The 45,701-nt window shown below is 72.7% G+C and carries 37 protein-coding genes and 1 other RNA gene (2 of these 38 cut by a window edge); 27 read left to right on the top strand and 11 right to left on the bottom strand.

What is annotated here, in order from left to right:
• Both BKE41_RS13225 and BKE41_RS13220 read left to right on the top strand, forming a co-directional pair.
• Positions 1-4,125, top strand: partial view of a translocation/assembly module TamB domain-containing protein gene (locus tag BKE41_RS13225; RefSeq protein ID WP_070999546.1) — the 3' portion only. It extends 231 nt beyond the left edge of the window; the window shows 4,125 of its 4,356 coding nt (coding positions 232-4,356); its start codon lies off the left edge, out of view; its stop codon occupies positions 4,123-4,125.
• Between the two features lie 130 nt (positions 4,126-4,255).
• Positions 4,256-4,573: an HPr family phosphocarrier protein gene (locus BKE41_RS13220; protein ID WP_012319355.1), complete on the top strand. Its 318-nt coding sequence runs from the start codon at positions 4,256-4,258 to the stop codon at positions 4,571-4,573.
• Between the two features lie 3 nt (positions 4,574-4,576).
• Here the strand turns inward: BKE41_RS13220 and nth are convergent, their stop codons facing one another.
• From nth to BKE41_RS13200, 4 genes are all read right to left on the bottom strand, one after another.
• Positions 4,577-5,296 carry an endonuclease III gene (gene nth / locus BKE41_RS13215; protein WP_070999545.1) on the bottom strand — a complete coding sequence of 240 codons (720 nt, stop codon included), beginning with the start codon at positions 5,294-5,296 and terminating at the stop codon, positions 4,577-4,579.
• A gap of 95 nt (positions 5,297-5,391) precedes the next feature.
• Positions 5,392-6,255, bottom strand: coding sequence for a hypothetical protein (locus BKE41_RS13210; protein WP_024830002.1), 864 nt, complete (start codon positions 6,253-6,255; stop codon positions 5,392-5,394).
• A gap of 104 nt (positions 6,256-6,359) precedes the next feature.
• Positions 6,360-7,454 (bottom strand): GTP-binding protein, encoded by a 1,095-nt coding sequence (locus BKE41_RS13205; protein ID WP_029361357.1) that lies wholly within the window; start codon positions 7,452-7,454, stop codon positions 6,360-6,362.
• Positions 7,455-7,520: 66 nt separating this feature from the next.
• Entirely contained in the window at positions 7,521-9,050 is a 1,530-nt protein-coding gene (locus BKE41_RS13200; RefSeq protein WP_063111960.1) for a D-alanyl-D-alanine carboxypeptidase family protein, read from the bottom strand.
• 268 nt (positions 9,051-9,318) lie between these two features.
• Here BKE41_RS13200 and queE point away from each other — a divergent pair, with 268 nt between their 5' ends.
• On the top strand, positions 9,319-9,951 hold the full coding sequence (gene queE, locus BKE41_RS13195) for a 7-carboxy-7-deazaguanine synthase (protein WP_012319350.1): 633 nt from the start codon (positions 9,319-9,321) through the stop codon (positions 9,949-9,951).
• Between the two features lie 282 nt (positions 9,952-10,233).
• Here queE and BKE41_RS13190 read toward each other — a convergent pair whose 3' ends face one another.
• Positions 10,234-11,145 (bottom strand): hypothetical protein, encoded by a 912-nt coding sequence (locus BKE41_RS13190; RefSeq protein ID WP_012319349.1) that lies wholly within the window; start codon positions 11,143-11,145, stop codon positions 10,234-10,236.
• A gap of 175 nt (positions 11,146-11,320) precedes the next feature.
• Here BKE41_RS13190 and rfbC point away from each other — a divergent pair, with 175 nt between their 5' ends.
• The 4 genes from rfbC (at position 11,321) to rfbA (ending at position 14,816) form a co-directional block, all read left to right on the top strand.
• Positions 11,321-11,872, top strand: a complete 552-nt coding sequence (gene rfbC / locus BKE41_RS13185; RefSeq protein WP_070999544.1) for a dTDP-4-dehydrorhamnose 3,5-epimerase — start codon at positions 11,321-11,323, stop codon at positions 11,870-11,872.
• Positions 11,873-11,965: 93 nt separating this feature from the next.
• Positions 11,966-13,015, top strand: coding sequence for a dTDP-glucose 4,6-dehydratase (rfbB, locus tag BKE41_RS13180; protein WP_012319347.1), 1,050 nt, complete (start codon positions 11,966-11,968; stop codon positions 13,013-13,015).
• A complete protein-coding gene (rfbD, locus tag BKE41_RS13175; RefSeq protein WP_070999543.1) occupies positions 13,015-13,920 on the top strand; it encodes a dTDP-4-dehydrorhamnose reductase in 906 nt (301 codons plus the stop codon). The genes rfbB and rfbD overlap by 1 nt, the downstream gene beginning before the upstream one ends.
• A complete protein-coding gene (gene rfbA / locus BKE41_RS13170) occupies positions 13,917-14,816 on the top strand; it encodes a glucose-1-phosphate thymidylyltransferase RfbA (protein ID WP_056534087.1) in 900 nt (299 codons plus the stop codon). The genes rfbD and rfbA overlap by 4 nt, the downstream gene beginning before the upstream one ends.
• Before the next feature lie 30 nt (positions 14,817-14,846).
• On the opposite strand, the gene BKE41_RS13165 is transcribed toward rfbA, so the two are convergent.
• Positions 14,847-15,110 carry a hypothetical protein gene (locus BKE41_RS13165; protein ID WP_070999542.1) on the bottom strand — a complete coding sequence of 88 codons (264 nt, stop codon included), beginning with the start codon at positions 15,108-15,110 and terminating at the stop codon, positions 14,847-14,849.
• A 169-nt stretch (positions 15,111-15,279) separates the two neighbouring features.
• On the opposite strand from BKE41_RS13165, the gene BKE41_RS13160 reads away from it, so the two are divergent.
• Genes BKE41_RS13160 through BKE41_RS13145 form a run of 4 tightly spaced genes read left to right on the top strand, consistent with a single transcriptional unit; the run spans position 15,280 to position 19,737 of the window.
• Positions 15,280-16,377: an OpgC domain-containing protein gene (locus BKE41_RS13160; RefSeq protein ID WP_070999541.1), complete on the top strand. Its 1,098-nt coding sequence runs from the start codon at positions 15,280-15,282 to the stop codon at positions 16,375-16,377.
• Complete coding sequence (locus BKE41_RS13155; RefSeq protein WP_024830010.1) at positions 16,338-17,204, top strand: GDSL-type esterase/lipase family protein; 867 nt, start codon at positions 16,338-16,340, stop codon at positions 17,202-17,204. The genes BKE41_RS13160 and BKE41_RS13155 overlap by 40 nt, the downstream gene beginning before the upstream one ends.
• 56 nt (positions 17,205-17,260) lie before the next feature.
• On the top strand, positions 17,261-18,601 hold the full coding sequence (locus BKE41_RS13150) for a lipopolysaccharide biosynthesis protein (protein ID WP_070999540.1): 1,341 nt from the start codon (positions 17,261-17,263) through the stop codon (positions 18,599-18,601).
• Positions 18,598-19,737, top strand: a complete 1,140-nt coding sequence (locus BKE41_RS13145; RefSeq protein ID WP_029360275.1) for a GNAT family N-acetyltransferase — start codon at positions 18,598-18,600, stop codon at positions 19,735-19,737. The genes BKE41_RS13150 and BKE41_RS13145 overlap by 4 nt, the downstream gene beginning before the upstream one ends.
• 156 nt (positions 19,738-19,893) lie before the next feature.
• Here the strand turns inward: BKE41_RS13145 and BKE41_RS13140 are convergent, their stop codons facing one another.
• Entirely contained in the window at positions 19,894-20,178 is a 285-nt protein-coding gene (locus tag BKE41_RS13140; protein WP_029360272.1) for a hypothetical protein, read from the bottom strand.
• Between the two features lie 171 nt (positions 20,179-20,349).
• Here BKE41_RS13140 and BKE41_RS13135 point away from each other — a divergent pair, with 171 nt between their 5' ends.
• Positions 20,350-20,604, top strand: a complete 255-nt coding sequence (locus tag BKE41_RS13135; protein WP_012319338.1) for a hypothetical protein — start codon at positions 20,350-20,352, stop codon at positions 20,602-20,604.
• A 22-nt stretch (positions 20,605-20,626) separates the two neighbouring features.
• Here the strand turns inward: BKE41_RS13135 and BKE41_RS13130 are convergent, their stop codons facing one another.
• The 3 genes from BKE41_RS13130 to BKE41_RS13120 form a co-directional block, all read right to left on the bottom strand.
• Positions 20,627-23,008: a PAS domain-containing sensor histidine kinase gene (locus BKE41_RS13130; protein WP_070999539.1), complete on the bottom strand. Its 2,382-nt coding sequence runs from the start codon at positions 23,006-23,008 to the stop codon at positions 20,627-20,629.
• Positions 23,009-23,195: 187 nt separating this feature from the next.
• Positions 23,196-25,820 (bottom strand): aminopeptidase N, encoded by a 2,625-nt coding sequence (gene pepN, locus BKE41_RS13125; protein WP_070999538.1) that lies wholly within the window; start codon positions 25,818-25,820, stop codon positions 23,196-23,198.
• A 105-nt stretch (positions 25,821-25,925) separates the two neighbouring features.
• Positions 25,926-27,008, bottom strand: coding sequence for an acyltransferase (locus BKE41_RS13120; RefSeq protein ID WP_244633111.1), 1,083 nt, complete (start codon positions 27,006-27,008; stop codon positions 25,926-25,928).
• A 455-nt stretch (positions 27,009-27,463) separates the two neighbouring features.
• Between BKE41_RS13120 and BKE41_RS13115 the strand changes: the two genes are divergently transcribed.
• The 9 genes from BKE41_RS13115 (at position 27,464) to murD (ending at position 37,841) form a co-directional block, all read left to right on the top strand.
• Complete coding sequence (locus BKE41_RS13115) at positions 27,464-27,904, top strand: VOC family protein (protein WP_012319334.1); 441 nt, start codon at positions 27,464-27,466, stop codon at positions 27,902-27,904.
• Between the two features lie 51 nt (positions 27,905-27,955).
• Positions 27,956-28,354: RNase P RNA component class A (gene rnpB / locus BKE41_RS13110), an RNA gene on the top strand.
• A 426-nt stretch (positions 28,355-28,780) separates the two neighbouring features.
• The gene (gene rsmH, locus BKE41_RS13105; RefSeq protein ID WP_244633109.1) at positions 28,781-29,842 is read left to right on the top strand and encodes a 16S rRNA (cytosine(1402)-N(4))-methyltransferase RsmH; all 1,062 of its coding nucleotides are present in this window, start codon (positions 28,781-28,783) and stop codon (positions 29,840-29,842) included.
• A complete protein-coding gene (locus BKE41_RS13100; protein ID WP_012319332.1) occupies positions 29,839-30,252 on the top strand; it encodes a hypothetical protein in 414 nt (137 codons plus the stop codon). Before rsmH ends, BKE41_RS13100 begins: the two co-directional genes overlap by 4 nt.
• Positions 30,253-30,258: 6 nt before the next feature.
• Complete coding sequence (locus tag BKE41_RS13095) at positions 30,259-32,151, top strand: penicillin-binding protein 2 (protein ID WP_070999536.1); 1,893 nt, start codon at positions 30,259-30,261, stop codon at positions 32,149-32,151.
• Between the two features lie 38 nt (positions 32,152-32,189).
• A complete protein-coding gene (locus tag BKE41_RS13090; protein WP_070999535.1) occupies positions 32,190-33,647 on the top strand; it encodes a UDP-N-acetylmuramoyl-L-alanyl-D-glutamate--2,6-diaminopimelate ligase in 1,458 nt (485 codons plus the stop codon).
• Between the two features lie 19 nt (positions 33,648-33,666).
• Positions 33,667-35,115, top strand: a complete 1,449-nt coding sequence (locus BKE41_RS13085) for a UDP-N-acetylmuramoylalanyl-D-glutamyl-2,6-diaminopimelate--D-alanyl-D-alanine ligase (protein ID WP_070999533.1) — start codon at positions 33,667-33,669, stop codon at positions 35,113-35,115.
• A 68-nt stretch (positions 35,116-35,183) separates the two neighbouring features.
• The gene (gene mraY / locus BKE41_RS13080) at positions 35,184-36,269 is read left to right on the top strand and encodes a phospho-N-acetylmuramoyl-pentapeptide-transferase (RefSeq protein ID WP_012319328.1); all 1,086 of its coding nucleotides are present in this window, start codon (positions 35,184-35,186) and stop codon (positions 36,267-36,269) included.
• 207 nt (positions 36,270-36,476) lie between these two features.
• Positions 36,477-37,841: a UDP-N-acetylmuramoyl-L-alanine--D-glutamate ligase gene (murD, locus tag BKE41_RS13075; RefSeq protein WP_070999529.1), complete on the top strand. Its 1,365-nt coding sequence runs from the start codon at positions 36,477-36,479 to the stop codon at positions 37,839-37,841.
• A 13-nt stretch (positions 37,842-37,854) separates the two neighbouring features.
• Here the strand turns inward: murD and BKE41_RS13070 are convergent, their stop codons facing one another.
• Positions 37,855-39,330: a PAS domain-containing methyl-accepting chemotaxis protein gene (locus tag BKE41_RS13070; RefSeq protein ID WP_012319326.1), complete on the bottom strand. Its 1,476-nt coding sequence runs from the start codon at positions 39,328-39,330 to the stop codon at positions 37,855-37,857.
• Positions 39,331-39,595: 265 nt separating this feature from the next.
• On the opposite strand from BKE41_RS13070, the gene BKE41_RS13065 reads away from it, so the two are divergent.
• The 6 genes from BKE41_RS13065 to BKE41_RS13040 form a co-directional block, all read left to right on the top strand.
• Positions 39,596-40,762 (top strand): putative peptidoglycan glycosyltransferase FtsW, encoded by a 1,167-nt coding sequence (locus BKE41_RS13065; RefSeq protein WP_012319325.1) that lies wholly within the window; start codon positions 39,596-39,598, stop codon positions 40,760-40,762.
• Positions 40,759-41,868 carry an undecaprenyldiphospho-muramoylpentapeptide beta-N-acetylglucosaminyltransferase gene (murG, locus tag BKE41_RS13060; RefSeq protein ID WP_070999524.1) on the top strand — a complete coding sequence of 370 codons (1,110 nt, stop codon included), beginning with the start codon at positions 40,759-40,761 and terminating at the stop codon, positions 41,866-41,868. Before BKE41_RS13065 ends, murG begins: the two co-directional genes overlap by 4 nt.
• Before the next feature lie 49 nt (positions 41,869-41,917).
• Positions 41,918-43,324, top strand: coding sequence for a UDP-N-acetylmuramate--L-alanine ligase (gene murC / locus BKE41_RS13055; RefSeq protein WP_024830018.1), 1,407 nt, complete (start codon positions 41,918-41,920; stop codon positions 43,322-43,324).
• Positions 43,325-43,523: 199 nt separating this feature from the next.
• Positions 43,524-44,450 carry a UDP-N-acetylmuramate dehydrogenase gene (murB, locus tag BKE41_RS13050; protein WP_070999520.1) on the top strand — a complete coding sequence of 309 codons (927 nt, stop codon included), beginning with the start codon at positions 43,524-43,526 and terminating at the stop codon, positions 44,448-44,450.
• Between the two features lie 111 nt (positions 44,451-44,561).
• A complete protein-coding gene (locus BKE41_RS13045) occupies positions 44,562-45,485 on the top strand; it encodes a D-alanine--D-alanine ligase (RefSeq protein WP_012319321.1) in 924 nt (307 codons plus the stop codon).
• Positions 45,452-45,701, top strand: partial view of a cell division protein FtsQ/DivIB gene (locus tag BKE41_RS13040; protein ID WP_024830021.1) — the 5' portion only. 704 nt of this gene lie beyond the right edge of the window; the window shows 250 of its 954 coding nt (coding positions 1-250); the start codon lies at positions 45,452-45,454; its stop codon lies beyond the right edge, outside the window. Before BKE41_RS13045 ends, BKE41_RS13040 begins: the two co-directional genes overlap by 34 nt.

The raw sequence follows: 45,701 nt of genomic DNA, 5'->3' as shown, positions 1-45,701 counted from the left end.
GACGCCACCATCCGGGACGTGGCGATCAGCGACCGCGACGGCGTCTGGCTGAAACTCGACCGGGCCCGCATCGTCTGGCGGCGGCTCGCCCTCCTGTCGGGCCGGCTGGAGGTCGACAGCCTCGAGATCGGGCATCTCGACGTCCTGCGCCGGCCGGTCCCCGGCCCGCCGCCGCCCGAGGCCAAGCCCGACGGGCGGCTCCTCCCGGACCTCCCGGTCAAGGTCGAGATCAAGGGATTCAAGCTGGCCGAGCTGACGCTGGGCGAGGCGGTGGCCGGGCAGCCGGCGCGGCTCTCGGCCGAGGGCCGGGCGAAGCTCGGCGCCGCCAGCGAGGGGCTCGACCTCCAGGCCCGGGCGCAGCGCCTCGACGCGCCGGGCCGCTTCCTGCTGTCGCTGCTGTTCGTGCCGAACGGCGAGCGGCTGGAGTTGAAGGCGAACCTCGTCGAGCCGGCCGGCGGCCTGCTCTCGAAGGCCGCCAACCTGCCCGGCACCCCGCCGATCGACTTCGAGCTCGACGGAACGGGCACGCTGGACGCCTGGGGCGCCAAGCTGGACTTCACGGCGGGACCCGACATCGGCGCCAAGGGCGGGGCGAAGATCTCCCGGATCGGGGCCGAGCGGCGGCTCGCCCTCGACCTCGCGGCGCGAATCGAGGGGCTGATGCCCGGTCCGGCGGCGGCGATCTTCGCCGGCACCACCAAGCTCGACGGCGGCCTGTCCTTCGCGGACAGCGGCGCCTTCCGGATTGACCGGCTGGAACTGACCTCCCGCACGGCGCGCCTGGCGGCCGGCGGCAGCCTCACCCGCGACCGGGTCGCCGACCTGACCCTGCAGGCGCGTGCCCTGCCGACGGAGGGCGACGTCACCCGGGCCGGAGAGGCCGAGATTGGCAAGCTCGTCTTCGACGGCAGCCTCAAGGGGCCTCTGGCGGCGCCCACCGTCCGGGGCCACCTCGACGCGGCCGCCCTGCGCAGCCGCGATTCCAGCCTGGACCGGATCGAGGCGAGCCTCGGCATCGACCCGCAGGGCGAGCCGTCGGCGCAGCGCTTCGCCGTCACGGCGGACGGCCGGATCGACGGGCTGACGCTCTCCGACCCGGCCCTGCGCCGGGCCATCGGCAGCCGGGCGACCGTGACGCTCCGGGCCTCGGCCGGTGCCGACGGCGTGGTCGACGTCGCGGCGCTCAAGCTCGATTCCGACACGGCGCGGGCCGCCTATGCCGGCCGGGTCGGCCAGAACACCCTGACCGGCACCCTCGACGCGGCGCTGCCGGACCTGTCCGTCTTCTCGGGCCTCGCGGGCCAGGGCCTCGCGGGCAGCCTCGACGCCAAGGCGCGGCTCAGCGGCGATCCGGCGCGCAAGGCCGTCGCCGCCGACCTCGCCGTGACGACGAGCGGTCTCGTCACCGGCATCCGGGCGGCGGACCGCGCCCTCGGCCGCGCGCCGAGCCTTCAGGGACGCGTGTCCCAGACCTTCGACGGGTACGGCTTCGACCATCTGCGCCTGGAAGGCTCCGGCGTCACCGCCACCCTGCAGGGCGAGGCGACGACGACCCGTGCCGACGTCGCCGGACGGGTCGACCTCAAGAGCCTCGCGGATCTCGACGGGCGCCTCACCGGCAAGGCCGGCGTCGACGCGCGCCTGACCGGATCCCTGGAGCATCCGGACGTGACCGCGACCCTGACGGCGCCCGCCGCCACCGCGGCCGGCAAGCCGATCCGGGATCTGCGCGTCGAGGCCGTCCTGCGGGACGCGCTCCTCGCGCCGGACGGCACGGTCCGGCTCGGCGGCGACGTCGGCGGCAAGGCGCTGACCGGCGGCGCGCACCTCGCGCGCGTCGGCCCGGACTGGGTCCTCGACCGGCTCGGCCTCGATCTCGGTTCGGTCTCCGTCGCCGGCCAGGCGACGGTCGCGGCCGACACGTGGCTGTCGGCGGGCGCGCTCACCGTGCGGGCCGGCGACCTGACGGACATCGCGCCCCTGGTCCCGGAACCGGTCTCGGGCCGCCTCGACGCCGCGCTGACTCTCGCCCGCGACGGCGGGCGCCAGGACGTGACCGTCCGCGCCACCGGGGCCGGTCTCCGCTACGGCGATACGGCCCTCGCGCGGCTCGACGCCGACCTCTCGGGACGGGACCTGCGCGCCCACCCCGTCCTCGACGGGCGCGTCGAGGCCGACCGGCTCGTGGCCGCCGGCCAGCAGGTCGACACGATCCGGCTCCTCGCGAACGGCACGCCCGCCTTCAGCGACGTGAGCCTCACCGCCCGGGCGCGCGGCTTCACCCTCGACGGTGCCGCGCGGGTCGTCCCGGCCGCGGACACGCGGATCGAGATCCAGCGCCTGTCGGCGGCCCGCGGCAACGACCGCTTCGCCCTCACCGGGCCGGCGGCGATCACCCTCCGGGACGGCGGCGCGGTGATCGACGGCCTGTCGATCGCGGCGGGCTCCGGCCGCGTCACGGTCGCGGGCCGCGCCGGGCGGGATCTCGACCTCAGAGTGGCGATCCGGTCCCTGCCCCTGTCGCTCGCCCGGATCGCCGCGCCGGATCTGGCCCTCTCGGGGACCCTGGACGGCGAGGCGGACCTCCGCGGCCCCGCGACGCGACCGGAGGGGCGCTACGCGGTCAGCGTCGCCAAGCTGGTCGCTCCGCAGACGCGGCAGGCCGGGCTGCCGGCGATCGACGCGGCCGCGAAGGGCACGCTGTCCGACGGACAGGCGAGCCTGGACGGCCGGGTGACGGCGGGGCGCGGCGTCGCCCTGACGGTCTCCGGGTCGCTGCCCGTGGAGGCCGGGGGGCCGCTCGACCTGCGCGCGCGCGGGACGCTCGACGCCGCCCTCGCCAATTCCCTCCTGAGCGTCGGCGGCCAGAGCGTGACCGGCAAGGTCGCCATCGACGGCGGCGTCACCGGCACCCTGGCGGCGCCGCGGGCGCAGGGCGCGGCGGTGCTGAGCGGCGGGAGCTTCACCGATCCGCTGAACGGGCTCCGCTTCACCGGGATCGAGGGTCGGGTCACCGGCCGCGGCGACAGCGTCGTGGTCGAGCGCCTGACCGCGACCGCCCGCAACGGCGGCCAGGTCTCCGTCACCGGCCGCGTCTCCCTCGCGCCCGACTTCCCGGGCAATTTCCACGTCGTCGCCGACAAGGCCGAGCTCGTGTCGAGTCCGCTGATGACGGCCGTGTCGAGCCTCGACATCACGCTGGCGGGGCCGCTGGCGCGGACGCCGCGGATCGGCGGCCGGGTGAACGTCGTGTCGATCGACGTCGCGGTTCCGGACCGGCTGCCGGCCACGATCCGGCCGCTGCCGGGTGTCCGGCACGTCAACACGCCGCCGGCCCTGCGGGCGCGCCTGGCGCAGCGGGCGGAGCGGAAGGCCGCGACCCGGCATGGGCGGCGGGGCGGGAAGCCGGCCGTGCCGTTCGACGCCACCCTCGACGTGACGATCGACGCGCCGAGCCGCATCTTCGTGCGCGGGCGCGGCATCGACGCCGAACTCGGCGGGGCGCTGCGCGTCACCGGCACCTCCGCGTCGCCCATCGCCAACGGCGCCTTCTCGCTGCGCCGCGGACAGTTCGAGCTCGTCGGCCAGCGCCTGGATTTCAGCCGCGGCCGGCTGACCTTCGCCGGCAGCCTGACCACGCCGGAACTCGATTTCGTCGCGGAGACCAAGGCCACCGACGTGACCGCCCGCATCGCCGTCTCGGGCTTCGCGGACGCCCCGCAATTCTCCCTGACTTCGGACCCGGTCCTGCCGCAGGACGAGATCCTGTCGCGGATCCTGTTCAAGAAGGCGTCGGCCGGCCTGTCGCCGTTCCAGGCGCTGCAGCTCGCCCAGGCGGTCGCCCAGCTCTCCGGGGGCGCCGCCGGTCCGGACATGTTCGAGCAGGCGCGCAAGAGCCTCGGCCTCGACAGCCTCGACGTCTCCACCGGCGCGAGCGGCGGGCCGGCGATCGGCGCCTCGCGCTACATCTCGGATCGGGTCAGCGTCGGCGTGAAGGCCGGGGCGAAGCCCGCCGACACCGCCGTCGGCGTCGACGTCGACGTCACCCGCCGGATCAAGCTGAAGGGCGAGGCCGGGAGCGACGGCCGCACCAGCCTCGGCGTCGGCGCCGAGTACGAGTGGTAGCCGGCGAGGGCACACGGCCGCCCGCTCGCCCGCGCCCCGGGCACTGCGGGATCGACATGCCCGGTCAATGGTTTAGGTTCAGCGCAGGCGGCCGCCAGGGCCGCCGTTCGGGCGGGAAACACCACGGGCGATGGACGAGCTTTTCGAGACCGATGACGATCCGCCGGTTCCGGAGGGCGGCCTTCTCCGCAAGCTCCCGATCATCAACCGGCGCGGCCTCCACGCCCGCGCCTCCGCGAAGTTCGTGCAGACCGTCGAGCGCTACGACGCCGCCGTGACGGTCACCCGGGCCGGCGAGACGGTCGGCGGGCGCTCGATCATGGGCCTGCTGACGCTCGGGGCCGCCATGGGCACGCACGTCGCCGTCACCGCCGTCGGCCCGGACGCGGAGAGCTGCCTCGACGCCATCGAGGCCCTGCTGGCCAACCGCTTCGGCGAGGACGAGTAGCGTCTAGGCCGTCGCCTTGCTCGGCCACGCGCACAGGTCCGAGACGGGGCATCGGGGGCAGGCGGGATTCCGCGCCGTGCAGATGTCGCGCCCGTGCCGGAACAGCCAGACATGGGCGTTGTCCTTGAACGCGTCGGGCACGATCCGGGCGAGACCGTCGGCCACCGCGTCGACCGTCGGGCCCGGGGCGAGCGGGATCCGGTTCGAGATCCGGAAGATGTGGGTATCGACCGCGATCACCGGTTCGTGGAAGGCGAAGTTCGCCGTGACCTCGGCGCTCTTGCGGCCGATCCCCGGCAGGCGACGCATCTCCGCGGCGCTGCACGGGACGGCGCCGCCGTGTTCCGCGAGCAGGACCGCCGACAGCTTGACGATGTTGCGCGCCTTGGATGGCCCGAGACCGACCGGCCGGACGATCTCCGTGATCCGGGCCTCCCCCAGCGCCGCCATGCCGGCGGGATCGCGGGCCTCGGAGAACAGCGCCTCCGCGATCCGCGAGACGGTCGGGCCGGTGGACTGGGCCGAGAGCAGCACGGTCACGAGCAGGCGGAACGGGTCGGTGCGGTCGAATCCGGCCTTCGGATCCGGGTCCCTCTCGGCGAGGCGCGCGAGGATCGTGGCCACCCGGTCGGCCTCGCCTGCCTCGCGCGGCCGCCGTGCCGTCCGTGCGGCCGCCTTCCGGCGCGGAGCGGGTCGAACGCCGTGGGGCAGGTCGCGGGTCATGGAGGCCAGCTAGGGCCGCCCGCCCCCGTCGACAGGCGTACCGGACGCGGCGGATTGACCGCTCGTCGACCGCTCGTTGACCGCCCGTCGACCGCTCAGGCCCGAACGCGGCGCCAGGGCACAGCGTTGGCGCCGGCGCAGAGGTGGAGCGTTCCGGCGACGACCGCGCCGGCCCGGCGGCGGAACTCGACCCGCAGCGCGCCGCGGCGGGCGAACAGCCGGGTGACCACCCGGACCAGCGACGCCTCGGCCGGGTCGGCGATGATCGGCCGCGCGGCGGTGCGGGCGTCGAGGGCGAGGAAGGTCTCGACCGCGTCGCGGACCGCTCCCGGCTCGGTGACGGCGAGCATCTCGGTCTCCGCCGGCTCCCAGCCGTCGGGACGCACGCCGATCAGGTTCCCGGCCGGGATCGGCCGCGCGCGCGCCGGGCGGCCGGCCGCCAGGACGGGGCGCCGCGGCTGCGGATCCCGGGCGGGCGCGGGATCGCCGACCAGTCGGACCGGGCGGCGCAGCGCCCCGAGCCGCTCCCGCAGCGCCCGGTCGACGGCCTCCGCGGCGGCGCGCTCCACGAGGGCGGCCGCGTCGGGCTCCGCGGGCTGCCAGGGCCGGGCGCGGCTGCCCCAGACCGGATGCGGCATCGCCAGCGGGACGACGCCGCGCAGAGTCTCGTGGCCGTCGCGCGCGTCCCGGCTCCAGGCGAGGGCGACCGCGACGGGACGACCGGACGGGCGGTGCTGGGCGAGCGGGAGGAGGTGGTCCGGGTCGCGCAGCGGGTCGGTGACCGCGTTCCGCACCAGCAGGGCCCGCCACGCGGCGACGGAGGCCCCGTCGACCGCGCCGGGTCGCCGCAGATCGACCCGCCAGGTCCCGGCCTCGGGGCCGGCATCGGGCTCCGGCGCGGCCGCGAGGTCCGGCCGCTCGGACAGCCCGCCCTGTATCACGGTGAAGCGTCGCACCATCCGCCTGTCCTGCCTCTCGACGATCCGTCCCGATCCGGGACGACCCGGCGCCTCCGGGGCGCCCTTCGCGTCGAGGGCTTCAAGGACGGTGCCGACCGCCGGCGTCAGGGGCCGGGGATCGCCAGGGGGTTGTCGGTGAGGGCGGCGGCATCCGGCGCGTCGACCCGGGGGCGGCCGAGGAAGGCGTCCCAGAGCTGGCGCACGAAGGCGGGATCGAGATCGCGCAGGATCAGGACGAGCCGCGACGTGTGGTCGGGATCCGGCCATTCCGGCAGGGTGACCGGGGCGTGGAACACGTGCTGGACCCCGTGGACGACGAGGGGACGCCCGGGATCGTCGGCGAGGGCGACCAGGCCCTTGAGCCGGAGCAGCTTCGGCCCGTGGCCGGAGCGCAGGAGATCCATGAACATCTCGAAGGCGGGGCGCGGGATGGGCGCCGCGCTGGTCAGGCAGATCGCCCGGATCGACGCGTCGTGGCGGTTCACGTCGGCGTGGTGATGGTCCGCCTGCGCCAGCGCCGCGTCGCCGAGCCACGCGCGCACGTCGGCGGTCTTGCCGTCGAGGCCGAACAGGCCGCCGAGGAGCGTCTCCGCGGGGGCATCCGGGGCGACGATCGGGGCGGCCGGGTTGAGCGCCGTCAGGCGCGCGCGGATCCCCGACAGGTCACCCGCGAGGTCGGCCTTGGTCAGCACGATCCGGTCGGCGACCGCGGCCTGCCGCAGGGCCTCCGGATGGGCGTCGAGGGTCGCGGCGCCGTTAGCCGCGTCCACCACCGTCACCACGGCCTGGAGGCGGTACCGCAGCACGAGGTAGGGGTGGTAGATCAGCGCGTGCAGGATCGGCGCCGGATCGGCGAGGCCCGTCGTCTCGATGACGACCCGCCGGAACGGCCGGATCCGGCCGTTGTCGCGCTTGCGCAGCAGATCCTCGAGGGTCGCGATCAGGTCGCCGCGCACCGTGCAGCACAGGCAGCCGGCGCCGAGCAGGATCATGTCCTCGTCGACGGTCTCGATCAGCAGGTGGTCCAGGCCGATCTCGCCGAACTCGTTGACGATCACCACCGTGTCGGCGAGGGCGGGATCGCGCAGCAGCCGGTTCAGCAGGGTGGTCTTCCCGGCTCCGAGGAAGCCGGTGAGCACGGTCAGCGGGATCGGCTCCGGGCGGCGCGGGTCCGGAGTGGGGGCGGAAGACTCTGACATAGGCGGCGAAGTGGGGTGTGCCGGCGTCCGCGGCAACGCGGCGGGCGGCCGGACACCCGCGCGGGCCTACTCGTCGGCCGCCGCCTTCTTGGCGGCCGGCTTCCTGGCCGGAGCCTTCGCGGCCGCCTTGTCGGACTTCGTCTCGGGCTTCGTCTCGGCCTTGGTGGGCGCCGGCTTGTGGGTGGCCGCCTTCGGCGCCGGCTTGGTCAGGCCCTTCCCGGGCTTCGCCTCCGGCATCCCGGGCGTGACGTCCGACGTGTAGGCGCTGGCGTTCCGGGGCACGCCGTGGGCCGGCTTCGCGGCGACCTTCGGGGCGGTCCTGGCGGCGGCCTTCGCGGCCTCGGCCCGCTCCAGGCGCGCCGCGCGCGCCTGCTTGGCCGCCTCCAGGGCCGCCGCGCGCTTGGCCTTGGCGGCCTCGAGCTTGGCGGCGCGGGTGTTGGCGGCGGCGGCCTTCTGCTCGGCCTCCTGCGCCTCGAGGATCTGCTGGCCCTCGGCCGGGTTGCGGCCGACCCACACGGCGATCGGCTGGAGCGGCGCCCGCGGCGGCAGGGACCGCGCCCGCAGGGCCGGGTTGGAGAACGCGGCGAGCGCCAGGGCCGGCGAGTTCGCCGCCGAGCCGCCGATCAGCTGCGCGGCCGAGCCAGGGGCGCTCAGCGCGCCGGGACCGTCCTCGATGGCCGGGGGCTTCTTGCCGCCGCACACGAAGGGACGCATGTCCGGGGGCGCCGGGATCGCGGAGGCCGGGAGCGCGTCGAGGGTGGGGCTCGACCAGCCGGCGCTCTGGCCGAAGGCGTAGTCGAACAGGTCGGCGGTCTTCACGTCGCGCTCGCGCGGGCTCGGCTGCCCCATCACGATGGTGACGATCCGCCGGCCGTTGCGCGTGGCGGTCGCCACGACGTTGAAGCCGCCCGAGCAGATGAAGCCCGTCTTCATCCCGTCCGTGCCGGGATAGCGCCCGAGCAGGCCGTTGTGGTTCGCCATGACGGCGCGGCCGAACTGGATCGCCGAGATCGAGAACAGGTCGTGGGAATCCGGGAAGTCGCGGATCAGCGCCCGGGCGAGGACCGCCATGTCGCGGGCCGAGGTCCACTGGCGCGGGTCGGGCAGGCCGTTGGGATTGTACCAGCGGCTGTCGTGCATGCCGATCCGCTGCGCGGTCTCGTTCATCAGGGCGGCGAAGTTCTCGACGGATCCCCCGAGCGACTCGCCGATCGCGTAGGCGACGTCGTTCGCCGACTTGACCATGATGATCTTCAGGGCGTTGTCGAGGGTGAGCTGCGTCCCCGGCTTGAAGCCCATCTTCGAGGGCGGCTCGGCGGCGGCGGCGGCCGAGATGGTGATCATCGAATCGAGCGAGACCTTGCCCTGCCGGACGAGGTCCAGGGCGACGTAGGTCGTCATCAGCTTCGTGATCGAGGCCGGGTACCAGGGATCGGTCGGCGCCTGCGCGTAGATGACCTTGCCGGAATCCACGTCGGCCACGAGGATCGGCACGGTCACGGCGTTCGCTGCGCCGATCCCGACCAGGCCCGCCCCGAGCAGACCCGTCAGCGCCGCAAGCCCGACGGTGAGGCGTCGGTAGAGAGAAGAGGACATTCGAGCCCGACTCGTCAGAGGATCGCCTGGATCGACGCCGGGGGGCGTCGGATTTCCGGCCGGCCAGCCGGAGAGCGGCGCAACCCGGTCGGCCTGAGGCGGTCGCCGGACTGCATCTCGGCATGAACGAGCCCACCGTGGCAAGAGCAAGGCGAGATCACATCGCGGGTCTGCACGGCGCGGTTGTCGGTGGCCCGCGGGCGCGGCACGGCTTATGTGCAGGCCGAGCGCGCGGGCCGGATCGCGCGCGGCGGTGACTGGGACGGTTGTGGCTTACGCGGTCAAGGAGATCTTCCACACGCTCCAGGGGGAGGGCGCGCAGGCGGGCCGTGCCGCAGTGTTCTGCCGCTTCGCCGGATGCAACCTCTGGTCCGGGCGCGAGGCCGATCGCGCCGCCGCGGCCTGCCGGTTCTGCGACACCGACTTCGTCGGGATGGACGGGGAGGGCGGCGGGCGGTTCGCGGACGCGGCCTCCCTCGCCGACGCGATCGCCGCCACCTGGGCGGGCGGCGCCGAGAACCGCTACGTCGTCTTCACCGGCGGCGAGCCGCTGCTGCAGCTCGACACGCCGCTGATCGAGGCCGTCCACGCGGCCGGGTTCGAGATCGCGATCGAGACCAACGGCACGCTGCCGGCCCCGCCGGGGATCGACTGGATCTGCGTCAGCCCCAAGGGGAGCAACGCCCTCGCGCAGGTTTCCGGCCACGAGCTGAAGCTCGTCTACCCGCAGGCGGACGCCGATCCGGCGGCCTTCGTGGGTCTCGCCTTCCAGCACCGCTTCCTCCAGCCCATGGACGGCCCGGACCGGGCCGCCAGCACCGAGGCGGCGATCGCCTATTGCCGCCGGGACGCCCGCTGGCGGCTCTCGCTGCAGACCCACAAGATGATCGGCATTCCCTGAGCGGCCCGGATTCGGTCCCGGGATCGGGTTCGGACGACGTGATCGCCGAGCCGGTGCCGCACGAGGCGCCGGTCCCCTCTCCCGCGCGGGAGAGGGACAGGGTGAGGGATCAGGGCCATCCGGACGAGTCGCGGCCTGTCGGCAACCCGAGAGCGCGCCTGATCCTGAAGCTTCTCGTCCCTCACCCCGACCCTCTCCCGCACGGGAGAGGAAGTTACGGCGCGGTTGTCTCGACCGGGATCGCCGTCTCTCCGAACCGTCAGGACGCGATCGGGGACGGCACTACCTGACGACAGCCCTCAGCTGGGCGCGCGCCGCGCGGATCGCCGAGCGCGCGAACCGTCCGTCCGCCCGCGGCGGATCGGGATCCTGGCCGTCCAGCACTGCGCGGCGCAGGGCCACCAACGCGGGATCACCCCATCGGTCGAGGACGCGTCCGAACGCGGCGTGGCGCCCGGCATCGAACGGGACCGGTCGCCCTGTCCCGTCCCGCGCGGGATGGGCCGGATGCAGCGTCCCGCAGGGTATCCAACCCGGCGGGATCGGCGCGGTGGCCGCGTGCGTGCGTGCGAGCCGCAGGAGTTGCGGCAGCGCGTGGCACCGCGGCCCGGGCCCCGCGGCAGCCCGATCGGCCTCCGGCGCGAACACTTCGACGCGACCGATGCGGGTGATGACGATCTGGTCCAGGCCCGAGATGACAGCGGACGGCATCGCCGCGGCGCCGGCGGCGAGGAGCGGTCGGCCCGCCAGCGCCCGCAAGCGGGCGATCCGCGCGGGGTCGGCGGTCCGGATGCAGGCATCCGCGGCGCGCAGACCGAGTCCGAGATCGAACAGGCGCGCGGCGCGGTCCTCCGGCCGGATTGCCGCCCCGTCGGGACCCAGTTCGGTCAGGACGGCGCGCCGGCCCATCGCGCAGGCGGCCTCGGGAAGGCAGAGCGCGACCGCCTGGCTCCAGCCATCGGCGAAGCCGGTCTCGTAGGCGAACGGCCTGAGATCCGGATACGCCCGGATCGCGAGCGCGCCGCGGGCCGTGACGAGGCCGACCGCTTCGTCCCCGAGGGGCCACGCCGGCTCGTCGGGCTCCCGCGCGAAGACGGCGCCGGCGCCGTAGCCGCCGAGGCTCCACGCGCAGGCCGGATCGGCCAGCTGGGCGCGCAGCAGGCCGTCCACAGCGGGTCCGGCTCCGCCCGTCATCGGTCCCTCTCGTGAACGCCACCGCAGCCGGCACGCCTTGACACGGACGGCGAATGACCGGAAGTCGCGGGGCATCACCGAGGTTGTGGTCGGCGAGGCGGGCGCGCGACCCGGAACGACCGACGCGGAGACGTCCGCTGGACCTCCCGACGGGATCCGCAAGAGGGGCGCTGGCATGGACGTCATCGAGACCGAGATCCCCGACGTGAAGCGCATCGTCCTGAAGCGCTTCGGCGACGCGCGGGGCTGGTTCTCGGAGACCTTCCGGGCCGACACCCTGGCGCGGGCCGGGATCGCCACGCCGTTCATCCAGGACAACCAGTCCTTCTCGGCCCCGCAGGGGACGGTCCGCGGCCTGCACTTCCAGATCGCCCCCCGCGCGCAGGCCAAGCTGATCCGCGTGCTGCAGGGCGCGATCCTCGACGTGGCGGTCGATATCCGCAGCGACTCGCCGACCTACGGGAAGTACGTCGCCGTCACCCTCGACGCCGAGAAGGGCGAGCAACTCTACATCCCGCACGGCTTCGCGCACGGCTTCTGCACCCTGACCCCCGACGTGATGGTCGCCTACAAGGTCGACGACTACTACAGCCCCGAGCACGACCGCGCGCTGTTCTGGAACGATCCGGCGATCGGGATCCCGTGGCCGGTCTCGGGAGAGGCGGCGATCCTGTCCGACAAGGATCGCCGGGCGCCCAAGCTCGCCGATCTCGGCCGCGTCTTCTGAAGAGCGCGGCCCGGCCGCAATTTTGTCACGTCGGCCGGTCTTAGGCTGCCCCGGCTTTCTCAGTTCTCGATCGATCCGAAGAGGTAATCCGCCATGCGCATCCTGGTGACCGGAGGCTGCGGCTTCATCGGCTCGGCGCTGGTGCTGCACCTCGTCAACGATCTCGGCCACGACGTCTGCACCCTCGACGCGATGACCTACGCGGCCAACCCGGTCTCGCTGGCGCCGCTCGCCGACAACCCGCGCCATCGCCTGGTCGAGGCCGACATCTGCGACCGCGCCGCCGTGCAGAAGGCTTACGCGGACTTCAAGCCCGAGGCGGTGATGCACCTGGCCGCCGAGAGCCACGTCGACCGCTCGATCACCGACCCGGGCGCCTTCGTGCGCACCAACGTGATCGGCACGCAGACCATGCTGGACGGCGCCCGCGGCCATTACGAGACCCTGCCGGAGGCCGAGAAGAGGACCTTCCGCTTCCTCCACGTCTCCACCGACGAGGTCTACGGCTCGCTGCCGCCCGACGCGTTCTTCACGGAGGAGAGCCGCTACGATCCGCGCTCGCCCTACTCGGCCTCGAAGGCGGCCTCCGACCACCTCGCCCGCGCCTGGCACGAGACCTACGGGCTGCCGGTCCTAGTGACCAACTGCTCGAACAATTACGGGCCGCGCCACTTCCCCGAGAAGCTGATCCCGCTGATGATCCTCAACGCCCTCGAGGGCAAGAAGCTGCCCGTCTACGGCGACGGCCTGAACGAGCGCGACTGGATCCACGTGGAGGACCACGCCAAGGGCCTCGTCGCCGTGCTGGAGCGCGGGCGGATCGGCGAGACCTACCTGCTCGGCGGCCGCGCGGTGCGCAACAACCTCGCGGTGGTCAAGGCGCTGTGCGCGGCCTTCGACCGGCTGCGCCCGCAGGGCGCCCCGCACGAGCAGCTGATCAGCTTCGTGGCCGACCGCCCGGGCCACGACCGGCGCTACGCGATCGACTGCACCAAGGCCGAGACCGAGCTCGGCTGGCGCCCGCAGAAGACCTTCGAGCAGGCGCTTGAGGAGACCGTTGCGTGGTACCTCGGGAACGAGGGCTGGTGGCGCCCGATCCGCGAGGGCCGCTACAAGGGCGAGCGCCTGGGGCTCAACGGCTGATGGACGTCCTCGTCCTCGGCGGCGCCGGGCAGGTCGGCACCGAGCTGCAGGCCCTGGCTTGGCCGGACGGCGTCACCGTCTACGCGCCCGGCCGCGCGGAGCTCGACATCACCGACGCGGACGCCGTCGCGGCGGCGCTCGCGGCCCGCGATTTCCGGGCGGTGATCAACACCGCCGCCTACACGGCCGTCGACAAGGCCGAGTCCGACGTCGTCGCGGCGTGGCGCCTCAACGCCCTCGCGCCGGCGATCCTGGCGGCCGCCACGGCGGCGCGATCCATCCCGCTGGTGCACGTCTCGACCGACTACGTCTTTGCCGGGACCAAGCCCGACGGGGCCTACGCGCCCGACGCTCCGATCGACCCGCAGAGCGTCTACGGCGCCAGCAAGGCCGCCGGCGAGCTGGCGGTGCGCACCGGCAACCCGCGCCACGCCGTCGTCCGGACCGCCTGGGTGGTGAGCCCGCACCGGGGCAACTTCGTCAAGACGATGCTGCGGCTCGCGGCCGAGCGCGACGCCCTGACCGTGGTGAACGACCAGCACGGCTGCCCGACCTCGGCCGCCGACCTCGCCGCCGCCCTCGCGACGATCGCGCAGGCCATGGCGGCGGATCCGGAGGCGCCCGCCGGCACGTTCCACTGCGTGAACCGGGGCGACACCACGTGGTGCGGCTTCGCCGAGGCGATCGTGGCGGGCTCGGCCCGGCGCGGCGGCCGCGCCGTGCCGGTCAAGGGCATCCCGACCTCCGCCTACCCGACACCGGCCCGGCGGCCGGCCAATTCGCGCCTGTCCACCGACAGCCTCACGGCCGCCTACGGCATCGCGCCGCGGCCCTGGCAGGCGGCGCTCGACGACATCCTGGACCGGCTCGTCGGGCCGGTCTCAGAGGGAGTTTCCAAGCCATGAAGGGCATCGTCCTGGCCGGCGGATCCGGCACGCGCCTGCACCCGGCCACGCTGTCGATCAACAAGCAGCTCCTGCCGGTCTACGACAAGCCGATGATCTACTACCCGGTCTCGGTGCTCATGCTCGCCGGCATCCGCGAGATCCTGATCATCTCGTCGCCGGAGCACCTCGACAACTACAAGCGCCTGTTCGGCACCGGCGAGCAGTTCGGCCTCAAGTTCTCCTACGCCCTGCAGCCGCGGCCGGAGGGCCTCGCCCAGGCCTTCGTGATCGGGCGCGACTTCGTGGGCGACGACGACGTGGCGCTGATCCTCGGGGACAACCTGTTCTTCGGCGCCGGCATGGGCGAGCTCCTGGAGCGCGCGTCGAGCCGCAAGCAGGGCGCGACCGTCTTCGCCTACCACGTCGACAACCCGCAGGCCTACGGCGTCGTCAACCTCGACAAGTCGGGGCGGCCGACGAAGATCGTCGAGAAGCCGCAGAACCCGGAATCGACCTGGGCGGTGACCGGCCTGTACTTCTACGACAACCAGGTGCTCGACATCGCCGCCGACGTGAAGCCCTCGGCCCGCGGCGAGCTGGAGATCACCAGCGTCAACGAGGCCTACCTGCAGCGCGGCCAGCTGCACGTGGAGCGCATGTCGCGCGGCTACGCGTGGCTCGACACCGGGACCCACGACAGCCTGCTCGAGGCGAGCGAGTTCGTCCGCACCCTGCAGAACCGGCAGGGCCTTCAGGTGGCCTGCCTGGAGGAGATCGCCTACCTGCAGAAGTTCATCACCCGCGACCAGCTCGTGGCCCGCGGCGAGATGTTCGCCAAGACCGCCTACGGGCAGAACCTGCTGCGCCTCTCCCGCGAGAGCGAGGACGATCTGCGCCTGCGCCGGGGCAAGTAGTCCCGCCGGCGGCGCTCGGTCGCCGCCCCTCTAGCGGGGGGCGCAGCCGATGCAGATGCCGCGCATGAGCCTGTCGTTCTTCGCCTCGCGCGGCGTGCGCACGCGCCGGTCGTCCGGCGTCGCCGCGCCGGCCCCGCGGCTCGGCATCACGCGGCCGACCGACGAGGTGTTCGGCGCCGTCGCGGTCGAGGCGGGGCCGCCGCCGGTGCCGGTCTGGGCCTGCGCCGCCGCGGCGGTGGCCGCCAGGAGCGGAAGGACGAGCGCGAGGCCGAGGGTCGTGAGCGGGCGGATCATCGGTCGGGAACTCCGTGCCGGGCCATAACGCGGGTGTGACCCTCCGGTTCGATCGGGCCGCGCGATCCCCACCTTTGTTCGCCTTTGCAGAACCGATGCGGCGCCGTATCAGGGGCCGCGTTCCCGCCGCCGCCATCCTGAAGCGTCGAAACCCGGAGCCGCCGCGACGATGCGGGACCCCAACGCGATCGACTTCTGGCGCGGCTTCGCCCTGATCACGATCTTCATCAACCACATCCCGGGCAACACCTTCGAGCGCTACACCTTCTCGCAGTACGGCATCTCGGACGCGGCCGAGCTGTTCGTGTTCCTGGCCGGCTGGTCGATCGGGATCGCCACCCGCGGGCGCGACGGCACCCCCGAGCCGCCGGGCCGGAGCGTGGTGCGGCTCCTCGCCCGCACCGTCGAGGTCTACCGGGCGCAGCTCACCGTGATGCTGCTGGCGCTCGCCATCATCGCCGGCGCGGCGCTGCTGCTCGACAACCCGCTGATCCTCGAGTGGCACAACGCCGGCGGTTTCTTCGCGGACCCGATCCAGTCGGTCTGCGGGATGGCGCTGCTGACCTACCAGCTCGGCTACTTCAACATCCTGCCGCTCTACGTGCTGCTGATCGGCATCGCGCCGGTCTTCGTTCTGGTCGGCCGCTTCAGCCTCCTCGCGGCCCTGGGGCTGTCGGTCAGCCTCTATCTCGCGAGCCTCGTCTTCGGGTGGAACGTGCCGTCCTGGCCGGGCGAGGGCGACTGGTTCTTCGACCCGCTGTGCTGGCAGCTCCTGCTGGTGCTGGGCTTCGTCCTGCAGGGCTGGAACCTGCGCTCCGACGCCCTGCGCCGCTGGTCGCGGCGCCTGTTCCCGGCGGGCGTCGTCATCGTCCTCCTCGGGATCGTGCTCGCGGTGACGGAGATCCGCCCGGATCCGATGCTCGTTCCGGAGCCGCGGCTGCTCTTCACGTTCGAGAAGACCTACCTGACCCCGGCGCGACTGCTTCATTTTCTGGGGGTATTGTTAGCGTTTGCACCGCTTTACGCAGGGCTGGCCCCCCGAATCGGCCGCGTCGTCGGCTATCTGACTCAGATGGGCCGGAATTCACTGGCTGTCTTCTCGATGGGCTCGATCCTGAGCCTGATCGGGCAGCTCGTGCGTTTCCAGACGGGCGGCGGCGCGCTGATCGATATGCTGGTCGCCGGCTCGGGCCTGGTCGGGCTGGGGTTTACGGCATGGTTCGTCGAATGGCGCAGCCGCAGCAGATCGGCGCGACCCCGCGCATGACGCGGACCCGGCTCGCCGCGGCGCTGGCCGCTGTGCTGCTGTCGGGCACCGCCGGCGGAGCGGCCGAGCAGGCGGCCGTCCCGGCGGCGGACGATCCGGCCCTGTCGCAGGAATGCCGGGTCCCCGGCGCGCAGCTCTACACCGTCGCCCAGCTCGGCGCCGTCAAGGCGGCGCTGGCGGAGAACCGTCCCCTCAGGATCCTGGCGATCGGCGGCAGCGCGGCCCCCGGGGCCTCGGCCTCCTACCCGGCCAAGCTCGAGGCCGCCCTGGAGCACGCCCTGCCGAGGGTCGACGTGGTGATCGACCACCGCGGCCTGCCGGGCGAGATCGCCTCCGGGGCCGCCGAGCGCCTGCGCACCATGGTGGCCGAGGCCGAGCCCGACCTCGTCGTGTGGCAGGTCGGCACCCACGACGCCATCGCCCGCGTCGACGTCGACGCCTTCGCGAGCGCGCTCACCGAGGCCGTGGGCTGGATGCGGTCCCACGGGATCGACGTGGTGCTGGTCGACCCGATCTACACGGCCAGCATGGCGGCCGACGTCGACTACAACCGGATCGTCGAGGCGGTGCGGAGCGTCGCGACCCAGCAGGGCGTTCCGCTGGTCCGCCGCTACGAGGCGCTGCAGTACCTGTCGCGCCGCAGCGACAAGGGCGAGGGCCACATGCTCGGCCGCCAGTTCCGGCTCAACGACCTCGGCCTGCGCTGCATGGCCGAGCACGTGGCCCTGACGATCGCCACCTCGCTGACGCGGACGGAGGCGCCCAAGGAGCCGAAGGCGGCCCCGGCCCAGCCGCCCTTAACCGAGCCGCAACGCGCCCCGGGCTAGACCGGACGGCCAGAGATCGGCTTCCCGCCGAGTTCAGGACCGGCGCGGAGCGCGTAGTGTCAGCCACGGCCCTCCCTGTCCTCGCGTTCCGGCACCTCCGGGCGCTGCGCGGCGGTCCGCAGCGGGCTGCCCTGACGGTCTTCGCGATCCGCGTCGGCTCGGCCGGTTTCGCCTACGGCGCCCAGGTGCTCGCGGCGCGGCTGATGGGCTGGGACGCCTACGGGATCTTCGCGTCGGTCTGGGTCTGGACCGCGATGCTCGGCCACACCCTGACCCTCGGCCTGTCGCAGGGCGCCTGCCGGTTCGTGCCGGGCGACCAGGCGCAGGGCGACCTCGACCTCGCGCGGGGCTACATCCGGGCCGGCGCCCTGGTGACCGGCGGCGCCGCGCTCGCCGTCGCCTGCCTCGGCGCGGCGCTGCTCGCGCTCGAGCCCGACCTGTTCGCCCCAGCCTACCGGGCACCGATCGTGGTCGCACTCTGCGTGATGCCGCTGTTCGCGCTCCAGGATTACCTCGAGGGCGTGGCGCGCAGCCAGAACTGGGTCGGGCTCGCCATCGCGCCGCCCTACCTCCTGCGCCAGACCCTGATGATGGCCTGCATGGTCGCGGCGATCCTGCTCGGCGCGCCGCCCCGGGCCGAGGTCGCGATGGCCTGCATGCTGATCGCCGCCGCCGTGGCGACCGCCCTGCAGGCCGGCCTGCTCGCCGCCCGGCTCCGGCGGGACCTGCCGCCCGGGCCGCACCGCTACCGGTGGCGCACGTGGCTCGGCACGGGCCTGCCGATCGCCGCGATCGACCTCGCCAATGCCGGCTTCACCTTCGTCGACGTGGTCGTGCTCGGCGCCCTGGTGAGTCCGGCGGAGGTCGGGGTCTACTTCGCGGCGACGCGCATCCAGCAGTTCGTCGTGTTCGTCCACTACGCGGTCAGCGCGGCGACGCTCCAGCGCTACAGCGCCGCCCAGGCGCGGGCCAACCGCTTCCTCCTCGCCGAACTGGTCCGGCGCCAGGGCCGCCTGACGGCGGCCGCGACGCTCGTGGTCGGCGGCGCGATCCTGGCCGTCAGCCCCCTGCTGCTGGCCATGTTCGGACCGGGGCTCGGCGACAGCGTCCCGATCCTGTGCATCCTGATCGCCGGCAGCGTCGGGGCGAGCCTGTTCGGTCCGGGCGAGGATCTCCTGACCATGCTGGGCGGAGAGCGGCTCTGCGCCGGCCTCACGGCGGGGAGCCTCCTCACCGCCGCCGGCCTGTGCCTCGCCCTGGTCCCGGCCCTCGGGACCCTCGGCGCGGCCGTGGCGGTGGCGGTGGCGAGCGTGGGCCGGGCCGGCCTCCTGGCGCGGGCCGCGGGGCGGATCCACGGGCTGCCGACGCCGGTCTGGGCCGCCGGGACCGTCCGATGATCCCGGCGAGCCCCCCCCGCGCGCCGTCCGGAGGCGCGATCACCCTCGGCGACGCGCCGGAGCCGGAGGCCTGGGACGCGCTGGTCGCGGCGAGCGCCGCGCCGCACCCGCATTTCTCGCGGCACGTCATCGAGGCCCATCGGGCCGCCGGGCTGCTGCCGGCGGCCCTCCGCTACGTCACGGTCCGCGAGGGCGGCCGGCTGGTCGCGCTGCTGCCGTACCGGACGGCCCGGGACCTGTCGGGACTCGGTGGCCGGATCCTGCGGCCCTTCCTCTCGCCCTACGTGACCGCCACGGCGCCCCTGATCGCCGACGGCCCGGACCGGGCCGCCCACGCGCTTGCCCTGGTGGCCGGCCTCGAAGCCGCCGCCGGCGGATCCGCCTGGCGCTGGCCGCTGCTGCCGACCGGGGAGGGCGCCGTGCCGGAGATGCTGGCGGCGATGCGCGCGCGCGGCTGGGCCATCGGCACGGTGGCGGGCTTCGACCGCCCGGTCATGGACCGGCGCGCCGATCACGCGGCGTTCCTCGCCGATCACCCCGATCGGGCGCGGTTCAAGGATCTGCGCCGCCGGGCGCGCCGCCTGGCGGAGGCCGGAACCGTCGCCCACGCGTGCGCCACGGCCGGCGCCGACCTCGCCCGCCTCGTGACTTCCTTCCTCGACCTGGAGCGCGCCGGGTGGAAGGGGCGGGCCGGCACCGCCATGGCCTGCCGGCCCGAGAGCGCCGCGCTGGCCCGGGCGCTGTTCACAGCGGCTCCGGGTCCGGTCGGCGTCCGGGCCGACGCGCTGACCCTCGACGGCCGGCCGGTCGCCGTCAGCCTCGCCCTGGTCCACGGCGGCACCGCGACCCTGCTGAAGACCGCCTACGACGAGGACCTGCGCAGCCACGCCCCGGGCCTGCTGCTGGAAGCCGAGATCGTGCGCGCCTGCCACGAGACCGCCTTCGCCGACCGGCTCGACTCGGCGACGTCGGAGGGATCGGCCCTGGAAGGTCTCTACCGCGACCGGGTTCCGGTCGCCGAGATCATCGCCGTCCCGCCCGGTCGGCAGGTGATCGCGCTGGAGCGGCGCCTCCGGCTCGCACGGTTCGAGCGGGACGCGCGGGCGGCCGCGAGGCGGGCCCTGCGGCGGCGCTAGCGCCGTTCCCGACCGCATCGCGACGGTTTGGAAGGACGCGATTCCGGTCGCGGCAGACGCGCCGCGCGCCATCTCTCCCGTGCGGGAGACGGGACCCGCGCCCCGCTCGGCACCGGACCGACCATCGCCCCCGCCGCGATCCGAGCGGAAGCGGCACTAGCGGCCCCGGTACGGACCGTCGCCCTGCACCTGGTCGTAGACGCCTTGGCCAGTCCGGGCACGGTAGGCGCGACCCGCGATCGCGCCTGGGGTCGGCGGCGTGCCGGGCTGGGCGAAGCTCGTCTCCGGCCGGTAGGCCGGCCCCCAGCCGATCTCCTCGTCGCCGGCGGGATCCTTGCCCGGGAAGCCGGTGACGTAGCCCGTGCTCTGCGCGAGGGCGGGTCCGGCGGCGAGCCCGAGCAGGAGCGCCAGGGCGCAGCGGTACGTTGTTCTGGATCGCATCGGCCGTATTCTCCACCTCCGGTCCGCCGAGCGGACCACCTGCGGAGCAAACCCGGGTCCGGACCGGAGGGTTTTCCGGCGTGTACTCATGCCGCGGGAGAGACGGTGAGGGGGCTGCTAGGGATACCGGCAGCCGGCGCGGGGCGCGCGATGATCGCGGAGGCGGGCATCATGGACGATTGGAAGGCGGGGCTCCGGGCGGAGATGCGGGCCATCGACATCGCCACGGGCGACGCAGCCTCGGCGCAGCTGCCGGACCTGCTGCGACGCCTCAGCCGCCATCAGGCCGGCCTCGGCGGCAACCCGATCCTGTCGCTCTACCGGCGCTGGCGCATCCGGCGCCTCGCGCGCGCTGTCGCCGATGCGCGCTGGCACGCGGAACAGGGGCGTCTCGCACGCCGCGGCGGGCTCGATCCGCGACCCTGAGCGGCTCTGCTCAGGGTTCCGCTCAGGCGACGGCGGTGCGGCCCGCCGCGGTCCGGCCCGCCCGCGGCGCCTCGCGCGTCGGCGACGCGGAACCGGCCGTCGCAGGATTGGCTGACGCGGCCGGAACGTGGGCGTCCGGACGCTCGGCCGGCGTGGCCGGCAGCCGCACGAGCACGATGGTGCCCACCGTCTCCTCGGAGCGGATTCGGAGCGAGCCGCCGTGCAGCTCGACCATCGAGCGGGTGATGGCGAGGCCGAGGCCCGAACCCTTGTGGCAGCGGGTCATCTGTCGCTCGACCTGCGTGAAGGGCCGGCCAAGGCGGGCGAGGTCGGTGCGCGGGATGCCGATGCCGTTGTCCTCGATGTAGAGGTGTGTGCAGGCGCCGGCGCGGCGGCCGCGGACCGCGACGCGGCCGCCGGCCGGCGTGAACTTCACGGCGTTCTGCACGAGATTGGCGAGGATCTGCCCGATCGCCTGCGGGTCGGCCAGCAGCTCGAGCCCCGGCACGACGTCGACGCTGACGGTGATCGCCTTCTCGCGGGCGGCCGCCTCGACGGGCGCGAGGGCCGCGCTGACGGCGGTCTCGGCGGAGATCGCCCGCGGGCTCAGGCGCACGCGCCGGGCCTCGAGCCGGGCCATGTCGAGGATGTCGTCGATCATGGACAGCAGGTGCGAACCGCTCTCGCGGATGTCGCGGCAGTACTCGGTGTAGCGCGGGGTGCCGAGCGGGCCGAGCACGGCGTTCTCCATCACGTCGGCGAAGCCGATGATGGCGTTGAGCGGCGTGCGTAGCTCGTGGCTCATATTGGCCAGGAACTCGGCCTTGGCCTGGTTGGCCGCCTCGGCGGCCGCCTTCTGGTCGAGGTAGCGCTCGGCGAGGTCCGCGAGCTGCTGGGTCTGGAGCTCGAGGGTGCGGCGGGACCGTTTGAGGTCCTTCACGGTCTCGATGAGCTCGCGCTCGGAGGCGAGGAGCTGTTCCTGATTCCGCTTCAGGCTGGTGATGTCGGTCCCGACCGAGACGTAACCCCCGTCCTTGGTGCGCCGCTCGCTGATCTGCAGCCAGCGGCCGTCGCTGAGCTCGGCCTCGAAGGTGCGGGCCGCCATGCCGGTCAGCGCCATCCCGGCCTCGGGCGATTCCCGCCGGACCTGGGGCAGCACGCCGCGGCCCATGACGTCGGTGTAGCTCCGGCCGGCCTGCGCATCCTCGGGGCTCAGCGCGTGGAGGTGGCGGAACTTCGAATTGCACAGGACCAGGCGGTTGCCGGTATCCCAGAGCACGAAGGCCTCCGAGATCGCCTCGACGGCGTCGCGCAGACGCATGTCGGCCGCGGCGTTGGTCTCCTCCAGGGCCCGCTGCTCGCTGATGTCGTTGGCGATGCCGACGAGGTGGCGGCCGCCGTCGGCGGCGTCGGCCACGACCTCGGCGCGGGCGCGCAACCAGACATAGGCCCCGTCGGCGCCGCGCATGCGGAAGGCGTGGTCGACATGCGTCTGGTTGGCCGCGAGCCCCCGGGCGAGGCTGTACAGGTCGCCGTCGTCGGGATGGACGAGGCCGTTGACGTCCCCGAACGAGAGGTACTCGTGCTGCCGCCTGTAGCCGAGAAGGGTGTACATCGAATCCGACCAGTAGATCCGGCCGCGCGCGATGTCCCAGTCCCACAGTCCGCAGGCGCCCCGGCGCAGGGCGGTCTCCAGGCGACCGCGGATCTGCTCGCGGGCGCGGTCGGCGCGGGCGGCTTGGCGGGTCTGGAGGCCGTAGGCGAGCCCGACGCCGACGATGACGATCGCGGCGGCGGCGATCAGGACGATCTGGTCGCGGGTGCGCGCGCTCCAGCCGCGCAGCAGCGGCTCGACGGGCTGGAGCACCGCCACCTGTCCCGCGCCGCCGGGCAGGCTGTGCATGGCGGCGAGCACGCTCTCGCCGCCGGGAAGTTCGAGGGCCATGGCGCCGGCGCGCTCGCCGAGGCCGGAGAGCGGCTCGCTGTCGCCGAGCACCGCCGCGAGGGTCGTCCGGTCGGCGGGCAGCGGCGGATGAGCGGCGACGATCCGGGTATCGGGGCGGACCACCAGCAGGCGGCGGCCGGGATGCCGCTCGCTCTCGGGCATCAGGGCGCGCAGGTCCTCGGCCACGGTGCCGGCCGGACCCACCGCCCGGGCGGCCAGCCGGGCGAAGCCCTCGACCTCGGCCTTCGCGCCCGCCAGGATCTCGGCCCGCTGGCCCTGGATGTGGAGCGCGGCCAGCCCGACGAGACAGGCCAGGAACACCGCGAGCGTTCCCGGCACGGCGTAGCGCAGCCAGCGCTCGGCTTGGCCGAGACGCGGGTCCGGGCTCCGCATGGGCCAGGAGATCGTGAGACTCGAATCCGCACGCGCGGAGAAGGAAGCGGAAGCCGCCTCCGGCATGGCCGAACCTCGCCCGTGGGAACTGTGATCCGGTGCGGGCACCCGGCCCCCGAAGGCCCCCCGAATCTGACTGAATACAATCACTTCGGGGGGCAGTTTGTCCACGGATTTTTTACCATAAGGGCTTGACGAAAGCCGGGTGTTGCCCGGCCGCCCGAGAATCGATTTCTACCGCAGGTTCAGACGCTTAGCCGTCTCCGAGGGTGCGCGCGAGGATGTCGGCCGTGTCCCGGGAAAGCCCCGGGATCGCCTTGATCCCATTCAGCATTTCGACCGCTCTGGCGCCGCGTGATTTTTCCAGCCGGCGCCAGGATCCGAAGGCCGTGAGGAGCCTCGCGGCAACCTGTGGGTTGGTCGAATCGAGCGCCGCGACCGTGTCGGTCACGCGGGCGAACCCCGCCCCGTCGCGCCGGGCGAACTGGGTCGGATTGCCGAACGCGAAGCTCCCGATCAGCGCCCGCACGCGGTTCGGGTTGGTCATGGTGAAGGCCGGGTGTTCCTGCAGCCGCGCGATCCGGTCGAGGGTGCCGGGCTCCGGGATCTGGGCCTGGATGGCGAACCACTTGTCGAGGACGAGGGGCTCGTCGGCGTAGCGGGCCGCGAACGCCGCGAAGGCGGCCTCGCGGGTCTCCCCCGGGATCAGCGCCAGCGTGCCGAGGGCGGCGAGCCGGTCGGTCATGTTGGTGGCCTCGGCCAGGCGCTCGGCGGCGCGGGCGGCGCCCGCCCGGGGATCGCCGGCGGCGATCAGGTCGAGGGCCGCGTTGCGGAGCGACCGGCGTCCCGCCGAGGCGGCGTCGGGGCTGTAGGGCGCGCCGGCCTCCGGCGCGAGCGCCGCGTCGATCGATTCGAGTCGCGGCCGCAGGGCCTGGCCGAGACGCGCCCGCAGGTCGAACCGCGCGCGGTGGATCGCGTCGGGATCGACGTCGGCCGGGACCGCGTCGGCGGCCTCGCCCTCGCTCGGCAGCGCCAGGACCAGGGCGGCGAAGGCCGGGTCGGCCAGGGCCTCGGCGTCGAGGAACCGGCCGAGGGCCGCGGCGAAAGCCTCGATCCGGTCGGCGTCGGGCTCGAGGATCAGCCGCAATGCCACGTCCTGCGCGGCCTGCCAGCGGTTGAACGGATCGCTGTCCTGCGCGAGGAGCCGCATCCGCTCCGCGTCGGTCAGGGTGAGGTCGAGCCGCACCGGCGCCGAGAAGTCGCGCAGGAGCGAGGGGACCGGCTCCTCGGCGACCGCGTCGAACACGATCTCGGCCTCCGGGCGGTCGAGAACGTAGACGCCGTCCCGGACGTCCGGGCAGGTCGCGCCGTCCAGCGGCCCGGACGCCCCGACGAGACCGAGGGCCACGGGGATCACCAGGGGCGGCCCGTCGGGCTCCGCGCTCCCGCCGGGCAGGCTCTGGGCGAACCGGAGCGTGTAGCGCGCGGCGGCCGGATCGTACGCGGTCGTGACGGCGAGGCGGGGCGTGCCGGGACGCTCGTACCAGCGGGCGAAGGCGTCGAGACCGCGCCCGGTCACCGCCGCGAAGGCGGCGAGGAAGTCCTCCACGGTGGCGGCGCGCCCGTCATTGTCGGCGTAGTACCGGTCCATGCCGGCCCGGAAGGCCTCGGGACCGATCAGCGTCCGCAGCATCCGGACGATCTCGGCACCCTTGTCGTAGACGGTCGCCGTGTAGAAGTTGTTGATCTCGGCATAGGCCCGCGGCCGCACCGGGTGCCGCAGCGGCCCGGCATCCTCGGGGAACTGGCGCGCCCGCAGGGAGCGCACCTCGGCGATGCGGTGCACCGGCCGGGAGCGCATGTCGGAGGAGAATTCCTGGTCGCGGAAGACCGTGAGCCCTTCCTTCAGGCAGAGCTGGAACCAGTCCCGGCACGTGACGCGGTTGCCGGACCAGTTGTGGAAGTACTCGTGGGCGATGATCGCCTCGATGGCGGCGTAGTCGCCGTCTGTCGCGGTCTCGGGACTCGCCAGGACGTATTTGTCGTTGAAGATGTTGAGACCCTTGTTCTCCATGGCGCCCATGTTGAAGTCGGACACCGCGACGACGTTGAACACGTCGAGGTCGTAGGCGCGGCCGAAGGCGGTCTCGTCCCAGGCCATGGAGCGGATGACGGCGTCGAGGGCGTAGCCCGCCCGATCTTCCTTGCCGGGCTCGACGTAGACCGCGCAGGTGACGGGGCGGCCCTCCATCGTGGTGAAGCGCGTCTCGACCTTCCCGAGCCGGCCGCCCACGAGGGCGAACAGGTAGGCGGGCTTCGGGTGGGGATCGTGCCAGATCGCGAAGTGGCGGTCCGGCCCGGCCTCGCCGGTCTCGACGGGATTGCCGTTGCCGAGCAGGACCGGCGCGTCGGCCCGGTCGGCCTCGATGCGCGTGGTGTAGACCGACAACACGTCCGGCCGATCGAGGAAGTATGTGATCCGCCGGAAACCGTCGGCCTCGCACTGGGTGCAGTAGACGCCGTTCGACCGGTAGAGGCCCATCAGCTTCGTGTTGGCGGTCGGGTCCACCTCCGTGACGAGACGCAGCGCGAAGGGCCGCCGCGGCGGATCGCGGAGGATGAGGCCGGACGGCGTCGCCGCGTAGGCGTCGGGCGGCAGCGGCGCGCCGTCGAGTTCGGCCGAGACCAGGCGGAGATCGTCGCCGTCGAGAGTGAGCGGCGCCGCCGGCACACCGGCCGGGTTCGGCCGCAGCGTCAGCGTCGCGTCGATGCGGGTCGCGTGCGGATCGAGACGGATGTCGAGGTCGACGCGATCGATCAGGTAGTCGCTGGGCCGGTATTCCTCGAGGCGGATCAGCGGCGGCGTCTCGGTGCGCATTCGGCTCACTCCGGGTGCGGGACGAGCCCGTTCTGGTCCCTCGGAGTGCGCGGCGCAACGATCGGAGCCGTCGAAGCGGCGCGGGTGGGGCGGTCTTCGGTCGGCTCAGAGCCCCGGGGCGTGGCGGCCCTCCGCGAGGAGAGGGCGATCGAGGCCGATCCTGTCGAGCGCGGCGGACAGGCAGCCCCGGACGAACGGCTCGGCCCAGCGCATGACGGCGAAGCTCGTGAGAAGCATGGCGCAGCAGGCGACCACGAGCGCCGCGTGGGGCGGAACCCCGGCGCCGACGAGGCGATGGATCAGGGCGGCACCGTCGACGTTGTGCAGGAGGTAGAGCGGGTAGGTCATCAGCCCGAGCCGCCGGGCCAGCGCGCAGCCCCGCTCGCCGAGCCGCGCGCGGAGCCACGCGTTGCCGCGCACGCTGGCGACGATCATCAGGACGCAGGCCGCGAAGACGAGGCGCGGGAGGAGCGGAGACTCGCTCCGGCTCATCTGGAACAGGAACGACTCGGCCGCGTCGCCGATCTCGATGAGTGTCCCGACCGCGCAGGCGGCGATCACGCAGAGGCGTCCAGCCGTCGGGCCCTTGACCAGCGACAGCCACAGGAAGACGCCGAGCGCGAAGAAGCAGCCGTGGCGCAGGAGCGTCAGCTCGGCCACGCGGCTCGCCGCGACGGTGCCGAGACTCGGCACAGCCAGGGTCGCGACCCAGAAGAGAGTGCTGGCTCCGCCGACCGCCGCGCAGACCGGGCCGACGCTCCGGAATCGCCCGAGCCGCAGCAGCGCGAAGACGAGCGCGTAGAACGCGATCTCCACGCCGAGGGTCCAGTAGACCCCGTCCAGCCACGGCTCGACCGGAACGAACAGCACGCAGTCGAGATAGGCCCGCAGCACGTGCGGGACGGATCCCATGCGGCCGATGGCGAGCGAGACGAGGGCGGTGAGCGTGGCGCAGATCCAGACCGCGGGCACGAGGCGCAGGAGGCGGCTGCGCAGGAAGGCGCGCGCGGTCGCATGCTCGGCCGAGTAGGCGATCACGAAGCCCGAGATGACGAAGAACAGCTCGACCCCGATCCATCCGAACCACGTCCAGGCGAACAGGCCGGGGTAGGCCGCGGCGGAGTCGAAGGCGCGCCCGGCCGTCGAGAGCGGCGCCTGCCAAGCGTAGGCGCCAAGATGAAACGTCATGACCAGCATTGCGGCGATAAATCGCGCCGCATCGAGACCGATCATCTGTGCATCATGCCTGCCGCGCCGAGAATTCTGGGTTATCATCGCGGGCTCCGACGTTCGAAACCGCTCTCATCATCCCACCGAATAGATCGAATCCGTTGCGGCGGGGCTACATCTTGCTGAGTAAGACGCGCACCATCGTTCGGCTTAAGGATCTCTCCACCGACGGATCCGGAGAGTGCGGCCGGGCCGATCAGAAACAGACGGCCGTCCGGCGGCTGCCTCCGGGGCCTGCCGCCGAAGCGGCAACGTGGGCTCGACAGATCCCGATCCGCGCGAACGCCCGGGCCGTTTTGTCCCGAGTCTGCACCGGGCGGCCTTCTCACCGCGGGAGTGGCCGCTAGCTAGCGGGACGAGTCAGCCGGGGACGGGCCAGCGGTCCGTTTTCGAAGATCACAGGACAGGTCCCGATGGAATTTCTGCACACCATGGTCCGCGTCGCCGACCTCGACCGGGCGCTCGCCTTCTACGTCGACACGTTCGGCCTGAAGGAGGTGCGCCGGGTCGAGAACGAGAAGGGCCGCTTCACCCTCGTGTTCCTCGCCGCGCCCGGTGATGTCGAGCGGGCCGCGGCGACCAAGTCGCCGCTGATCGAGCTCACGTACAACTGGGATCCGGAGACCTACTCGGGCGGGCGCAATTTCGGCCATCTCGCCTATCAGGTCGACGACATCTACGGCTTCTGCGCCAGGCTGCAGGAGAAGGGCGTCACCATCAACCGGCCACCGCGCGACGGCTACATGGCCTTCGTGAAGTCGCCGGACGGCATTTCCATCGAGATCCTCCAGAAGGGCGGCGCCAAGGAGCCGCAGGAGCCGTGGAAGTCGATGGAGAACACCGGCACCTGGTAGCGGGCCCGCACCCTTGACCCGGACGGCCCCGCGGGCGCATCTGCCCGCGGATCAGCCGGCCGGGCAGCCGCTCCGGACGCGCGAGCGTTCGGGGAGGAAAGTCCGGGCTCCATGGAGAGACGGTGCCGGATAACCTCCGGCGGGGGCGACCCCAGGGACAGTGCCACAGAGAGCAGACCGCCCCGGATCCGTCCGGGGTCAGGGTGAAAGGGTGCGGTAAGAGCGCACCGCGGACGCGGCAACGCGGACGGCACGGCAAACCCCACCGGGAGCAAGACCGAATAGGGGCGGCGCGCCCTTCGCGAGAAGGGCAGGCCGGCTCTCCAGGCCAGTCGCCCGGGTTGGTTGCTCGAGGCGGTCGGCAACGATCGTCCCAGAGGAATGGCTGCCACGTCGGCGCGCGCGAGCGCTCCGGCCCTACAGAACCCGGCTTACAGGCCGGCTGATCCACCGCCCGATAAGACCTGCTTCTTCAACGCCTTATCGATCCGGCGCCCGTCCGCGGCCGCCGGGCGCGCGCCGAAAATTCCGGTGCGGCAAAAACCTTCGGTTAACCTTGCCGGGTTCAGATCGGTCCGCGCGGCAGCGCCAAGCTTGTGCGTTGACGATCCTCCGAGGCCCATGATACCCGGCATCCTCCCGTCAACGGCGTGTATCGGATCGCCGGGCGCACCCTGCCATCGCGCAGGTCCCGTCCGTGCGCGGCGTGTTGCGCGCTCAGCATCCGGTGCCGTTCCCGTCACGCGCGCCGCGCTCGCGCGGCCCGGCACAGGGCACCATGAGACGCACGAGCCGCATCCGCGCCCGGATTTCCGGGACGCGCCGACAATCCGCCCGTCCTCGCCCGCCGCGCCGCGCCGCGCCGTCGAGGCGATCATGAGCCGGCGCCGCCCCGTTCCCGAGAGTTCGCCCCGTCACGACGGCGCCGATGCGCCGCCCGAGCCGCACGTGCCCGTCCTCCTCGCGGAGGTCGTCGAGGCACTCGGCACCGAGGGCGGGACCGCGGTCGACGGCACGTTCGGTGCCGGCGGCTACACCCGCGCGCTGCTCGCGGCCGATCCGGCCCTGCAGGTCGTCGCGATCGATCGCGACCCCACGGCGATCGCGGGCGGGCAGGCGCTCGTCGCCGAGTCCGGCGGGCGCCTGCGCCTCCTGCCCGGCCGCTTCGGCGACCTCGACGGCCTCCTCGCGGAGGCCGGTATCGCGCAGGTCGACCGGGTCGTCCTCGATATCGGTGTCTCGTCGATGCAGCTCGACGCGCCGGAGCGGGGCTTCTCGTTCCGCAGCGACGGCCCCCTCGACATGCGCATGGCCTGCGACGGGCCGAGCGCCGCCGACCTCGTGAACGAGGCCGACGAGACCGTTCTGGCCGACATCATCTACCATTTCGGCGAGGAGCGGCGCTCGCGGGCGGTCGCGCGGACGATCCTCGAGGCGCGCCGCCGGGGGCGGATCGAGACCACCGCGCAGCTGGCCGAGCTCGTCGCCGGCGTGGTGCGGACCGAGCCCGGCAGCCACATTCACCCGGCGACGCGGACCTTCCAGGGCCTGCGGATCGCCGTCAACGACGAGCTCGGCGAGCTGGTCCGTGCCCTTCACGCGGCCGAGCGCGTGCTCAGGCCCGGCGGCCGGCTCGCCGTCGTGACGTTCCACTCGCTCGAGGACCGGATCGTCAAGCAGTTCTTCGCGGCGCGCAGCGGTCGCTCAGCGCAGGGCTCGCGCCATCTGCCCGGCGGCCCCGTCGAGACCGTCCGCAGCTTCCGCCCCGTCACCAAGGGTCCGGTCCTGCCGGGCGAGGCCGAGACTGCCCGGAACCCGCGCGCCCGCTCGGCCAAGCTCCGGGCCGCGGAGCGCACCGAATCCGACGTTCCCGAACCGCTGGCCGCGCTGACCGCGCTGGCGAGCCTGCCCGACGCGGCCCGAGGCCATCGCCGATGATCCGCCTCCTGAACCTGCTGGCGGTGGCCGGCCTCGTCGCCTCGGCGATCTACGCCTACTCGATCAAGTACGACACGCTCTACCAGGGCGGCCAGGTCTCGAAGCTGCAGACGGCCCTGCACAAGGAGCGGCAGGCGATCGCCGTGCTGCGCGCCGAGTGGCAGCTCCTGACGCGGCCGGATCGCCTCCAGGCGGCCGTCGACAAGCACCTCGCCCTGGAGCCGATCGGCACCAGCCACTTGGCGCGCCTCTCGGACCTGCCCGCACGGCCGGAGCGCGGGGACGAGATCGGCCGCCTGCTCGCCGCCACGGCGACGCCCAAGGACAAGGGTGCGATCGAGCCGCGCACGACCGGTTCGATCACCCGCACCGTCACCACGACCCGCACCCCGACGACGGCTTCGAGGTAAATCCCCGTGTCCGATGACGCCGACCAGACCCTAGACCCGGCGGTCAAGCCCGCCGTGTCGGACCACGAGGCGGCGCTGCTCGAAGCCGCCGCGCTGGCGCATGCCGCCGGCGCGCCACGCCCCCTGGAAGAGGAGGCGCGCGTGCCCGAGCCGCGCGCCGAGCGCGCCAAGGCGCTCCTGCGCAGCATGTTCCGGCTGGCGATCGAGCGCTCGCACATGCGCGTCGCGATGGTCGGGTTGGTCTTCGTCGGCGTGTTCGGGACGATCTCGGCCAAACTCCTGATGATGGCGATCTTCGGGGAGCCGCCCAGCCAGGAGCACCGGGTCGCGGCGGCGTCCTCGACCGCCTTCCGGCCCGACATCATCGACCGCAACGGCGAGATCCTGGCCACCGACATCCGTACGGTCTCGGTCTTCGCCGAGCCGGGCAACATCTACGACAAGGACGAGGCGGTCGAGCTGCTCACCGCCGTCCTGCCGGAACTCAACGCGTCCGAGCTGCGCGCGAAGCTGACGCAACGCAAGGACAAGAAGGGCGCGGGCTTCGTCTGGGTGAAGCGCGAGCTCACGCCGAAGCAGCAGGCCGAGGTTCACCGGCTCGGCATCCCGGGCATCGGCTTCCTGCCCGACCACAAGCGGGTCTACCCGAACGGCGTCGCCGCCGCCCACATCCTGGGCGCGACGAACCTCGACGGCGTCGGCATCGCCGGCATGGAGAAATACATCGACTCCACCGGCCTGCAGGCCCTCAACAGCTTCGGGCTGATCAACAAGCAGGCCGACCTGAAGCCGGTGCAGCTGTCGATCGACCTGCGGGCGCAGTTCGCCGTGCGCGACGAGCTGGCCTGGGGCATCGACCACTTCAAGGCCAAGGCCGGCGCCTCGATGATCCTCGACGTGAAGACCGGCGAAGTCATCGCCCTCGTCTCCATGCCGGATTTCGACCCGAACGATCCGAAGGACGCGCTCTCGCCCGACCGGATCAACCGGATGAATGTCGGCGTCTACGAGATGGGCTCGACCTTCAAGGCGATGACCCTCGCCATGGCGCTCGATTCGGGCAAGTACAACGTCAACTCGACCTTCGACACCCGGGGCGGCGTGCTGAACTGGGGCCGGCAGAAGATCCACGAGTACCACGGCACCAACCGCGTCATCACCATGCCGGAGGTCTTCACGCACTCCTCCAACATCGGCTCCGCCAAGATGGCGCTCGGCGTGGGCGTGCCCGGCCACAAGGCCTTCCTGAAGAAGATGGGCCTGCTCGACCGGCTGCGCACCGAGCTGCCCGAGAGCGCGGCGCCGATCGTCCCGTCGCGCTGGACCGAGATCAACACCATCACCATCGCGTTCGGCCACGGCATCGCGGTGGCGCCGATCCAGGCGGCGGCCGCGGTGGCGGCCATCGCCAACGGCGGCGACCTGATGACGCCGACCTTCCTCAAGACGACGCCCGAGGCGGCGAAGGCCCGCGCCGCGCACGTGCTCTCCGGCCAGACCTCCGAGGCGATGCGCTACATCATGCGGCTCAACGCCTCCGAGGGGTCGGCCAAGAAGGCGGCGATCCCGTACTACTTCGTCGGCGGCAAGACCGGCACCGCCGAGAAGGTCATCGGCGGCCGCTACATCCACAACCGCCTGTTCACGACCTTCATGGCGGCCGCGCCGATGAACGATCCGAAGTACCTGTTCGTCACGATCATGGACGAGCCGCAGGGCCTGCCGGAATCGGGCGGCTACGCCACGGCGGCCTGGAATTCCGGCGTGGTCACCGGCAAGGTGATCGAGCGCGTGGCGCCGATCCTCGGCCTGCCGCCGCAATTCGAGCCGCCGGTGAGGCCGTTCCCGCAGATGGTCAAGCTCAACGCCTACCACGTCAACCAGCTCGGCGGCCCGTGAGATTGGATCGATGAGAGTGGATCGATGAGGGTGGATCGATGAGCGCGCGGCTCGCCGACCTCTTCCCCGAGGCCGCCGGCCCCGCCGCGGACCTGACCGTCTCGGACCTCACGGCCGACAGCCGGCAGGTCGCGACCGGCACGGTGTTCGTCGCCGTGCCGGGGACGAAGGCCGACGGTCGCCGCTTCGCCGCGCAGGCCGCCCAGCGCGGCGCCGCCGCGGTGGCCGGGGAGGGGACCCGTCCCGCCGACCTGCCGGACGCGGTCGCCTGGATCCCCGTCGTCGACGCGCGCCGGGCGCTCGCCCTGGCCGCGGCCCGTCTCGCGGGTCCGCAGCCCGAGACCGTCGTGGCGGTGACCGGCACCGCCGGGAAGAGCTCGGTGGCGGACTTCGTCCGCCAGATCCTGGCGCGCCTCGGCCGCGACGCCGCGAGCCTCGGCACCGTCGGCATCGTCACCGGTCGCGGCGCGCAGTACGGCTCCCTCACCACCCCGGACCCGGTGACGCTGCACAGGACGCTGGCGCGGCTCGCCGCGGAAGGCGTCACCGACCTCGCCATGGAGGCGTCCTCCCACGGGATCGAGCAGCGCCGGCTCGACGGCGTGCGGCTGGACGCGGCCGGCTTCACCAATCTCGGCCGCGATCATCTCGACTATCACGCGAGCATCGAGGAGTACCTCGCGGCCAAGCTGCGCCTGTTCACCGACCTGCTGCCGCCGGGACGCCCCGCCATCGTCAACGCCGACGGCGCCTATGCCGAGCGGGTGATCGCCGCGGCCGGGGCCGCCGGCCGGCCGGTCCGCACGGTCGGGCGCGGCGGCCGGGACCTGCGCGTCGAGGCGGTCCGCACGGAGGGGTTCGCGCAGGCCGCCCGCGTCCTGTTCGCGGGCCGGGCTCGGGACCTGCGCCTGCCGCTCGTCGGCGAGTTCCAGGTCGAGAACGCCCTGGTGGCGGCCGGCCTCGCGCTGGCCACCCCGGCGGGGGCGGCCGATCCCGACGGGGTCTTCGCGGCCCTCGACCACCTCACGGGCGTCCCCGGCCGCATGGAGCGGATCGGCGAGGCGCGGGGCGGACTCTGTCTCGTCGACTACGCGCACAAGCCCGAGGCCCTGGAGAGCGTCCTGACCGCCCTGCGGCCCTTCGCGACCGGCCGGCTGGTCGCGGTGTTCGGCTGCGGCGGCGACCGCGACCGGGGCAAGCGGCCCCTGATGGGCGCCATCGCGCAGCGGCTCGCCGACGTCGTGATCGTCACGGACGACAACCCGCGCACAGAGGACGCGGCCGCCATCCGCCGGGCCATCCTGGACGCGGCGCCGGGCGCGGAGGAGATCGGCGACCGGTCGGAGGCGATTCACAGCGCCGTCAGCCGGCTCGGACCGGGCGACGTGCTGGTCGTGGCCGGCAAGGGTCATGAAACCGGCCAGATCGTGGGAGATCGCACGCTGCCGTTCTCGGACCACGCGGTCCTGCGCGCCGCGATCGCCGCGGCGGCCTGAGGACGACGGGGGACCGACGATGACCGCACTCTGGACGCGGGAGGAGCTGGAATCCGCGACGGGCGGCTGCCTGACCGGCGCCGAGCGCGCCATCTCGGGCGCCTCGATCGACACCCGCACGCTCCAGCCCGGCGACCTGTTCTTCGCGATCCGCGGCGATGCCCGCGACGGCCACGACTTCGTCCCCGACGCCCTGGGGCGCGGGGCCGGTGCCGCGGTGGTTAGCGCCGCGCGCGCCGAGGCGCTCGCCGCCCACGGCCCCGTCCTGGCGGTGCCCGAGGGGGGCGCCGACCCGGTCCTGACCGCCATGGTGCGGCTCGGCGCCGCCGCCCGGGCCCGGACGTCCGCGCAGGTCGTGGCGGTCACCGGCTCGGTCGGCAAGACCGGGACCAAGGAAGCGTTGCGCCACGTCCTGTCCGAGCAGGGCGAGACTCACGCCTCGGCGGCCTCCTACAACAACCACTGGGGCGTGCCCCTGACCCTGACGCGGATGCCGCGCTCCGCGCGCTACGGCGTGTTCGAGATCGGCATGAACCACGGCGCCGAGATCGTGCCGCTGACCGCCCAGGTCCGGCCGGACATCGCGCTGATCACCACGATCGCGCCCGCCCATATCGAGCACTTCGCCTCGCTCGCCGCGATCGCGGACGCCAAGGGCGAGATCTTCTCCGGCCTCCGGCCCGCCGGGGTGGCGATCCTGAACCGCGACGCCCCGCATTTCGACCGGCTGGCCGCCCACGCCCAAGCCTCCCGGGCGGGCCGGGTGGTGACCTTCGGCGAGCACCCGGATGCCGATGTCCGCGCCCTGAAGATCGTGCTCCGGCCCGACCTGTCGGTGATCGACGCGGCGGTGATGGGCCAGCCCGTCACCTACAAGCTCGGCACGGCCGGCCGGCACGCGGCGCTGAACTCGCTGGGCGTCATGGCGGTGGTCCACAGCCTCGGGGCCGACCTCGCCCGCGCGGCCCTGTCGCTCGGCGGGCTGACACCGCCGGCGGGGCGCGGCGAGCGCACCGCCCTCGAGATCGGCGGCGGCACCGCCTACCTCGTGGACGAGAGCTACAACGCCAATCCCGTCGCGGTCCGCGCGGCGCTGGCGACCCTGGCGGGGATCGAGACCGGGCCCCGCGGCCGCCGGATCGCGGTGCTGGGCGACATGCTGGAGCTCGGCGCCGCCGCGCCCGACCTGCATCGCGGCCTGGCGGAGGCGATCGAGGCGGCCCGGGTCGACCTGGTCTTCACGGCCGGTCCGCTCATGCGCCACCTGTTCGAGGCCCTTCCGGTGAGCCGCCGCGGCGCGGTGGCCGACACCGCGGCCGACCTGCTCGAGCCGCTCGCCCGGACCCTGCGGTCCGGCGACGCCGTCATGGTGAAGGGATCGAACGGCAGCCGCATGGGCCGGATTGTCGAGGCGCTGAAAGCCCGCTACGCGGTCGATCCGGCCCAGCGGACCCAGGCCGCCCCGTGACCGGCACGCCTGCGCGTTCGGCGCCGTCCCCCGAAACCTGAGCCTGAACAAGGGGGCCGAGCGCCCGGATGCTGTACCTTCTCTCGGACCTGAGCAGCAGCTTCACGCCGCTCAACGTGTTCCGCTACATCACCTTCCGCACCGGCGGCGCGCTGTTCACGGCGGGCCTGTTCGTGTTCTGGTTCGGACCCTGGATCATCTCGCTGCTGCGGATCCGCCAGGGCAAGGGCCAGCCGATCCGCGAGGACGGGCCGCAGACCCATCTGCTGACCAAGCGCGGCACGCCGACCATGGGCGGCCTGATGATCCTGGCCGGTGCCGTGGTGGCGATCCTGCTCTGGGCCAACCCGCGCAACCACTATGTCTGGGTGACGCTGACCGTCACCCTCGGCTTCGGCGCGATCGGCTTCTACGACGATTACCTCAAGGTCACGAAGCAGTCGCACAAGGGCTTCTCGGGCAAGTTCCGCCTCGCCCTCGAGGCGGTGATCGCCATGGCGGCCTGCGTGACCATCGCGGTCTACTCGCCCGCCGCGCTCCAGAACCAGCTCGCCTTCCCGGTGTTCAAGGACGCGCTCCTCAATCTGGGCTGGTTCTACCCGCTGTTCGGCGCCTTCGTGATCGTCGGGGCGGGCAATTCCGTGAATATGACCGACGGCCTCGACGGCCTCGCGATCGTGCCGGTGATGATCGCCTGCGGTACGTTCGGCTTCATCGCCTACCTCGTCGGCAACTCGTTCACCGCCAGCTATCTGCAGGTGAACTACGTCCGCGACACGGGCGAGCTCGCTGTGGTCTGCGGCGCGGTCATCGGCGCCGGGCTCGGCTTCCTCTGGTTCAACGCGCCGCCGGCCCAGATCTTCATGGGCGACACCGGCTCGCTGGCGCTGGGCGGCCTGCTGGGCTCCATCGCGGTGGCGACGAAGCACGAGATCGTCCTGGCGATCGTCGGCGGCCTGTTCGTGCTGGAGATGATGTCGGTGATCATCCAGGTCGCGTCGTTCAAGCTGACGGGCAAGCGCGTCTTCCGCATGGCGCCGATCCACCACCATTTCGAGCAGAAGGGCTGGAAGGAGCCGCAGGTCGTGATCCGCTTCTGGATCATCGCGGTGATCCTGGCGATGGCCGGTCTGGCGACGCTGAAGCTGCGCTGAGAATCTGTGCTAGAGGGGCGACCTGAGAGGTCGATCCGACCCTCGCCCTCACCCTGAGGTGCGGCCGCGGAGCGCGGGCCTCGAAGGAGGCTCCGGGTCGGCCGCGCGATCCCTGGAGCCCGCCTTCGGGGTCCGCCGACGCGGTCACCTCGGGATGACGGTCCGGTTCGGATCGGCCGGGTTCGGCCGCCGCATCCAGAGTTCCGCATGACCCCCGTCACCGTCTTCCAGGACAAGACCGTCGCCCTGTTCGGACTCGGCGGCTCGGGGCTCGCCACGGCGCTGGCGCTGAAGGCGGGTGGCGCGGCCGTGCAGGCCTGGGACGACAATGCCGACAGCCTCGCCCGCGCGCGGGAGGCCGGCATCGAGACGCGGGACCTCCGGGAGGCCGACTGGTCCGGCGTCGCCGCCTTCGTGCTGAGCCCGGGCGTGCCGCTGACCCATCCCGAGCCGCACTGGAGCGTCCGGCTCGCCCGGGACGCCCGCGTCGCGATCATCGGCGACATCGAGCTGTTCTGCCGGGAGCGGCGGGCGCAGGCGCCGGGGGCGCCGTTCGTGGCGATCACCGGCACGAACGGCAAGTCGACCACCACGGCGCTGATCGCCCACGTGCTCGCGCAGGGGGGCCGCGACGTGCAGATGGGTGGCAATATCGGCACGGCGATCCTGTCGCTGGAGCCGCCGGCCGCCGACCGCGTCCACGTGATCGAGATGTCGTCGTTCCAGATCGACCTGACGCCGAGCCTCGACCCGAGCGTCGGCGTGCTGATGAACATCACGCCGGACCATCTCGACCGGCACGGCACGATGGAGCAGTACGCGGCCATCAAGGAGCGCCTGATCCAGGGCGCGGGCCTCGCGGTGGTCGGCGTCGACGACGCCCCGAGCCGCGCCATCGCCGATCGGCGCGGCGCCGACCTCGTGCGCGTCCACGTGCCCCACGGCGACGTGCTGTGCACCGACGCGCTCACGGTGCGCGACGGGATCGTCCGGGAGCCGGACGGCACGGCGCTCGCCGACGTCAACGGGATCGGATCGCTCCGGGGAGCTCACAACTGGCAGAACGCGGCGGTAGCGGTGGCCGTCGCGCGGGCCCTCGGCCTGTCGCCGGAGCAGATCCAGGCCGGTCTGACCTCGTTCCCGGGCCTGCCGCACCGCATGGAGGAGGTCGGGCGGCGCGGCCACGTGCTGTTCGTCAACGACTCCAAGGCGACGAACGCGGACTCAACCGAGAAGGCCCTCACCGCCTTCCGCGACATCCACTGGATCCTCGGCGGCAAGGCCAAGGAGGGCGGCATCTTCCCGCTGGTGCCGTATTTCGAGCGGGTCGCCCACGCCTACCTGATCGGCGCGGCCTCGGACGCCTTCGCGGCGACCCTGGAGGGCGCCGTGCCCTATACCCGCTGCGAGACCCTCGAGAACGCTGTCCCGAAGGCCGCCGAGAACGCCGCCGCCTCGGGCGCGCCGGAGCCGGTGGTGCTGCTGTCGCCGGCCTGCGCGTCCTACGATCAGTTCCGGAACTTCGAGATCCGCGGCAACCGCTTCCGCGAGCTGGTGCAGGCGCTGCCCTGAGGCAGCGCCGGCCTCAGCGCGCCAGAACCTTGGCGGCGTCGCGGGTGGTGTCGACCGCCTGCGAGACGTTGGCCACCGACTGGACGATCGACCCGATATTCCCGGTGATCGCCGTGACGGCGCCCGCGGCGCTCTGCATGCTCTCGGCGAGGTCCCGGGTCACGGCGCTCTGCTCCTCGATGGCGGCGGCGGTCGCCACCACCGTCTCGCGCATCACCGCGACCGAGGACCCGATCGAGCTGAGAGCCTGCACGACCTCCTGCGAGACGCGCTGCACGCTGGCGATCTCGCCGTTGATCTGGCCGGTGGCGCGCGCCGCCTGGTCGGCCAGAGCCTTCACCTCCGAGGCGACGACCGCGAAGCCGCGGCCCGCCGCGCCCGCGCGGGCGGCCTCGATCGTGGCGTTCAGCGCCAGCAGGTTGATCTGGCCGGCGATGTCCTGGATCAGGCCGACGATGCCGGTCATGGCGGTGGCGGTCTCGGCGAGCCGCTTGGTGTGGCCGTCCGCGTCCTGGACGCAGGCATAGGCGGTGTCGGTGGCGCTCTGGGAGCGCACGATGCTCTGGGACATCTCGGCCACCGAGGCCGCCAGCTCCTCGGCCGCCGCCGCCACGGTCTGGACGTTGCCGGAGGTCGAGTCCGCCGCCGAGGAGGCCAGAGCGGCCGCCTTGGTCGAGTGCGTCACCGCCTGCTCGATCTCGCCGAAGTTCCGGTCGATGAGCGTCCGCAGGTTGGCGAACAGCCGGACCTGATCGCTGATGTCGGTGGCGAATTTCACGACCTTGTAGGGCCGGCCGGCGGCGTCGAGGATCGGGTTGTAGGAGGCCTGGATCCAGACCTCGCGCCCGTCCTTGCCGATCCGCCGGAACTGGGCCGCCTGATAGGTGCCGTTCCGCAGGGCGGCCCAGAAGGCCCGGTAGGCCTCGCTCTCGCGGTAGGCGGGCTCCACGAACAGGCTGTGATGCTGCCCGATCACCTCGGCGCGGCTGTAGCCCATCGCGGCGAGGAAATTGTCGTTCACCGCGATCACCGTGCCGTCGAGGTCGAAGGCGATGACCGCCTGCACCTTGTCGATCGCGGCGATCTGCCCGGCGCGCTCGGCCTCCTCGGTGCGCTGCTGCGTGATGTCGGTGGCGAATTTCACGACCTTGTAGGGCCGCCCGCGGACGTCGAGCATCGGGTTGTAGGAGGCCTGGATCCAGATCTGCCGGCCACCCCGGCCGACCCGCTGGAACTGGCCCGATTCGAACGCGCCGGAGCGCAGGCGCTCCCAGAAGGCCCGGTAGTCCGGGGCGTCCCGCTCGGCCGGCTCCACGAACATGCTGTGGTGCTGGCCGACGATCTCCGGCAGCGTGTACCCGACCGCGTCGAGGAAATTCTGGTTCGCCGACAGGATCCGCCCCGCGAGATCGAACTCGATCACGCCCTGAACCCGGTCGAGGGCCGCGAGCTTGGCATTCGCTTCACGGACGTTCAGGGAAGAAAACATGGCGCATCGGCTTCCGCTGGGCGGATCGGGCGCGGCGCACCGGGACCCGCCGGGGGGATACATCCGGAAGTTGCAGTAGGAAGATTAACATAGAGTATCTTTTTACTAGTATCTCGCCGGCCTAATACAGCATTCCCGCAGTTGCCGGTGACGCGGCCGGCGCGCACGGATGCGTCGGCCATAAGGCTCCGTTTACCATTCCTGCCGAGGATCCGGGCCGACCCGCGCGGATCGGCATCCGCGCGGCCTGGAGTCGTTGCCCGGCATGATGTCACGCGCGGAACGCACCCCCCTGACGGACTGGTGGTGGACGGTGGACCGCGGCCTGCTCGCGGCGCTGTTCGCGCTGATGGTCGCGGGCCTCGTCTTCCTGATGGGCGGCGGCCCGCCCGTCGCCGAGCGGATCGGCCTGCCGACCTTCTACTTCCTCAACCGACAGGCGATGTACCTCGCGCCGACCATCCTGCTGATCTGCGCGGTCTCGTTCCTGTCGCTGCGCGGCATCCGGCGGCTCGCGCTCGTCACGTGGATCCTGGGCGTCGTCCTGTGCCTGCTCGCCGGCAAGTTCGGGCCCGAGATCAAGGGCGCGCACCGCTGGATCCAGTTCGGCTCCTTCGGCCTGCAGCCCTCGGAGTTCGTGAAGCCGGCCTTCGTGGTCGTCGCCGCCTGGGCCTTCTCGGAGGGCGCCCAGCGCCGCGACATGCCCGGCGGCATCCTGGCGCTGCTGCTCCTGCCGATCACCATCGTGCCGCTGCTGCTCCAGCCCGATTTCGGCCAGACCATGTTGATTACCATGGTGTGGTGCGCGCTGTTCTTCGTGGCCGGCCTCCACCTGATCTGGGTGGCCGTCCTGGGCGTGCTGGGCCTCGGAGGTGTGTTCGCTGCCTACCTGTTCTTCCACCACGTCCGCGAGCGCTTCAACAAGTTCCTCGACCGGGATTCCGGCGGCGGCTTCCAGGACTTCTGGTCGCGCGAGTCGTTCCGCTCGGGCGGCTGGTTCGGAACCGGGCCGGGCGAGGGCGTGGCCAAGCGCCACCTGCCGGACGCGCATACCGACTTCATCTTCTCGGTCACCGGCGAGGAGTTCGGCGTGATCGTCTGCCTGTGCCTCGTGGCCCTCTTCGCCTTCATCGTGCTGCGCGGCCTCAAGCTCGCGCGGCGCACGGACGACACCTTCTCGCGGCTGGCGATCACCGGGCTGACCACGCTGTTCGGCCTCCAGGCCTGCATCAACATGGCGGTGAACACCCAGCTTATGCCCGCCAAGGGCATGACCCTGCCGTTCGTCTCCTACGGCGGCTCCTCGCTGATCTCGCTGGCGCTCGGCACCGGCTTCCTCGTCGCCCTGACCCGCAAGCGCCCCCGCACCGTGATGCTCAGCCAGAAGCCCCCCGGCACCGCGCCCGCCACCGTCGCCGGAGTGATGCGGTGACGGTCTTCACGCCCACGATCCTGCTCTGTGCCGGCGGCACCGGCGGCCATCTCTTCCCCGCCGAGAGTCTCGCCCACGCGCTGCGGGCCCGCGGCGTCCGGGTGGCCCTCGCCACCGACGCCCGGGTCGATTCCATCGCGTCCGAGTTCCCGGCCTCCGAGGTGGTGACCATCGCCTCGGCGACGCCGTCCGGCCGCTCGCCGCTCAAGCGGGCCGGCGCCGTGCTGACCCTCGGCCGCGGGTTCGGCGTGGCCGCGAAGGAGATCCGCCGGATCAACCCGGCCGCCATCGTGGGTTTCGGTGGCTACCCGACAGTCCCACCGGTGCTCGCCGGCCAGATCCTGCGCGTGCCGACGATCCTGCACGAGCAGAACGCCGTGATGGGCCGGGCCAACGCTTTCCTGGCGCGGGGCGCCCGCACCATCGCCACCGGCTTCAAGGTCGTGCGCGGCGTGCCCGACAAGGCGAGAGCTCCGCGGATCCACACCGGCAACCCGCTCCGCCCGGCGGTGATTGAGGCGGCGAAGGTCCCGTATCCCGCTTTCGGACCGGACGACGCCCTGCGGCTCCTGGTGTTCGGCGGCAGCCAGGGCGCCCGGGTCATGGGCGAGGTCGTGCCCGAGGCGATCGCCCGCCTGCCCGACGCACTGCGCGCCCGGCTGCACCTCGTCCAGCAGGTCCGCCCCGAGGACCTGACGGCGGTGCAGAACCGCTACCTCGCCATGGGGCTCGCCGGGATCGAGGCGGCGCCGTTCTTCAAGGACCTGCCGGCACGGATGGCCGCGAGCCACCTCGTGGTCTCGCGCTCGGGCGCCTCGACGGTCTCGGAACTGGCGGCGATCGGCCGCCCGGCGATCCTCGTGCCGCTGCCCGGCTCCCTCGACCAGGACCAGGCCACCAACGCCGCGACCCTCGACGCGATCGGCGCGGCGCTGGCCGTGAAGCAGCCGGATTTCACGCCGGAGCGCCTCGCCGCGGAGCTGACCGCCTGCTTCGCGACGCCGGCAAAATTGACCGCGGCGGCCGATGCGGCCAGAAGCGCGGGCATCCACGACGCCGCCGAGCGGCTGGCCGAGGTCGTCGTCGAGACGGCCGCCCGCACCTGATCCTCAAGGGATTCCGCACCGGCGGTCCCGCCACCAGACGGTTCGACCCATGAAGCTGCCCGACAAGCTCGGCCCCATCCACTTCATCGGCATCGGCGGCATCGGCATGTCCGGCATCGCCGAGGTGATGCACAACCTCGGCTACACGGTGCAGGGCTCGGACGCGTCCGACAACGCCAATGTCCGCCGTCTCGCCGAGAAGGGCATGCGCACCTTCGTGGGCCACGACGCCAAGAACGTCGAGGAGGCCGCCCTCGTCGTCGTCTCGACCGCGATCCGGCGCGACAACCCCGAGTTGCAGGCCGCCCGCGAGCGACGCCTGCCCGTGGTGCGACGGGCCGAGATGCTGGCCGAGCTGATGCGCTTCAAGTCCTGCGTGGCGATCGCCGGCACGCACGGGAAGACCACGACCACGTCGCTCGTCGCCACCCTGCTCGACGCCGGCAACCTCGACCCGACCGTGATCAACGGCGGCATCATCAACGCCTACGGCACCAACGCCCGCATGGGCGCGGGCGAGTGGATGGTGGTGGAGGCCGACGAGTCCGACGGCACCTTCCTGAAGCTGCCGGCCGACGTCGCGATCGTCACCAACATCGACCCCGAGCACCTCGACCATTTCGGCTCGTTCGACGCGATCAAGGACGCGTTCCGGCGCTTCATCGACAACATCCCGTTCTACGGCTTCGCGGTGATGTGCATCGACCACCCGGTGGTGCAGGATCTCGTCGGCCATATCGAGGACCGGCGGATCATCACCTACGGTGAGAACCCGCAGGCCGATGTGCGCCTCATCGACGTGGACCTGCGCGGCGGCCAGAGCCGCTTCCGGGTGATGATCCGCGACCGTCGCCCCGGCTACCGGATGGAGATGGAGGATCTCGTCCTGCCGATGCCCGGCAAGCACAACGCGCTCAACGCCACCGCGGCGCTCGCCGTCGCGCACGAGCTCGGCGTGAAGCCGGACGCGATCCGCCAGGCACTCGCGGGCTTCGGCGGCGTGAAGCGGCGCTTCACCCGCACCGGCGAGTGGAACGGCGCGACGATCTTCGACGATTACGGACACCACCCGGTGGAGATCAAGGCGGTGCTCAAGGCCGCCCGTGCCTCGACCGAGCACGGCGTCATCGCGGTGGTGCAGCCGCACCGCTACACCCGGCTGCAGTCGCTCTTCGACGATTTCTGCACCTGCTTCAACGATGCCGACACGGTCATCGTCGCGCCGGTCTACGCGGCCGGCGAGCAGCCGATCGAGGGGTTCGACCGCGACAGCCTCGTGGCCGGCCTGCGCTCCCGCGGCCATCGGGACGCCCGGGCCCTGGAGCGGCCGGAGGAACTGGCCGGGATCATCGCGGACCTCGCCAAGCCCGGCGATTACGTGGTCTGCCTCGGCGCCGGCACGATCACGCAGTGGGCCTACGCCCTGCCGGACGAACTCGCCGCGCGGGGACGGTAGGCGCGATGCGTGAGCCCGCCCCGGGAGGCGTCTCGGGTCGGCCACGCCGTCGGCCGTCCACACTGGGCTGCGCTCTGAGGATGAACCCGGCGGTGACTCTCCGGACCCCGGCCTCGCAGCGTCCGCTGCCACCCCGATGCGACGACACCAGGATCGCCGCATCCCTCTCCCCGCGGGCGGGGCGAGGGGAGACACACAGATGACCGCCTCTCTGCACGATCGCATCCGGGCCGCTGCGCCCGACCTCCGCGGGCGCCTGCTCGCCGACCAGCCGCTCGCCGACCTCACGTGGTTTAGGGTCGGCGGACCGGCCGAGGTCCTGTTCACCCCGGCCGACGAGGAGGATCTCGCCCGCCTTCTCGCGACCCTCGATCCGGACGTGCCAATCACGGTGATCGGGCTCGGCTCGAACCTGATCGTGCGGGACGGCGGCGTGCCGGGCGTCGTGGTCCGCCTCGGCGGCAAGGCCTTCGGCAGCATCGCGATCGACGGCGACGCGCTGACCGTCGGCACCGCGGTCCCGGACATGCGCCTCGCCAAGGCGGCCGCCGAGGCCGGGCTCGACGGGCTCGCCTTCTATCGCGGCATCCCCGGGTCGATCGGCGGCGCGCTCCGCATGAACGCGGGCGCGCATGGCGGCGAGACCACCGACGTGCTGGTGGAAGCCCGCGGGATCGACCGCGGGGGCGCGCTGCGCACCTTCAGCCACGCCGACATGGGCTTCTCCTACCGGCATTCGGACGCCCCAGAGGACGTGATCTTCACGCGCGCCGTCTTCCGCGGCCGGACCGGCGACCGCAGGGCGATCGAGGCCGAGATGGAACGGGTCACGGCCGCCCGGGAGGCCGCGCAGCCGATCCGCGAGCGGACCGGCGGCTCGACCTTCGCCAACCCGGACGGCGGCAAGGCGTGGCAGCTGATCGACGCCGCCGGCTGCCGCGGGCTGAGGCGGGGGGGCGCCCAGGTCAGCGAGATGCACTGCAACTTCCTGATCAATACCGGTGACGCGACCGCGGCCGACATCGAGGGGCTGGGCGAGGAGGTTCGCCGCCGCGTCCGCGACACCAGCGGGGTCGAGCTGCGCTGGGAGATCCGGCGCATCGGCCGGCCCACCGGCGCCGAGTGAGAGCGGTCTTCCGGACGCGCCGACGCGGCCGAGATACGATGCTCGGCCGGCGCAGCGACCGTTCGGGTGCGTTCAGATCCTGATTGAAGCCGACCTTTTCGAGGTGCCCTGATGTCCAAGCACGTCGCCGTCCTCCTGGGCGGCACCTCCGCCGAGCGCGAGGTCTCCCTCAATTCCGGCAAGGCCTGCGCCGACGCGCTCGAAGGGGAGGGCTACCGGGTCACCCGGGTCGATGTCGGCCCCGACATCGCCTCCGTGCTGACGGCGCTCCGGCCGGACGCGGCGTTCAACGCGCTCCACGGACCTGACGGCGAGGACGGCACGATCCAGGGCCTGCTGGAGATCCTCAAGATCCCCTACACCCATTCCGGCGTCCTCGCCTCGGCGCTGGCCATGAACAAGGAGCGGGCCAAGACCGTCATGCGCGCCGCCGGCGTCGACGTGCCGGAGGGCCGGATCGTTAACCGTCGTGAGGCCGCCAGGACACACCCCCTGCCGCCACCCTACGTGGTGAAACCGATCGCCGAAGGCTCATCGGTGGGTGTGATCATCGTGCGCGACGGCCGCTCGCACCCGCCCCAGATCCTCGCCTCCGAGGAATGGACGTTCGGCGAGCAAGTCCTTGCAGAACCTTACATTGCTGGCCGCGAACTCACCTGCGGCGTGATGGGCGACAAGGCCCTCGGGGTGATCGAGGTGAAGGCCGCCACGGGGGATTGGTACGATTACGACGCCAAGTACGCTCCGGGGGGCTCGGTTCACGTGCTCCCGGCCGAACTTAAACCAAATGTTTACCAGCGTGTCCAAGAACTGTCGTTAACGGCGCATCAAGCACTGGGCTGTCGGGGCGTCAGCCGTGCCGACCTTCGCTACGACGACACACCGGGTGGAACCGGTCTGCTCGTGGTGCTGGAGGTCAACACGCAACCCGGCATGACCCAGACGAGCCTTGTGCCGGAGATGGCGGCCCATGCGGGCCTGAGTTTCGGTGAGCTCGTCCGATGGATGGTGGAGGACGCTTCCCTGAATCGCTGAGCGGCGACGCCGCCGGCCGGAGCGGTCCCGCGCGCCTCGCCGGCGCGATCCTGGGCCGGCTCGCCGGCCGCGCCACGTCCCGGTCGCTCTCGGTTCGTCGGGCCCGCCCGAGTCAGCGGCTGAGCGAGCGCCTGCCCCGCGGCGCCGGAATCGTGGCGGTCGCCGTGTCCGCCGCCGCCGTGGCGCTCGCCGGCTTCGTGGCGAGCGGCCGCTACG

Origin of the sequence: Methylobacterium sp. C1 (genome assembly GCF_001854385.1) — a bacterium.
GTDB lineage: Bacteria > Pseudomonadota > Alphaproteobacteria > Rhizobiales > Beijerinckiaceae > Methylobacterium > Methylobacterium radiotolerans.
Note: the sequence above shows the minus strand (reverse complement) of the source record. Positions and strands in the feature narration are given on the sequence as shown.

Bases quoted from the DNA above. Each gene is read 5' to 3' on its own strand.
- BKE41_RS13220 (WP_012319355.1), top strand. From the start codon at position 4,256: ATGGACGAGCTTTTCGAGACCGATGACGATCCGCCGGTTCCGGAGGGC.
- nth (WP_070999545.1), bottom strand. From the start codon at position 5,296: ATGACCCGCGACCTGCCCCACGGCGTTCGACCCGCTCCGCGCCGGAAG.
- BKE41_RS13210 (WP_024830002.1), bottom strand. From the start codon at position 6,255: ATGGTGCGACGCTTCACCGTGATACAGGGCGGGCTGTCCGAGCGGCCG.
- BKE41_RS13205 (WP_029361357.1), bottom strand. From the start codon at position 7,454: ATGTCAGAGTCTTCCGCCCCCACTCCGGACCCGCGCCGCCCGGAGCCG.
- BKE41_RS13200 (WP_063111960.1), bottom strand. From the start codon at position 9,050: ATGTCCTCTTCTCTCTACCGACGCCTCACCGTCGGGCTTGCGGCGCTG.
- BKE41_RS13190 (WP_012319349.1), bottom strand. From the start codon at position 11,145: ATGACGGGCGGAGCCGGACCCGCTGTGGACGGCCTGCTGCGCGCCCAG.
- rfbC (WP_070999544.1), top strand. From the start codon at position 11,321: ATGGACGTCATCGAGACCGAGATCCCCGACGTGAAGCGCATCGTCCTG.
- rfbB (WP_012319347.1), top strand. From the start codon at position 11,966: ATGCGCATCCTGGTGACCGGAGGCTGCGGCTTCATCGGCTCGGCGCTG.
- rfbD (WP_070999543.1), top strand. From the start codon at position 13,015: ATGGACGTCCTCGTCCTCGGCGGCGCCGGGCAGGTCGGCACCGAGCTG.
- rfbA (WP_056534087.1), top strand. From the start codon at position 13,917: ATGAAGGGCATCGTCCTGGCCGGCGGATCCGGCACGCGCCTGCACCCG.
- BKE41_RS13165 (WP_070999542.1), bottom strand. From the start codon at position 15,110: ATGATCCGCCCGCTCACGACCCTCGGCCTCGCGCTCGTCCTTCCGCTC.
- BKE41_RS13160 (WP_070999541.1), top strand. From the start codon at position 15,280: ATGCGGGACCCCAACGCGATCGACTTCTGGCGCGGCTTCGCCCTGATC.
- BKE41_RS13155 (WP_024830010.1), top strand. From the start codon at position 16,338: ATGGCGCAGCCGCAGCAGATCGGCGCGACCCCGCGCATGACGCGGACC.
- BKE41_RS13145 (WP_029360275.1), top strand. From the start codon at position 18,598: ATGATCCCGGCGAGCCCCCCCCGCGCGCCGTCCGGAGGCGCGATCACC.
- BKE41_RS13140 (WP_029360272.1), bottom strand. From the start codon at position 20,178: ATGCGATCCAGAACAACGTACCGCTGCGCCCTGGCGCTCCTGCTCGGG.
- BKE41_RS13135 (WP_012319338.1), top strand. From the start codon at position 20,350: ATGGACGATTGGAAGGCGGGGCTCCGGGCGGAGATGCGGGCCATCGAC.
- BKE41_RS13130 (WP_070999539.1), bottom strand. From the start codon at position 23,008: ATGCCGGAGGCGGCTTCCGCTTCCTTCTCCGCGCGTGCGGATTCGAGT.
- pepN (WP_070999538.1), bottom strand. From the start codon at position 25,820: ATGCGCACCGAGACGCCGCCGCTGATCCGCCTCGAGGAATACCGGCCC.
- BKE41_RS13120 (WP_244633111.1), bottom strand. From the start codon at position 27,008: ATGACGTTTCATCTTGGCGCCTACGCTTGGCAGGCGCCGCTCTCGACG.
- BKE41_RS13115 (WP_012319334.1), top strand. From the start codon at position 27,464: ATGGAATTTCTGCACACCATGGTCCGCGTCGCCGACCTCGACCGGGCG.
- rsmH (WP_244633109.1), top strand. From the start codon at position 28,781: ATGAGCCGGCGCCGCCCCGTTCCCGAGAGTTCGCCCCGTCACGACGGC.
- BKE41_RS13100 (WP_012319332.1), top strand. From the start codon at position 29,839: ATGATCCGCCTCCTGAACCTGCTGGCGGTGGCCGGCCTCGTCGCCTCG.
- BKE41_RS13090 (WP_070999535.1), top strand. From the start codon at position 32,190: ATGAGCGCGCGGCTCGCCGACCTCTTCCCCGAGGCCGCCGGCCCCGCC.
- BKE41_RS13085 (WP_070999533.1), top strand. From the start codon at position 33,667: ATGACCGCACTCTGGACGCGGGAGGAGCTGGAATCCGCGACGGGCGGC.
- mraY (WP_012319328.1), top strand. From the start codon at position 35,184: ATGCTGTACCTTCTCTCGGACCTGAGCAGCAGCTTCACGCCGCTCAAC.
- murD (WP_070999529.1), top strand. From the start codon at position 36,477: ATGACCCCCGTCACCGTCTTCCAGGACAAGACCGTCGCCCTGTTCGGA.
- BKE41_RS13070 (WP_012319326.1), bottom strand. From the start codon at position 39,330: ATGTTTTCTTCCCTGAACGTCCGTGAAGCGAATGCCAAGCTCGCGGCC.
- BKE41_RS13065 (WP_012319325.1), top strand. From the start codon at position 39,596: ATGATGTCACGCGCGGAACGCACCCCCCTGACGGACTGGTGGTGGACG.
- murC (WP_024830018.1), top strand. From the start codon at position 41,918: ATGAAGCTGCCCGACAAGCTCGGCCCCATCCACTTCATCGGCATCGGC.
- murB (WP_070999520.1), top strand. From the start codon at position 43,524: ATGACCGCCTCTCTGCACGATCGCATCCGGGCCGCTGCGCCCGACCTC.
- BKE41_RS13045 (WP_012319321.1), top strand. From the start codon at position 44,562: ATGTCCAAGCACGTCGCCGTCCTCCTGGGCGGCACCTCCGCCGAGCGC.